The sequence below is a fragment of the Bacillus sp. BS98 genome, from assembly GCF_008432245.1.
GTDB classification, from domain to species: Bacteria; Bacillota; Bacilli; order Bacillales; family Bacillaceae_G; genus Bacillus_A; species Bacillus_A toyonensis.
In genome coordinates this window covers 4,156,876-4,214,546 of record NZ_CP043830.1, presented here as the reverse complement: position 1 = coordinate 4,214,546, position 57,671 = coordinate 4,156,876, and the positions used below count along the sequence as shown (strand labels likewise).

Here is a 57,671-nt window from a genome sequence, read left to right as displayed (position 1 = left end):
TTTTACTTTTTAAATGGTAGTAGTGAAAATAAGAATTATAAAAAAACTCTTGTCATTATTTTAAAACTATGTAAATATAGGTGTCAAGACAGTTGAAAAGTGTAAAGTAGGAGGCAACAATTATGCCAAGTGCAGATGTCTTAATTATTGGAAGTGGCGTTGCGGCACTTCGTGTTGCAAAAGAGATTTGTCACGAAAAGAATGTGATTATTATCACAAAGGAGACGAAACGTAATAATAATACACATTTAGCTCAAGGTGGAATTGCCGCAGCGGTAGCGGCATATGACAATCCTAATGATCATTTTGAAGATACGTTAGTAGCAGGGTGTCATTATAACAATGAAGAAGTGGTCCGTTATTTAGTCGAGGAAGGACCGAAAGAAATTAATAACCTTATTGAAAGAGGAATGAAATTTGATGGAGATGAAACAGGTCCTCATCTTGGAAAAGAAGGGGCGCATCGAAAACGTCGTATTTTACATGCAGGTGGCGATGCAACAGGAAAGAATTTATTAGAGCATCTTATTCAAGAAGTAGCTCCATACGTTACGGTAGTGGAACAGGAAATGGTGCTCGATTTTATTATAGAAAAAGATAAATGTGTTGGGGCTTTAACTCGCAACAATAAAGGAGAACTGAAACGTTACAATGCAGATTATACGGTGTTAGCTTCAGGCGGTATTGGCGGTTTATACGCCTTTACTTCTAATGATGAGACAATTACAGGCGATGGACTTGCAATGGTGTACCGCGCAGGTGGGGAACTTGTAGATTTAGAGTTTATACAATTTCATCCGACGATGTTATACGCGGGTGGGCGTTGTTCCGGTCTCGTGTCCGAAGCTGTTCGCGGAGAAGGAGCTGTCCTTATAAATGGAAAAGGACAGCGTTTTATGATGGAGATACATCCTGAACAGGATCTAGCCCCGCGTGATGTAGTGGCTAGGGCTATTCATGAACAGCTACTTGCGGGTGAAAAAGTGTACTTAAACATCGAAATGATTCAAAACTTTGAACAACGCTTTCCGACCGTGTCATCGATATGTAAAACAAATGGAGTCGATATAAATAAAAAACTTATTCCGATCGTGCCCGGTACTCATTTTCACATGGGCGGCGTGAAAACGAACTGTGATGGAGAGACGTCTATTCTGAACTTATACGCAGTCGGTGAAGTAGCTTGTAACGGGGTTCATGGTGCAAATAGATTAGCGAGTAATTCATTATTAGAAGGTCTTGTGTTTGGAAAAAGAATCGGACGACACATTTTATCTAGAGAGACAAAAGAAAAGGTGAACATGCTAGCCGAAAAGGAAGCAAAGTTTATCGTTCTGAATCATTTACCGACGAAAGAAGAAATACAAAAATGCATGATGAAATATGTTGGGATTGTGCGAACAGAGCACAGTTTATCTTATGCGAAGAGATGGCTTAGTAAGTATGGTGTTCGAAATATGATATTACAACATGATGTTCTTACGAATGAAGAGATAACGCTTATTAATATGTTAACGGTTTGTGAGCTTATAGTTGTGTCAGCCTTGCAAAGAGAAGAAAGTATTGGCGGGCATTACCGGAGTGATTATCCAGATAGAAATATAGGAAAGAAAGAGATTGTTCGAGTAAAGAGAAAACTACAAATTGTGTGATGAGGGGAAGAGGGGCTTTATGAACACGATAAAAGTTAAAGAAGCATTAAATCGATTTTTTTTAGAAGATATAGGGGAAAGAGATGTAACATCTCAGCTTATTTTTCCAGATAACTTGCTTTCGAAAGGAGCGTTTCTTGCGAAGGATACAGGGGTCTTTGCAGGACGTTTAGTAATTGAATCAGGATTTAAATTAATTGATGAGAGAATTGAAGTAGAGCTTCATAAAAAAGATGGGGATCTTGTAGAAAAAGGCGAAATCATTGCAACTGTGCAAGGTCCAATTGCCTCGTTATTAACAGCAGAGCGCGTTATATTAAACGTTATTCAGCGTATGAGTGGGATAGCCACGATGACACGTAAAGCGGTTCTTGCGTTAGATAGTAGTCATACTCGCATTTGTGATACGCGAAAAACGATGCCTGGGCTACGTATGTTTGATAAATATGCAGTCGTGTGCGGAGGTGGATTTAACCACCGCTTCGGTTTATATGACGGTGTCATGATTAAAGACAATCATATTGCGTTTGCTGGTTCTATTACAAAAGCTATTACATCGGTGAAAGAAAAATTAGGACATATGGTGAAAGTAGAAGTGGAAACAGAAACGGAGGAGCAAGTGAGAGAGGCAGTAGCAGCCGGTGCGGATATTATTATGTTTGATAACCGTACGCCAGATGAAATTCGAGAGTTTTCAAAGATTGTGCCAAGCGCCATTGTTACGGAAGCGTCAGGTGGCATTACAGTTGAAGATTTATCGAAATATGGAAAAACAGGGGTAGATTATATTTCACTTGGATTGTTAACACATTCAGTGAAAGCACTTGATATTAGTTTCAATATTGAAGCGTAAGGAAAGTGGCTTAGAGGGGGAGAAAGGTATATGAGTATTTTAGAAAAAGTACAGCCAATTGAAACGATGTTACCAGAGCGTTATTACACAATGTCAATGGAAAATATGGAAAAGCGTGTTCGTGAAATTAAAGAAAAAATGGGGAAAACGTTATTTATTCCAGGGCATCATTATCAAAAGGATGAAGTTGTACAATTTTCTGATGCAGCAGGGGACTCACTTCAGCTTGCGCAAGTTGCAGCGAGTAATAAAGAAGCAAAATACATTGTGTTTTGTGGTGTGCACTTTATGGCAGAAACAGCAGATATGTTAACGACAGATGAACAAGTTGTCATCTTACCAGATATGCGCGCAGGTTGTTCAATGGCGGACATGGCAGATATTGAACAAACAGAAAGAGCGTGGAAAGAGCTCACGAAGTTATTTGGAGATACGATGATTCCGTTAACATATGTAAATTCTACAGCTGCAATTAAAGCGTTTTGCGGTCGTAATGGTGGAGCGACAGTAACTTCTTCAAATGCAAAACAAATGGTTTCTTGGGCGTTTACACAAAAAGAGCGTCTTGTCTTTTTACCAGACCAACATTTAGGAAGAAATACAGCGCACGATTTAGGTATTCCGTTAGATAAAATGGCGGTATGGGATCCACATACAGATTCATTAGAATACGATGGAAACATAGAAGAAATCCAAGTGATTTTATGGAAAGGACATTGTTCAGTTCATCAAAACTTTACAGTGAAAAATATTGAAAGTGTGCGGAAAAATCATCCGGATATGAATATTATTGTACATCCAGAATGTTGCTATGAAGTTGTAGCCGCTTCAGACTATGCAGGTTCAACAAAATACATTATTGATATGATTGAATCAGCTCCAGTTGGAAGTAAATGGGCAATTGGTACAGAAATGAATTTAGTGAACCGAATTATTCAGCAACATCCAGATAAAGAAATTGTTTCACTTAATCCATTTATGTGTCCGTGCTTAACGATGAATCGAATTGACCTCCCTCACTTACTATGGGTGCTTGAAACGATAGAAGGCGGAGAAGAGATTAACGTTATTGGCGTAGACAAACAAGTAACGAAAGAAGCAGTTCTCGCATTAAATCGTATGTTAGAGCGTGTTTAAAGCAACGGGAATACCGTTGCTTTTTTTCATACATATAATCATAACGAGAGCGAAATGGGCATACATTGTTTTGAAGAAATCATTGTGGTTTTTATGCCTATTCCACTTCCAACTATATTGAAAATAGAAGAAGTGATAAAAGTGAAAAGAAGTTAATGTTATTTAGAAAGGGTTACTTCATGAGATTTGTTACTTATAGATAAGTTATACAGGAGGGGGAAAATTTGAAAATTCATATCGTGCAAAAAGGGGATACCCTTTGGAAAATTGCGAAAAAGTACGGAGTGGATTTTGACACGCTGAAAAAAACAAATACACAGCTTAGTAATCCAGATTTAATCATGCCAGGTATGAAAATTAAAGTACCATCAAACGGCGTCCACGTGAAACAGCAAGCTGGAGCAGGATCAGCACCTCCAAAGCAATACGTAAAAGAAGTGCAACAAAAAGAATTTGCAGCAACACCAACGCCGCTTGGAATAGAAGATGAGGAAGAAGTTACGTATCAATCGGCACCAATTACCCAGCAGCCCGCTATGCAACAAACACAAAAAGAAGTGCAAGTAAAACCGCAAAAAGAAGTACAGATAAAACCACAAAAAGAAGTGCAAGTAAAACCACAAAAGGAAATGCAAGTGAAGCCGCAAAAAGAAGTACAGGTGAAACCACAAAAAGAAGTGCAAAAAGAACAGCCAATTCAAAAAGAAAAACCAGCTGAAAAACCGTCTGTTATTCAAAAGCCACCTGTTATAGAAAAACAAAAACCAGCGGAAAAAGAAAATACGAAGTTTTCGATAAATGTATTACCACAGCCGCCGCAACCGCCAATAAAAACGAAAAAAGAATATAAAATTTCAGATGTAATTAAAAAAGGAAGCGAGTTAATTGCTCCGCAAATTACGAAAATGAAACCTAACAACGTCATTTCTCCGCAAACGAAAAAGGATAATATAGTATCACCGCAAGTAAAAAAAGAAAATGTAGGAAACATAGTATCGCCGCAAGTAAAAAAAGAAAATGTAGGAAACATAGTATCGCCGCAAGTAAAGAAAGAAAATGTAGGAAACATAGTATCGCCGCAAGTAAAGAAAGAAAATGTAGGAAACATAGTATCGCCGCAAGTAAAGAAAGAAAATGTAGGGAATATAGTATCGCCGCAAGTGAAAAAAGAAAATGTAGGAAACATAGTGTCGCCGCAAGTAAAGAAAGAAAATGTAGGGAATATAGTATCGCCGCAAGTGAAGAAAGAAAATGTAGGAAGCATAGTATCACCAAATGTATCGAAAGAAAATGTGGTTATCCCACAAGTCATACCGCCAAATATTCAAGTACCAAATATAATGCCAATGCTGGATAACAATCAACCACCAAATATAATGCCAATAATGGATAACAATCAACCACCAAATATAATGCCAATAATGGATAACGATCAACCACCAAACATAATGCCAATAATGGATAACAACCAACCACCAAATATAATGCCAATAATGGATAATAACCAAATGCCGAATATGATGCCGATTATGGATAACAATCAAATGCCGAATATGATGCCGATTATGGATAATAACCAAATGCCGAATATGATGCCGATTATGGATAACAATCAAATGCCGAATATGATGCCGATTATGGATAATAACCAAATGCCGAATATGATGCCAATTATGGATAACAATCAAATGCCGAATATGATGCCGATTATGGATAATAACCAAATGCCGAATATGATGCCGATTATGGATAACAATCAAATGCCGAATATGATGCCGATTATGGATAATAACCAAATGCCGAATATGATGCCGATTATGGATAACAATCAAATGCCGAATATGATGCCGATCATGGATAACAATCAAATGCCAAATATGATGCCGATCATGGATAACAATCAACCACCGAATATGATGCCATATCAAATGCCGTATCAACAGCCGATGATGCCGCCGAATCCATATTATCAACAACAAAACCCATATTACAATATGCCATATCAGCAAGGGGCACCTTTTGGACCACAGTATACGTCTATGCCAAATTCAAATATGATGCCAATGGATAACAATATGCCGCCACTCATACAAGGTGAGGAAGATTGTGGATGCGGAGGAGAGAGTAGGTTATATAGTCCGCAGCCTGGGGGACCACAATACGCTAATCCTTTATATTATCAACCAACGCAGTCTGCATATGCACCACAGCCAGGGACGATGTATTATCAACCAGATCCACCAAATGTATTTGGAGAGCCAGTCGCAGAAGAAGAGGACGAAGAAGAAGTTTAAAAAAAGGTGGGATTATTCCCACCTTTTTTGTATGTAGAATTGTTTTGAAAACGGAAGATTTACATCAAGTGTTAGAAAATTCCCAGTGAAATATTAACAGTGTAAAAACCTTCTCTGTTACTCATCATAAGAGGGAGCTTTTCAGAAGAGAAGTTCATTCTAACAGAGGGGGTTTTTGTATTGAATACGAAAGTAAAAGTGATTGCTGCTTCTTTGTTAGTTACCAGTGCATTAGCTGCATGTGGTACACCAAAAGATAACAATGCGATGGATGGACGTAACTACAATTACGAGCGTACATCTTATAATGATACACATCAGTATCGTGATAATGTAGCGCGTAACGATCGTTATACAGATTATGTAACATATAGAAACGGTCGTAACGATACAGGATATAATAATTATTACCGTGATGTAAATTACAACGGGCAAATTGCTAATCCGCATCCAACTCGTAATATTACAATGAACAATTCATACATTAACAATGATGGTAAAACTGCAGAAAGAATTACAAATCGTGTGAAACGTATGAATAACGTAGACCGCGTGTCTACGGTTGTATATGGAAACGACGTAGCGATTGCAGTAAAACCACGTAACACAGCGACAAATGAAACGGCGATGGCGAACGAAATTCGTCAAGCGGTTTCAAATGAAGTTGGAAACAGAAACGTATATGTTTCTGTAAGAAATGATATGTTTACTCGTGTCGATGCAATGAGTACGCGTCTACGTAACGGTACAGTTACAAATGATTTTAATCGTGACATAGGAAATATGTTCCGAGACATTCGTTACGGTTTAACTGGTACAGTGCGATAGAAAAACAAAAGAGGAAGGGGTTGCCCTTCCTCTTTATTCATCGTTATCTTGTAAACGACGTTTTTTAATAAAATAACTAACGGAATAAGAAATTAAAAAGCATATGAAGAAAATACTACCTGTTAGAAGTGCTTCAAACAGAGGTCTTTCTGGACTGAAAATGATATAAATAATGGCTATAATAGTTCCTACAATAAGAGAGCGTAAAATAATTTTGTAATAAGGAGTTAACTTTATATCCTTTTCGCCTTCTTCTACATCGATAGAAACGCTTAACTGTAAATAACTAAGTACGATACTTGTAAGGATAAATAATAACCATAATGGAGATTTCGTAATTTGATCCATTCCTTCAGTGAATCCGATATAGCCTAAAATGCCAATTATACCAAGTGATTGAAAAAGAAAGGCAATACGTATGTTTTTTAATGTTTTCAGAATGAGACGTTCATCCTTTATTTTTTTCACAATATCCATCTCCTGTTTATTATGATTTCGCTGTTACATTAATCGTAATATATATATTACATTTATCAATTTATAATTTACATAAAGTTCGTTTGGGTGAAAGAGAAAATAAAATATTTGTTATAAAAATGTTGCACTTATACGTTATTAATGTTATATTAGCAAAGCGATGAGCTAATTTACGTAAGACGAGAGATATGCTTAAGTGCTAAACACGCGAATGTGGTCGCCTGGTCTCTCGCCGTAAACGCATCAAGACGCCTGCTTGCAGGCGTCTTTCATTTTATATAAAAACAAATGCTAATGCAGATAAGGATAAAACCTTATCTGCATTTTTTTATTTTTGAGAGAAATGTAATGTGGTTGTTTATATGGATAAAACCTCCACTTTCGGCAAAACTACTAATGAAAGTTTGATTTTGCCTAAAAGAGGTGAACGGAAATGAAATGGATACTGATTGCAGTGCAAGCTTTCGTGATGATGTTTTGTTTAGCCTATGAAACGAGTGTGAGGGCGGAAGGACCAGTACCAGAAGTAACAGAAAAAGAATCTGAAGTTACAATTTTATTAGAGCGTATGTATGTTGATGGAGAAGTAAGTGAAGAAATATTTACAGAAAAAGTAGCGGATTTAGAAAAGTTTTTACAGCAATATAAAGAATGGCAACTCGTTGATCGTGATGATGTACAAATTGTATTGCAAAAGAAAGTGGACGATATTTCTCCGTTATTGAAGACGAGCGGCTATTTTGGTGTTTCAGAGGAAGGGATATTACAAATTTTCAAGGGTGTACCAAAAAGTGATAATGCGATTCATTCTTTCTTTCAAATTGATATGAAAAAACTTGAGAGTTATGAGCGTGCGAAATTGAAACGTGGTATTCGTATAAAATCAAAAGAAAGTTTTGTGAAGACGATTGAAAAAATGAAGCAATATGCAGTGCAAAATAAGAAAAAAAGCAGCTCATGGTGAGCTGCTTTTTCTTACTTGTTTTTAGCTAAAATTTCTTTTGCGATTTCATCAATTAGCATATCTTTTCCGATTGGATTGAATGCTTTCGTATTGAAGATTTCATTCGATACTTCATATATGTGATTGTTTTTTACTGCTTTATTGTCTTTCCAAACAGCACTATTTTTATAGTCTTCGTACACTTTATCAGCCTCGCCGCCGAAGCTTACAATAAACATTTGATCAGGTTGGAATGCAACAAGCCCTTCTAATGATACTTGCGCCATCGTTTGTTTTAAATCTGTACCTTTTGTTGCTGGAAGTTTTAAGTCGTTAAAGATGATGTCACCGTATCCGAAGCTACCGTATACACGGAAGTTTTGTGGTGTAACTGCGACAAACATAAAGTTTTCATCTTTTGTTTTTTCTTTAATTTTTTTAGATAAAGAGTCTGCTTTTTTATCGTAGTCGGCAATCCATTTGTCAGCTTTCTTTTCTTCATCAAATAGTTTACCTACTTCTTTAAACTTACCGCGCCAGTCTTCTAAGTTTGTTTCTAGAACAACAGTCGGTGCAACCTTTTCTAATTGATCATAAATTTTTAATTGACGATTATTTAAAATAATTAAGTCCGGTTTTAAAGCTGTAACAGCTTCTAAATCAACTTTAGGTGCCCAGTACCAGCCAACTGCTTTTACGCCATCTAGCTTGTCTGTTAAGTGATTTTGGATTTTATCTTTATATGTATTTGCTGTACCAACAGGTTTGTGTCCAAGAAGTAATAACTCTTCTGTTGATCCAGATAAGTCAACAATTCTCTTTGGATTTACTGGAATTGTAGCTTCCCCTTTAGCGTGTTTCACAACTTTTGTTTTCGGTTGTTCTTTTGCTTTTGACGCTTCTTTTTGAGAAGAACAGCCAACGATAGAAAGAACGACTAGCATAATAGTTAATAAAATAAATAACTTACGTTTCATCCTGATGTAACCCCTTTAATTAGTATTGATAATCATTATCGACTCCTGTATATTAAGGTGCTTTATCTTTTCTGTCAATGGAAAATAACAGAAGTTTTAAACGGAGAACATTTGTTGGGGTAGTCTCGCTTTTCTATCATTAAATATGTTAAAATGGAATACATGATTTAAGAGGGAGAGATCGTATTTTGTTTGAATATGTTACAGGTTACGTGGAGTATGTAGGACCGGAATATGTCGTAATTGACCATAATGGAATTGGGTACCAAATTTTCACACCAAATCCGTATGTATTTCAAAGAAGTAAGCAAGAAATCCGTGTCTATACATATCATTATGTGAGAGAAGATATTATGGCACTTTACGGGTTTAAAACACGTGAAGAGCGTTTATTATTTACAAAATTGTTAGGTGTGTCTGGCATTGGGCCAAAAGGCGCTCTTGCGATTTTAGCTTCTGGTCAAACAGGACAGGTCGTTCAAGCGATTGAACATGAAGATGAGAAGTTTTTAGTGAAATTCCCGGGCGTCGGAAAGAAAACAGCGCGCCAAATGATTTTAGATTTAAAAGGAAAACTAGCAGATGTTGTACCAGATGCATTTGTTGATTTGTTCTCAGATGTTGAAAGTTTTGATGAGAAGAAAGGTTCCTCAGTTGAACTTGATGAAGCACTGGAAGCACTGCGTGCACTTGGTTATGCAGAACGGGAAGTTTCTCGTGTTGTACCAGAGTTATTAAAAGAATCATTAACGACGGATCAATATATTAAAAAGGCACTTAGTCTTTTACTAAATGGTAAGAGGTGAGTATAATGGACGAACGTCTCCTTTCAGGGGAATCTGGATACGAAGATGCGGATTTAGAGTATTCATTACGGCCACAGACGCTCCGTCAGTATATTGGCCAAGATAAAGCGAAACATAATTTAGAAGTGTTTATTGAAGCGGCGAAAATGCGTGAAGAAACGTTAGATCACGTACTTTTATATGGACCACCTGGACTTGGTAAAACGACGCTTGCGAATATTATTGCCAATGAAATGGGTGTTAACATTCGAACGACGTCAGGTCCCGCAATTGAAAGACCAGGAGATTTAGCAGCGGTATTAACAGCACTTCAGCCTGGAGATGTATTGTTTATTGATGAAATTCATCGTTTGCATAGATCAATTGAAGAAGTACTATATCCTGCGATGGAAGATTTTTGCCTTGATATCGTAATTGGAAAAGGACCGTCAGCACGGTCTGTACGTTTAGATTTACCTCCATTTACATTAGTTGGAGCGACAACACGTGCCGGAGCATTATCAGCGCCGCTCCGTGACCGTTTCGGTGTACTTTCAAGATTAGAGTATTATACAGTGGATCAGCTTTCTGCGATTGTTGAACGTACAGCGGAAGTATTCGAAGTGGAAATTGATTCGTTAGCCGCACTAGAAATTGCAAGACGTGCCCGTGGTACACCTCGTATTGCGAATCGTTTATTACGACGTGTACGTGACTTCGCACAAGTTCGCAGCGACGGAACAATTGCAATGGAAATTACACAAATGGCATTAGAACTACTGCAGGTAGATAAATTAGGACTCGATCATATTGATCATAAATTATTGCTCGGTATAATTGAGAAATTCCGTGGTGGCCCAGTTGGATTAGAGACAGTTTCGGCAACGATTGGAGAAGAATCTCATACAATTGAAGATGTGTATGAGCCGTATTTATTACAAATTGGCTTTTTACAACGAACGCCAAGAGGCCGAATCGTAACGCCACTTGCGTATGAACATTTCGGAATGGAGATGCCAAAAGTATGACGGAGATACCGAAATTGCTTATAACAGCAGGTATCTTACTCATTGTTGTTGGCTTAGCTTGGAAGTTCATTGGAAGGCTTCCAGGCGATATTTTTGTGAAAAAAGGTAACGTTACCTTTTATTTTCCTATCATTACATGTATTGTGTTAAGTATTGCATTATCTTTTATTATGTATATAATAAATCGATTCAAATAAGAAATAGGTGGATACAGTTATGGATATTAATCTGTTTGATTTTCATTTACCAGAAGAACTTATTGCACAAGTCCCGTTAGAGGATCGTGAAACATCAAGATTAATGGTGTTAGACCGTGAAACTGGTGATATTGAGCATAAACATTTTACGGACATTCTTTCTTACTTACATGAGGGGGATTGCTTAGTTTTAAATGAAACGAAAGTTATGCCTGCTCGCTTGCACGGTGTGAAAGAAGATACAGGCGCGCACATTGAAGTGCTTCTTTTGAAACAAGAGGAAGGCGATAAGTGGGAAACGCTTGTTAAGCCAGCGAAACGTGTAAAAGAAGGAACTGTAATTTCTTTTGGTGAAGGGAAATTAAAAGCAACTTGCACAGGGACTGCAGATCAAGGTGGGCGTCAGCTTGAATTTTCATATGACGGCATCTTCTATGAAATTTTAGATGAACTTGGGGAAATGCCACTTCCTCCATATATTAAAGAGACACTGGAAGATCGCGATCGCTATCAAACAGTATATGCGAAAGAAATCGGTTCAGCAGCAGCGCCGACAGCGGGACTTCACTTTACAGAAGAGTTACTTGAGAAGTTAAAGAAAAAAGGCGTTCAGTTAGCATTTATTACACTTCACGTAGGGCTTGGAACATTTAGACCAGTTTCTGCAGATACGATTGAAGAGCATCATATGCACGCAGAATATTACCATATGTCTGAAGAGACAGCGGCATTATTAAATCGTGTGAAAGAGAATGGTGGACGTATTATCACTGTAGGTACGACATCAACTCGTACGTTAGAAACGATTGCGACCGATCATAGTGGTAAGCTTTGCGCAGCTTCTGGTTGGACAGATATTTTTATGTACCCAGGATATAAATTTAAAGCAATTGATGGTTTAATTACAAACTTCCATTTGCCGAAATCAACATTAATTATGCTTGTAAGTGCATTTTCAAATAGAGATAATGTACTTCATGCTTATAATGAAGCAGTAAAAGAAAAATATCGTTTCTTTAGCTTCGGTGACGCAATGTTCGTTGCATCTCACGCTAAAATGAGAAACAAATAAAAGGAGTAAATTATGACAGCAATTCGTTATGAATTTATTAAAACTTGTAAACAAACGGGTGCACGTTTAGGTCGTGTACACACGCCGCACGGTTCATTTGATACACCAACATTCATGCCAGTTGGTACACTTGCAACAGTTAAGACAATGTCACCAGAAGAATTAAAAGCAATGGATTCTGGCATTATTTTAAGTAATACGTATCATTTATGGCTACGTCCAGGTCACGAAATTGTTCGTGAAGCAGGTGGTTTGCATAAATTTATGAACTGGGACCGTGCAATCTTAACGGATTCTGGTGGTTTCCAAGTATTCAGTTTAAGTGACTTCCGCCGTATTGAAGAGGAAGGCGTTCACTTCCGTAACCACTTAAATGGAGATAAATTATTCTTATCACCAGAAAAAGCGATGGAAATCCAAAATGCATTAGGTTCAGATATTATGATGGCATTTGATGAGTGTCCACCGTTCCCAGCTACTTTTGAATATATGAAGAAATCTGTAGAACGTACAAGCCGCTGGGCAGAACGTTGCTTAAAAGCGCATGAACGTCCACAAGATCAAGGTTTATTCGGTATCGTACAGGGCGGAGAGTTTGAAGAGCTTCGTCGCCAAAGTGCAAAAGACCTTGTTTCAATGGACTTCCCTGGTTATGCTATAGGTGGTTTATCTGTTGGTGAACCGAAGGATATTATGAATCGTGTGCTTGAGTTTACAACACCACTTCTTCCAGATGATAAGCCACGTTACTTAATGGGAGTAGGTTCTCCTGACTCGTTAATTGATGGGGCAATTCGCGGCGTTGATATGTTTGACTGCGTACTTCCAACTCGTATCGCTCGAAATGGTACATGTATGACAAGTGAAGGCCGTCTAGTTGTAAAAAATGCGAAATTCGCAAGAGACTTCGGTCCGCTTGATCCTAATTGTGATTGCTACACATGTAAAAATTACTCTCGTGCGTACATTCGTCACTTGATGAAATGTGATGAAACGTTCGGAATTCGTTTAACGTCTTATCACAACCTTCATTTTCTGTTAAACTTAATGGAGCAGGTGAGACAAGCTATTCGTGAAGACCGTCTTGGTGATTTCCGCGAAGAGTTCTTTGAACAGTATGGCTTTAATAAACCGAATGCTAAAAACTTCTAATACATAATTTAAAAGGAGGAACAAAAGATGAATGCAGGTATGATGAATATCGTTATGATCGTTGCGATGTTTGCGATTTTCTATTTCTTATTAATTCGCCCGCAACAAAAGCGTCAAAAAGCAGTTGCTCAAATGCAAAACGAATTAGCAAAAGGTGATGCTATCATAACAATTGGTGGCTTACACGGTACAATCGAATCAGTAGATGAAACGAAAATCGTTGTTAAATCTGGTGGTGCACACTTAACTTTCGATCGCAATGCGATTCGTGAAGTTGTGAAAAACTAATGAGGAAGGCCCTGCATGAAATGTGCAGGGCCTTTTTTTAATTATTTTGCTTTGACATATTTACACCGAAAATACCACCGAGTGTACTCGCGCCCATTAATGCCAATTGGTAAAGTAACTGTGAGTTCGATAAAGTTTGAGAGAAGCCTAAATAGTTAACTAGAAAAACGAGTATGGCGAATGTGAGTCCTGTTGTAAAACCAACTAGCCAACCTTTCCCTTGTGCTTTTTTACCAGCAATAAACCCAGACATAAGCATAGATAAAAGAGCTAGTATCAAAATAGTGACGGTTAATGTACTTTCATTCATGTTCGTAAACTTTAATAATAGAGCCATAACCATGCTAGTAATAGATGCGAGAATTAGTAGGGTAATAATACCGAAACCAATTGCAGTTGATAATTTTTTCGTTCCATCCATTTATGCATTCCCCCTTTTTAATACAAGCATATTTCTCTTTTGCTTAAGTTAGACTATTTTCTTTTCTATAGGGGAATCTATAAGTAAAAAAGGAGATGTAGAAATGGAATGGGTATCGATAATTGGCCGGACGATGCTTTTGTATATTATTATCTTAATTATTTTCCGTCTTATGGGTAAACGTGAAATTGGAGAGCTAAGTGTATTAGATTTAGTCGTATTCATTATGCTTGGTGAAATGGCTGTAGTAGCGATTGAAAATACAGATAAATCACTTTGGCATCAATTAGTTCCGATGACTTTCCTTATGTGCATACAAATCATTTTGTCGGTTATTTCTTTGAAGTTTCAACGATTTCGGCATTTAATAGAAGGGGAGCCTGCTATTCTTATAAATGCGGGAAAAATTGATGAAAAAAAGATGAGAAAACAGCGCTATAACATAGATGATTTAATGATGCAATTAAGGGAGCAAGGGGTCGGAGACGTGCGGGATGTGGAATACGCTATTTTGGAACCATCAGGGAAGTTATCCGTTTTTCAAAAACAAAAAAGTAAAAAGAGTAAAAATGATACGCCTATTTTTACTCTGCCATTAATTATTGATGGAGAAATTCAATCTAATCATTTGCAAATGATTGAACATACAGACGAATGGCTCATTGAAAAACTAAAAAACTTAGGTTATAACGATATAACACAAATTTTATACTGTAGTTTTCAAAATGGACAATTTTTTGTTGATTTGAAAGAAAACTAAAAGCTTACCATTTTAAATAGTAAGCCCGGAAAAGTCTCGCTAATGAAAGTTTTACTTTATTTCAAAAATGAAAGTTTACGAATGATAGGGAGGCGACTTAACTCCTCTTTTCGAATTAGTTTAAAGATGAAGAGGAGAACGACATAAACCATTGTTGTTAAAGTGATTTCCCATAATGTTTGTATACCAAGAGAATGAGAGAAAATAATATACTTATGAAGGTAAAAACCGAAGGCACCTGCGATACCGATGGCAAGTCCGCCGAAAATATAGTCTTTTGCGTAAATGGTAAATGTAATCTTTTTTAAAACGGTAGCGTAGTGAAGGAATGTTACTGTTACTATATTTGCTGCAATAGCGAGAGCAACTCCCATCATTTGAAATTCTGGCTTTGAAGCTAGTACAAAAATAACGATTAATTTCACGATGGCGCCAATAAATGTGTTCATCATAGCAGCGCGTGCTAAATTTAAAGCTTGCAATACAGATGTAAGTGGACTTTGAAAATAATGAAATAAAAAGCAAGGTGCAAGTAGCTGAATGAATGCTGTTGCGCTGTCTGATCCGTACATAAGAGTTAAAACAGGGGAAGCGAATACGTATAATATAACGACAGACCACCCACCAGTAATTAATGAAATTCGAAGTGCTTGTTGTAAACGGTGCTCCACTAATTTATGTTGCCTTTTTGCCATTGCTTCACTAATTGAAGGAACGAGCGCTGTAGAAAGAGCGTATGTAATGAAGGCGGGTAGTGATAGGAGCGGGAATGCATAACCGTTTAATATACCGTATTGCTGGGTTGCGACAGAAGCGGCAACTCCGGCAATCGCTAAACTTTGCATAACGACGATAGGTTCAAAAAAATAAGAAACAGAACCGATTAAACGACTTCCTGTAGTTGGAAGGGCGATATCCATAAGAGAATAAAATGTACCTTTGCTCTCCTTTACGGTAGTGAAAAATCTAGAGCGTATAGATAAGTGTTTTTCACGTTGGAATAAAGTGAGTAAGAATAATAAGGATGCAACTTCGCCGAGAACGGCTGATAACATAGCGCCGGCTGCAGCATATTCTACGCCATAAGGTAAAAATATTCGAATACATACAGCGATAATTGTAATGCGGACAACTTGTTCGATCACTTGAGCATAAGCGCTAGGTTTCATATTTTGTTTCCCTTGGAAATAACCGCGTAAAACAGAAGAAACAGCAATAACAGGAACGACAGGTAAAATGGCCATTAATGGATAGTACGTTCTTTCATCGGTTAATAATGTTTTCGCTAAAATAGGTGTGAGGAGCATAATGCCCATTGTTAAAATGATGCTAATAAAGGAAGTGACAGCTAGTGATACGGTTAATATTTTTTTTATTTTTTGTTTATCGTTCACCGCTTCCGCTTCTGCTACAAATTTTGCGATTGCGACAGGAAGACCGATTTGTGTTAATGTAATTGCTAAAATGAATGTAGGAACGGCCATCATATAAAGGCCAACGCCTTCTTCTCCTAGTATACGTGCCATTACAATCCGGTTAATAAATCCAAGAATTTTGGTAATAAAGCCGGCAATCATTAAAATAAATGCGCCTTTTAAAAAGCTTTGTCTCGTCATGGTCTTCTCCTACCTTCTCAAAATCAGTGGAATGATTTACAATAATTTATATGCACGTACGAGACAAGAATGACAAGCATTTAAGAGAGTGAAGTATGATAGTGCTCTTGAAAGTAGTTATTGCTGTCCATTAGAGCGGGAATAAAAGCGACTTTTCGTGCTGAAATTATAAGGAGATGTTACGTATGTTAGAAAAAGAAGATTTGGTAGAATCATACCGCGGACAGTTACAAGTCGTTTTAGTTAGTAAAGTAGAGGAGTTTCAAATGTTCGGTTATGACAGAGTGACAGATGATGACATTTGGAAGTTTCTTAAAGTGAAAAAGTGGAAAAAGATAGACAGTAATGTTAGGTTGTATGAATTAGTGAACGATGTATTAAGAATAACACCTAATGAATATATGACATATTTAACTGTTGAAGCATACCAAGCGCCACTTTGGTCATTTGATGAGTATGAAAATAAATAACTGACTGCAATTGGTTTGTTCTTCCTTTTGCAGTATAATGATAGGTATTGATAAAGAGGAAATAACGATGTCTAAGATTATATGTAAAGGAGGTAGTGAAGAAGAAAAATAAATAATGAAAGTGTAGGTATTGCGTAAGGTTTACCGACACAGCTAGTGATGAACTAGCAAAAAACAAATGTATTTTATAGAAAGGAAGTCTACTAACTAGGTGTATGCACACGTATAGCAGTGAATCGTAAGAGATTTATTGAAAGTGTTAGTAGCAGAAAGAGGGTACATATGGCAAAGCGTGGTACGAGAATTGCCGCCTTTTTCCTCATCGTTTTATTAATCGGTGGCGTAATTGGTGCGGCAGGAAAAGACATAGCAAAAGGAATTAGTCTAGGACTAGACCTTCGCGGTGGTTTTGAAGTTCTGTATGAAGTAAAACCAGCCAAAAAAGGCGATAAAATTGACCGAGAGGCACTTGTAAGTACAGTAGGTGCTCTTGAAAATCGTGTCAATGTTCTCGGTGTAAGTGAGCCGAACATCCAAATTGAAGGAGAAAATCGAATTCGTGTACAGCTTGCTGGTGTACAAGATCAGCAAAAAGCACGTGAAATGTTATCAACACAAGCGAAATTAACATTCCGTGATGTGGATGACAATCTTCTTATGGATGGTACGGATTTAAAAGGCGGCGGAGCGAAGCAAACATTTGATGAGCAAGGCCGTGCGAGCGTAGGTCTTACATTAAAAAGCGCTGAAAAATTCCGTGCAGTAACTGAAAAAATTTCAAAGATGCCACCACCAACGAATTTAATGGTAATATGGCTTGATTTTGAAGAAGGAAAAGATTCGTATAAAGCAGAATCTGCAAAACCGAATCCGAAGTTTTTATCAGCAGCAACAGTAAGCCAAGTGTTTAACCAAGCTGAAGTATCTATCGTAGGTGGAAACTTTACAGTTGAAAGTGCGAAAGAACTTTCATCTTTATTAAATGCAGGTGCACTTCCTGTTGATTTAAAAGAAATGTATTCAACATCTGTTGGAGCGAAATTTGGTCAACAAGCATTAGAGCAAACGATTTTCGCTAGTGCAATCGGTATTGCTATTATCTTCTTATTTATGCTTGTATTCTACCGTTTACCAGGGCTTGTAGCGGTTATTATGTTAGGTTTATACATTTTCGTTACATTACTTGTCTTTAACTGGATGCATGCGGTTCTTACGTTGCCAGGTATTGCGGCATTAGTGCTCGGGGTAGGTATCGCAGTTGATGCGAATATCATTACGTACGAGAGGTTAAAGGAAGAGCTGAAAATTGGTAAGTCAATGATGTCAGCATTTCGTGCTGGTAACCATCGTTCATTAGCGACAATTTTAGATGCGAACATTACAACAATTGCAGCAGCCGGTGTATTATTTGCTTACGGTAATAGTTCTGTAAAAGGTTTCGCAACAAGTTTAATTGTTAGTATTTTAGTCGGTTTCATTACGAACGTATTCGGTACTCGTTTCTTACTAAGTTTACTTGTAAAGAGCCGTTACTTCGATAAAAAACCATCTTATTTTGGTGTTAAGGAAAAGGATATTATTCCATTAACAAAAGGTGTAGTACATCCGCCAACGAGATTTGATCGTATTAACTTCGTAAATATCGGTCATAAATTCTTCTTATTCTCAATTGTAGTCGTAATTGCTGGGGCAATTATATTACCGATTTTCAAAATGAATCTTGGTATTGACTTTGCAAGTGGTACACGTATCGACTTGCAATCAAAACAAGCAGTTACTGTTGCTGATGTTCATAAAGATTTTAAAGAATTGAAAATCGATGTGAAGGAAGAAAATATTGTACCGACTGGAGATGACAATAAAGGTTTCGCAGTTCGTACATTAGGTGTTCTATCAAAAGATGAAATTGCGAAAACGAAAACATTCTTCCACGATAAATACGGTACAGATCCGAATGTAAGTACAGTTTCACCGACAATCGGTAAAGAGATTGCACGAAATGCATTTATTGCAGTATTGATTGCTTCTGCAGTAATCGTTTTATACGTAAGTATTCGTTTCCGTCTTACGTACGCAGTATCTGCAGTAATCGCATTATTACATGATGCCTTCGTTATGATTGTTGTATTTAGTCTTTTCCGAATAGAGGTAGACTTAACGTTTATCGCTGCGGTATTAACCATTATTGGTTACTCTATCAATGACTCAATCGTTACGTTTGATAGAAACCGTGAATTATACAAACAGAAAAAACGAGTTCGTGATTTAAAAGATTTAGAAGAAATCGTAAACTCAAGTATTCGTCAAACAATTGGTCGTTCAATTAATACTGTTTTAACAGTGTTGTTCCCAGTAATTGCACTACTTATTTTCGGTAGTGAATCACTGCGTAACTTCTCGCTTGCGTTATTAATTGGATTAGTTGTAGGTACGTACTCTTCTATTTTCGTTGCTTCTCAAATTTGGTTAATGCTTGAAAACCGTCGTTTGAAAAAGGGCAAAAACAAGAAGAAGGTTGAGAAAGAAGTATCTGAACCACAAGTATAAAAAGGTGATGCCTCATTAGGAGGCATCTCTTTTTTCGTTTGTGGATACAATAAGATAGCAACTTTTTACAGAAGAAAGATGGAAGAAAGTGGTGATGTTATCGTTGTTTTTGATACAATAAATCGGGATAACAAGATAGGTTAAGAAAAGAAGGGATTTTAATTATGGAAAAAGATGAACGTTTTAAACAGGCCGAGTTTGGTGCTATTGTCGGAATCGTTGGTAATATTATATTAGCGATTGTAAAGGCGGTAATTGGTTATATCGGGAACAGTAAAGCACTATTAGCGGATGCTGTGCATTCTGCATCAGATGTAATTGGTTCGCTAGCTGTACTTTTTGGATTGCGAGCAGCAAAGCAACCACCAGATGAAGATCACCCGTACGGTCATGGTAAAGCGGAATCGATTTCAGCGATTATTGTTGCAGTATTATTATTTATTGTGGGCATCGAGATAGCGATTTCGTCTATAAAAGCTTTTTCGCAAGAACTAGAACCACCGAAAGGAATTACGATTTTTGCTGTTATTCTTTCGATTGTCGTGAAAGAAGGAATGTTTCAATATAAATTCCGATTAGGGAAGAGGGTAAATAGTGATGCAATTATTGCAAATGCATATGAGCACCGTTCGGATGTATTTTCTTCAATTGCAGCTTTAATCGGTATTTGTGCAGCTATTATCGGTGGTAAGCTAGGTTTAGATTGGCTTGTATATGCGGATCCGGTTGCGGGGTTATTTGTTTCACTCCTTGTTGCAAAGATGGCGTGGAGTATTGGGGCGGAAGCGATTCATGCAACGCTTGATCATGTACTTCATGAGGAAGATGTTATTCCGCTTAGAGAAGCTGTCCTGCAAGTAAATGGTGTGAAAAAAATCGGTTCTTTATATGCGAGAGAACATGGTCACTATGTTATTGTCGATATTAAAGTTTCTGTAGATCCATACATTACTGTAGAAGAAGGACACCGTATTGGAAAACATGTGAAAGAAATGCTTATGAAACAAGATAATGTACAAAATGTGTTTGTACATATAAATCCGTATTCTCCAAATTAAATATCATTAACATTTTAGTATATAGATATTGCATCGTAGTTTGCATTATATTGTCACCCCTTAATCTGTCTTGTATAATAAACAGGTTAAGGGGTGATTTCGTGTTACAACCGAAGACGCGTTGGAAAGAAAAAGAATATAATGAAGAGCGAGTGAGTGAATTAGCAAAAAAGTTACAACTATCACCACTTGTCATTTCGTTATTCCTCGGTAGAGGATTAGATACAGAAGATAAGATTTTAGATTTTTTAAATACAGAAAATCAAGAATTTCACGATCCGTTTTTATTAGAAGGAATGGATAGAACGGTAGAACGTGTAAATAAGGCGATTCAAAATGGAGAGCAAATATTAATATTTGGTGATTATGATGCGGACGGAGTAAGTAGTACAACGGTTTTATATCTTGCTCTGCAAGAATTAGGTGCAGAGGTAGAATTTTATATTCCAAACCGTTTTACAGAAGGTTATGGACCGAACGAAGAAGCGTTTCGTTGGGCGCATAGTGCAGGGTTCTCACTTATTATTACTGTCGATACTGGTATCGCAGCGGTACATGAAGCGAAGGTAGCGAAGGAACTTGGAATAGATCTTATTATTACGGATCACCATGAGCCACCGCCAGAATTACCAGAAGCACTCGCGATTATTCATCCAAAACTAGATGGCGGTGTGTATCCGTTTCATTATTTAGCCGGTGTAGGTGTTGCGTTTAAAGTTGCACATGCACTATTAGGTCGTGTACCAGAACATTTATTAGAAATTGCAGTAATCGGTACGGTAGCCGATTTAGTATCACTTCATGGCGAAAATAGATTGCTAGTGAAGCGCGGTTTAAAACATATGCGAATGACGAAAAATATTGGTTTAAAGGCATTGTTTAAAGTTGCTAACGTTTCGCAAAGTGAAATTACAGAAGAAAGCATTGGATTCTCAATCGCACCGCGTATTAATGCAGTTGGGCGTTTAGAAGATGCTACGCCGGCTGTACACCTATTATTATCAGATGACCCAGAGGAAGCGAAAGAACTGGCTGAAGAAATTGATGAGCTGAACAAACTTCGAAAAGATATTGTAAAGCAAATTACAGAAGAGGCTATCGCTGAAGTGGAAAATAAATTCCCGCCAGAAGAAAATAAAGTGTTAGTGCTTGCAAAAGAAGGCTGGAATCCAGGTGTAATTGGAATTGTCGCTTCTAAATTAGTTGAACGTTTTTATCGTCCAACAATTGTATTAAGCATTGATCCTGTCAAAGAAACAGCAAAGGGTTCAGCACGTAGTATCGCGGGATTTGATTTGTTTGCAAACTTGTCGGATTGTAGAGAGTTATTACCGCACTTCGGAGGGCATCCGATGGCCGCAGGAATGACGCTACATATGAATGATGTAGATGAGTTACGTCGCCGCTTAAATGCGCAAGCGGATGCAATTTTAACAGAAGCGGATTTTATTCCAATCACAGCAGTTGATACATTTTGTAAAGTGGAAGATGTAACGCTTGCAGCAATTGAGGATATGCAAAAGTTAGCGCCATTTGGTGTTGGAAATCCGAAACCACGTCTTGCAGTGAAAAATGCTGAATTAGAAAGTATTCGTGCAATCGGATCAGATGGTTCACATTTGAAAATGGCACTTCGTGACGGACAGGCAACACTGGATACAATTGGATTCGGATTTGGTGCGTATGCAAAAGAAATTTCTCCAGTTGCTAAGGTATCTGTAATAGGAGAGGCATCCATTAATGAATGGAATAATTTTAAGAAGCCACAATTAATGGTACAAGATATTGCTGTAGAGGCATGGCAATTATTTGATTGGCGTAGTATGCGTAATGTGGAAGCAAATTTAGCAGAACTTCCGAAAGAAAAAATAACAATGGTGTATTTTTCTGAAGAGGTATTGAATAAGTTTTCTTTAGAAGACTATAAAGAACATCTTGTGCATGCATCAGAGGTAACTCATTTAGATGATCAATACATCGTGTTACTCGATTTGCCAAAAGGAACAGATGAATTGCGTGATTTATTTAAAGTAGGATTCCCATCTAGAATCTATACGTTATTTTATCAAGAGAACAATCATCTATTTAGTACAGTCCCAACGAGGGAACATTTTAAATGGTACTATTCTTTCTTAAACCAAAAATCACCATTTTCTTTAAGACAATATGGGGAACAACTATGTCGCCATAAAGGTTGGTCAAAAGATACAGTAAATTTCATGACACAGGTGTTTTTTGAGTTAGAATTTGTTACAATAAAAGACGGTGTCATTTTTATGGCCGAACAAAAACAAAAGCGTGATTTAATTGAATCGAACACATATCGTGAGAAAATGAACCACTTACAATTAGAAAAAGAATTGGTTTATAGCACATATCAGCAACTATATACATGGTTTGAAACGATTCGTAATCATAAATAAGTAGAACAGTTAGGGTAAAGGATTTGTATTTACAAACCTTTTATATCTGAGGAGGATTCAGAAATATGGATTTCAAGCAACATATCGCAATTGTACCGGATTATCCGAAAGAAGGTATTGTGTTTAAAGACATTACACCTTTAATGAACGACGGTAAAGCATACAAAGCAGCAACAGATGCAATCGTTGAGTATGCAAAAGAAAGAGATATCGATGTTGTAGTAGGACCAGAAGCTCGTGGTTTTATTATCGGTTGCCCAGTTTCTTATGCATTAGAAGTAGGATTTGCGCCAGTTCGTAAATTAGGAAAATTACCACGTGAAGTAATTACAGTTGACTACGGCAAAGAATATGGTACAGATGTTTTAACAATCCATAAAGATGCAATTAAACCAGGTCAACGCGTATTAATTACTGATGATCTATTAGCTACAGGTGGAACAATTGAAGCAACAATTAAGCTAGTTGAAGAACTTGGCGGAGTTGTAGCAGGGATTGCATTCTTAGTAGAGCTTACTTACTTAGATGGTCGTAAAATGTTAGATGGTTACGATGTATTAGTATTAGAAAAATACTAATCACTATATAGGTAAAACTACGGTGATAAAAAGTACCCGTGAATCTCTTGGAGAGGAGCGGGTACTTTTGTATAATTGAGCAAAAAAATAAGGTGAAATGTCAGTAAAATCTTTTCCTTTTCACAATTCACAATCATTGGGTTATAATGATAGAATATAATTTATTCTATTTAATAAATACAAAGTCAATTTTCAATAAAAGGTGATTCGATGGCAAATGAGCAAGTACTAACAGCTGAACAGGTACTCGAGAAAGCAAGTCAATATTTAGCGGTTGAAGATATTGAGCTAGTGGCACGTGCTTATGAATATGCACGCGATGCACATAGCGAACAATATAGAAAATCGGGTGAACCATATATTATTCACCCAATTCAAGTTGCAGGTATTTTAGTTGATTTACACATGGATCCAGCTACAGTATCGGCAGGTTTCTTACATGATGTAGTGGAAGATACAGAGATTACATTAGAAGATATTGAGCGAGAATTTAATAAAGAAATCGCTATGCTTGTCGATGGTGTTACAAAGCTCGGAAAGATTAAATATAAATCTCATGAGCAGCAACAAGCAGAAAACCATCGCAAAATGTTTATCGCAATGGCTCAAGATATTCGAGTTATTTTAATTAAACTAGCTGATCGTCTTCATAACATGCGTACATTGAAACATTTGCCTCAAGAGAAGCAGCGTCGCATTGCGAATGAAACGTTAGAAATCTTTGCACCTTTAGCACATAGACTCGGAATTAGTACTATTAAATGGGAGTTAGAGGATACGTCACTTCGCTATTTAAATCCGCAACAATATTATCGTATTGTAAATTTAATGAAGCGTAAACGTGCAGAGCGTGAAGAATATTTAGATGAAGTAATGACTGGTATTCGTGAGAAATTAAAAGAAGTTTCCATTCAACCTGAGATTTCTGGAAGACCAAAACATATTTACAGTATTTATCGTAAAATGGCATTGCAAAATAAACAGTTTAATGAAATTTACGATTTACTAGCTGTACGTGTCGTTGTAAATAGTATTAAAGATTGTTACGCGGTGCTTGGAATTATTCATACTTGCTGGAAGCCAATGCCAGGTCGTTTCAAAGATTATATTGCAATGCCGAAAGCAAATCTATATCAATCTCTTCATACGACGGTAATTGGACCGAAAGGTGATCCGCTAGAAGTGCAAATTCGTACGAAAGAAATGCACGAAATTGCAGAATTCGGTATCGCGGCACATTGGGCGTATAAAGAAGGAAAGACCGCAGAAACAACAGGTACATTAGAGAAGAAACTAACTTGGTTCCGTCAAATATTAGAATGGCAAAATGAAGCTTCTAATGCAGAAGAGTTTATGGAGTCATTAAAAATTGATTTATTCTCTGACATGGTATTCGTCTTCACACCGAAAGGCGATGTAATGGAATTACCACTTGGATCTGTTCCAATTGACTTTTCTTATCGTGTCCATTCAGAAATCGGGAATAAAACAATTGGTGCAAAAGTAAATGGGAAAATGGTGACCCTTGATTATAAATTAAAAACGGGTGACATCATTGAAATTTTAACATCGAAACATTCGTATGGCCCAAGCCAAGATTGGGTGAAACTTGCTCAAACATCTCATGCGAAAAATAAAATACGTCAATTCTTTAAGAAACAGCGTAGAGACGAAAATATTGAAAAAGGCCGTGAACTTGTTGAAAAAGAAGTACGTGGTCTAGAGTATGAGATGAAAGAAGTGTTAGCTCCTGACAATTTAAAACGTGTTGCCGAGAAGTTTAATTTTGCAAATGAAGAAGATATGTTTGCAGCAGTTGGATATAGCGGAATTACAGCGTCGCAAATTGTTACGCGACTAACGGACAAGTTCCGTAAGCAGCGTGAAGAAGAAGAAATTGTTGAAGTTAAAGAAGTTCGTAAACCGATGAAAATTCGAAAATGGGATTCTGGTGTAAAGGTAAGTGGTGCTGACAATTTATTAATTCGTTTGTCAAAATGCTGTAACCCAGTTCCAGGTGATGATATCGTTGGGTATATTACGAAAGGTCGGGGCGTATCGATTCACCGTCGTGATTGTGTAAATATTCATACAGAAGAAGCTGTAGAGCGCTTATTAGAAGTAGAGTGGGAAGGTAGCCCTGAAAAAGAAATTGAATACAACGTTGATATCGAAATTTCAGGCTATGATCGCCGTGGTTTATTAAATGAAGTATTGCAAGCTGTTACAGAGACGAAAACATACATTTCAGCTGTTTCTGGTAGAAGTGATCGTAATAAGATGGCAACAATTAATATGTCGATCTCGATTCGTAACTTACAACACTTGAAAAAAGTAGTAGAACGCATTAAACGTGTTCCTGAAATTTATGCAGTACGACGCATGATGCATTAATAGGGAGTGTAGAAAAGATGAGAGTTGTTTTACAACGATCAAAAGAGGCGTCTGTCACAGTAGATGGTGAGATTGTAGGACAAATTCCATTCGGTTTAACATTACTAGTTGGCATTACGCATGAAGATACTGAAAAAGATGCAACGTACATTGCGGAAAAAATCGCGAACTTACGCATCTTTGAAGATGAGAGCGGAAAGATGAACCATTCTGTACTCGATGTAGAAGGACAAGTTCTATCAATTTCGCAATTCACATTATATGGCGATTGCCGCAAGGGAAGACGTCCAAACTTTATGGATGCTGCGAAACCTGACTATGCAGAGCATTTATACGATTTCTTTAATGAAGAAGTTCGTAAACAAGGATTGCATGTAGAAACAGGGAAGTTCGGTGCAATGATGGACGTTTCTTTAATCAATGATGGTCCGGTGACCTTAATTGTAGAAAGTAAATAGTATGGCCTAAGAAGAGAGGATTATATAATCCTCTCTTTTTTATACTTTGTTGTATGTTTTGTTCATTTATCCCGCTATTTGTGGGCAGTAAGAACCCCACCTCAAAATTCAGCGGAAGCAAAGAAGTTAGGGGGCGGGCTGCCCGTAAAAGCCCGATTGGTGAGGGCTGATAATCAGTGGGGGATGAACAAAACCCCCACTGATTAAAGTTTCACTTTATCATAGGATTAATTCGAAGGGGAATAAAAGGAAAAGAAGGTGTAGCATGCTTCAAGAATTCAATATAACTTTACGTTTTATGCTAGAGTTATGTGTTCTTGGGATTGTTGGATACTGGGGATTTCGGGTAGGAACAATAACGGCTATAAAAATTACACTTGCTATTATTTTTTCGATTGTTGTTGCAGTCATTTGGGAGCTATTTGGAGCTCCGCATGCAGAATGAGAAGTACAAGGTATATTGCATGTATTGTTAGAGATTATCATGTTTGAAGCGGATGTTGCAGCGTTGTATCATTTGAAGCATCCTATGCTGGCGAGTGGATTGGTAACTATTATTGTTATAAATCGAATGCTGATGTTGATTTGGAATCAATAGCTTGGGTTATCCATTATATAGTATAATGTAAAAAATGGTAAAAACATTCGGATGTATGTGTGAAAAGGGGAGATAGTATATGAATTGGTCAATCTTTAAAGATTTGAAATTTTCATTGCGATTTAGCTTAGCTATTTTTTTACATGCATTAGGAGTTACTTTCGCAGTGCTAAGTTACAGTACTTGGGCAGTATTTGTAATAGCAGCAATGGTTGTAACAACCTTTATGATTCAAAGAGCGGATTATTTATATAAAAGTGGTATGGAATAACGTTATTCGTTTATACGTATAACTACCTCATCAATATGGAACAATAAAAAGTAAAACATCCATATTGAATGTGAGGGATATACGTATGCGTATGAATGAAAAAGGGCATTCTGTTACAAACGGTGCAAATCAACTGTTTAACGTGAATTTTCATGATTTTATTTCAAAAGAACAAAACAATACTTCGATGGAGCTTGCTTCTGAGTTTGGAATTTCTCTTCAAGATGTAAAGCGTCTTAAGAAGCAGATTGAACGCTCTTAGAACACTTGACAATCGTACTCAACAAACGTATAGTAATTTTATATTTACATATGAATATAACCGTTGATAGAGAAGAGTAAATGAGATACACATGGAAAGAGAGGAGATGTCTTAGGCTGAAAACATTTCTACATGATGACTGATTGAATGACACTCTAGAGGTTTCAACTTGAACGGCATATATGCTTAGTAGGGATGAACGCACATTTAAGCGTTATTAAAAAAGTGGAAGCATACGTGCTTCAATTAGGGTGGCACCACGGGTATAATACTCTCGTCCCTACTGTTCAAACAGTAGAGGCGGGAGTTTTTTTATTTTTATTAAGATTAAAACAATTTGAGGAGGAACTGAATATGTCTATTCAAATCCCACGCGGAACGCAAGATATTCTTCCAGGCACTGTTGAGTTATGGCAGTATATCGAAGGGCAAGCACGCGAAATTTGCCGTCGTTACAATTATAAAGAAATTCGCACACCAATTTTTGAACACACTGAGTTATTTTTACGTGGTGTTGGTGATACGACAGATATCGTACAAAAAGAAATGTATTCATTCCAAGATCGTGGTGAGCGCAGTTTAACATTACGTCCAGAAGGTACTGCACCTGTTGTACGTTCTTACGTTGAAAACAAAATGTTCGGTGACGCAACGCAACCAACAAAGTTATACTATATCGGTCAAATGTTCCGTTACGAAAGACCACAAGCAGGTCGCTATCGTCAATTCGTACAATTCGGTATTGAAGCAATCGGTAGTAACGACCCTGCAATTGATGCAGAAGTAATTGCACTTGCTGTAGAGTTTTACCGCGGCATGGGCTTAAAAAATATTAAAGTTGTATTAAACAGCTTAGGTGATGCAGCGAGCCGTCAAGCGCACCGCGATGCATTAATCGCTCATTTTGAGCCACGCATCGGCGAGTTCTGCTCTGATTGCCAATCTCGCTTAGAAAAGAATCCACTTCGTATTTTAGACTGTAAGAAGGACCGTAACCATGAATTAATGGGTACAGCACCATCTATTACAGAATACTTAAACGAAGATTCAGCAGTATACTACGATAAAGTTCAAGAACTATTAACTATGATGGATGTTCCATTTGAAAAAGATCCTAACTTAGTGCGTGGTTTAGACTACTATCAACACACTGTTTTTGAAATTATGAGTGAGGCAGAAGGTTTCGGTGCTATCACTACATTAAGCGGTGGTGGCCGTTATAATGGACTTGTACAAGAAATCGGTGGACCAGAAATGCCAGGTATCGGTTTTGCGATGAGTATTGAACGTCTAATTATGGCGCTAAAAGCTGAGAACATTGAGTTACCAATTGAACATAGTATTGATTGTTACGTTGTAGCTCTTGGTGAAAAAGCGAAAGACCATGCTGCGAAAGTTGCGTTTGATCTTCGTAAAGCTGGATTATCAGTCGAAAAAGATTATTTAGATCGCAAAATGAAAGCACAATTTAAATCAGCAGATCGTTTAAATGCGAAATTTGTAGCTGTATTAGGGGAAGATGAGCTAGATAAAGGCATCATTAACTTAAAAGATATGGCAACAGGCGGACAAGAAGAAGTAGCATTAGATGTATTTGCTTCATACGTAGCAGAGAAATTAATATAGGGGGAACTTACAGTGGCTGAAAGAACACATGCATGTGGAAAAGTAACAGTAGAAGCTGTTGGACAAACAGTTCAATTAAAAGGTTGGGTACAAAAACGTCGTGACTTAGGTGGATTAATCTTCATCGATTTACGTGACCGTACAGGTATCGTGCAAGTCGTATTTAACCCAGAAACATCAAAAGAAGCACTAGAAGTAGCAGAAACGATTCGTAGTGAATACGTATTGCACGTAGAAGGTACAGTTGTTGAACGTGGTGAAGGCGCAATTAATGACAATATGGCAACTGGTCGTATTGAAGTACAAGCAACGAGAGTAAACGTATTAAACGCAGCGAAAACAACACCAATCATTATCGCTGATGATACAGATGCATCAGAAGATGTGCGTTTAAAATATCGTTACTTAGACTTACGTCGTCCTGTAATGTTTAATACATTCAAAATGCGTCACGACGTAACGAAAACAATTCGTAACTTCCTAGATACAGAAGACTTCTTAGAAGTTGAAACTCCAATTTTAACGAAGAGCACACCAGAAGGAGCTCGTGACTATTTAGTACCAAGCCGTGTACACGACGGTGAATTCTATGCATTACCACAGTCACCACAATTATTTAAACAACTTCTTATGGTCGGCGGATTTGAGCGTTACTATCAAGTAGCACGTTGTTTCCGTGACGAAGATTTACGTGCGGATCGTCAACCAGAATTCACGCAAATCGATATCGAAGCTTCATTCTTAACGCAAGATGAAATTTTAGATATGATGGAGCGTATGATGACGAAAGTTATGAAGGATGCAAAAGGTGTAGAAGTTAGTGCACCATTCCCTCGTATGAAATATGCTGATGCAATGGCTCGCTACGGTTCTGATAAGCCAGATACACGCTTTGAAATGGAACTAACAGACCTATCTGAATTTGCAGCAGATTGTGGATTTAAAGTATTTACAAGTGCTGTAGAAAGCGGCGGACAAGTAAAAGCAATTAATGCAAAAGGTGCCGCAAGCAAATACTCTCGTAAAGACATTGATGCATTAACTGAATTCGTAAAAGTATACGGTGCAAAAGGTCTAGCTTGGCTTAAAGTGGAAGAAGACGGCTTAAAAGGACCGATTGCGAAATTCTTCGGCGAAGAAGATGCAAAAGCGTTAATGAGTACATTAGAAGCTACTGCTGGCGATTTATTACTATTCGTAGCAGATAAGAAAAGCGTTGTTGCAGATAGCTTAGGTGCACTTCGTTTACGTTTAGGTAAAGAGCTTGAGTTAATAGATGAAAGTAAATTTAACTTCCTATGGGTAACTGATTGGCCACTTCTTGAGTACGATGAAGATGCAGATCGTTACTTCGCAGCTCACCACCCATTCACAATGCCATTCCGTGAAGACGTTGAGCTATTAGAAACAGCACCAGAAAAAGCACGTGCACAAGCATATGACCTTGTATTAAACGGTTATGAGCTTGGTGGCGGATCACTTCGTATTTACGAGCGTGACGTACAAGAAAAAATGTTTAAAGCGCTTGGATTCTCACAAGAAGAAGCGCAAGAACAATTCGGATTCTTATTAGAAGCATTCGAATACGGTACACCACCACACGGCGGAATTGCATTAGGTTTAGACCGTCTTGTTATGTTACTTGCAGGTCGTACGAACCTTCGTGATACAATTGCATTCCCGAAAACAGCAAGCGCAAGTTGCTTATTAACAGAAGCTCCAAGCCCAGTTGCAGAAGCTCAGCTTGAAGAACTGAACTTAAAATTAAGCTTGAAAGAAGAGAAGTAAGAATAGGGTCTAGATGGTTATACTATAGCCGTCTAGACTTTTTTTGAGAGGAAGTTTAAAAAGTCCGGTTTAGATAACTGTCGCATTTCGTCGTTGCTTCGCCAGTTCGGTGCTCGAGTAGTAAAGCTACACTGCGCTCCTCCTAGCATACGTGCCTCGATCTGCTCGGTTCTCTAAATCCTCCTTTTTAAACGTATATTGAGAGGAAGTTTAAAAAAGTTCGGTTCAGATGGCAGTCGCATTTCGTCGTTGCTTCGCCAGTCCGGTGCTCGAGTAGTAAAGCTACACTGCGCTCTTCCTAGCATACGTGCCTCGATCTGCTCGGCCCTCTGAATCCTCCTTTTAAAACGTGTATGTAGGAAGAAATAAAAGTCCGGTTTATATTATGTTTTTGTTTGAAATATGTATTTTTAGGAATTCTATAACTTTTTCTATACAAATAGTCGGAAAAACGCTAGAATACATGGTAGACCATTTTTGTAATAGGAGTGTAGAGCTGAATGTTACATCAATTTTCACGTAATGAATTAGCCTTCGGTAAAGAAGGACTTGAAATATTAAAAAATAGTACAATCGGTATTTTAGGAATTGGCGGCGTAGGATCATTTTCAGCTGAAGCGTTAGCGCGTTCTGGTGTAGGACGTCTCGTATTAGTTGATAAAGACGTTGTAGATATTACAAACGTAAACCGTCAAATTCACGCTTTAGTATCTACTGTAGGGCGTTCAAAAGTAGAATTAATGAAAGAGCGTATTGCAGACATTAATCCGGAATGTGAAGTAATTGGATTAGAAATGTTTTATACAGATGAAACATATGAAGAGTTCTTTAAACACGGTTTAGATTTCGTAGTGGATGCATCTGATACGATTACGTTCAAAATCCATTTAATTAAACAATGTTTACGTCGTAAAATTAAAATTATCTCATGTATGGGTGCAGCAAATAAAATGGACCCAACTCGTTTCCGTATTGCGGACATTTCTAAAACACATACAGATCCGATTGCGAAAGTAATTCGTACGAAGCTTCGTAAAGAGGGTATTAAAAAAGGTGTAAAAGTTGTCTTCTCTGACGAAAACCCAATCGTAATTCGTGAAGAAGTACGTAAAGAAATCGTACCAGACGAAAATGCAAAAATTCGTAAGGCGAAATTACCACCTTCTTCAAATGCATTCGTACCATCTGTGGCAGGCTTAATTATGGCAAGTCACGTTGTACGTGAGCGTATTAAAAACGTAGAAGTGAAGCGTGTAGGGCAAGAATAAAAGGAAAGCATATATCCATTTCGGATATATGCTTTTTCTATGTTTTAAAGAATTATTGATATTTGCAATATTAATAATTCAAATGTAAGTAAGGTTAGTAAGTAATGATGATATTTATCTGATTTATAGGCGGATGTATTTTTTAGACTGTTAATGGTGAAAAGAGCTAAAGTCAGGACGAGAAGGCCAAGAGTTATAATGACATTACAGTAAAAATTATCCAATATATTTTGGGAGTTTCCTTGTATGACAGGGAGAAATATTATTGTCAATTTTTGTCGTTAAATCGATATTCTTTTTCGAATCGTTGATATATTGCAAGTTGTGATAGATATATTTGAAAAATCGTTGATATATTGCAAGTTACGATAGATATATTCGAAAAATCGTTGATATAATTTCATTTACCGATATATCTATATACGGTTCACCGAAAACAAACAAGGATGTCACTTAATCAAAAAAGTGACATCCCTGTTTTTAATTCTCTGCAGAATAAATAATATCTAAATTCCCGTTTTGATCGGTTTTGAAAATGGGAGCAATCTGTTCTTCTTGTTCTTCAACTGAAACAAGTTTTCGAGCACGATCCATAATTCTAACAAGCATTGCATAATCTTCTTCGATTGCTTGTTGTTTTTTTGTGAGTACCGCTAATTTTGCTTCAAGTTCATGATTCGTTTTTTGCAAGGAAGTAAGCTGATCTTGTAATACCTCATTTTCAGTTTGCAACTTTGCGGTTGAAGGGTTATTATGTTCCATGTTTTGCAAAAATGAGATGACATTTTGCATTGTAAGTTCCTGTTGACTTGGCGTGATATTTTCTGAAAACTCGGCATCGATTACGAGCTGCCGAGTTTGTGTAAACTGCTCTTTTTCTATTTTAGCTTCAGAACGTTTTAATTCTTTACGTTGTTTTTTTGCAATCTGTACCGCATCTTCGTAATTCGCTCGTACTTCAGCATTCCATCTAAAACCGCAAGCTGCTGAAGTGCGGTTCAAAGCATCGCCAACTTCATCGAATGCTTTGATTTGTGTACTGCCGCTACGAATATGTCGTAAAACAGTTTCTGCTAAAAGGAGATCGTCTTCTCTTGTCCATGCATCTTGACGTGTTTTCATAAGCGAAGCCTCCGTAATGGTGACGTTTTCGTTTATGTTACCCTTTATTTTTCGTTTTATTCGAACTTTGTAATCTTTCATAAACAGTAGAAAGTGCTTGCTCAAATTTCCCTGTTGTTTTCGGTTTATAATATTGCTTGTTTTTTATTTTATCAGGTAAGTATTGTTGGTGTACCCAGCCATTTGGATGGTCATGTGGATATAAGTATCCAATGCCTCGACCTAACGATTCAGCGCCTTTATAGTGACTGTCTTTTAAATGACCTGGAATGTCACCTGTTTGACCGTTACGTAAATCGTGCAATGCAGCATCAAGTGCTTTATAAGCTGAATTTGATTTTGGTGATAAGCATAGCTCGATAACGGCATTTGCAAGTGGTATGCGTGCCTCTGGGAATCCAACTCGTTCAGCTGACTCGATCGCTGCAAGTGTGCGCGGTCCAGCTTGCGGGCTAGCAAGTCCGATATCTTCATATGCCATAATAAGAAGGCGTCTACCGATACTTTGTAAATCACCTGCTTCAATAAGGCGTGCTAAATAATGAAGTGCTGCATTTACATCACTTCCGCGCACTGATTTTTGAAATGCCGATAATACGTCATAATGAGCATCTCCACCTTTGTCATGAACGAAACTCTTTTTTTGTAAGCATTCTTCTGCGATTTCTAGCGTGATTTCCGTAGCTTTGTCGTCAGTTGTAAAGCTAGATAAAACAGCTAATTCAAGTGCATTATAAGCTGAACGCATATCTCCGCCTGATGCATTTGCAAAGTGATGTAATGCTCCATCCGTAACAGTTACATCATATTCCCCAAGCCCTTTTTCTTTATCTTCAAGAGCTCGTTTTAAACCAATTAAAATATCATCTTCTGTTAGTGCGTGTAACTCGAAGATTTGACATCTGCTTCGGATAGCAGAGTTTATCGCATGGAATGGATTACTCGTCGTTGCACCGATTAAAGTAAGGAGTCCACTTTCTAAATGAGGTAATAGAAAGTCTTGTTTCGCCTTATCTAACCTGTGAACTTCATCTAAAATTAAAACGAGGTGTTGATGCATCTTCGCTTCTTGTACGACAACTTCCATATCTTTTTTATTGTGAGTAACAGCATTTAATAGGCGAAACGGTGTTCCAGTACTTCCCGCAATTGCGCTAGCTATTGATGTTTTTCCTGTACCTGGAGGACCGTATAAAATCATAGATTGAAAATGATTTGCTTGGACCATTCGCCGTAAAATCTTTCCTTCACCAACTAAATGCTGTTGTCCAATAATTTCTTGAATATTTGTAGGGCGCATTCGATGTGCGAGTGGTTGTTTCATTTTTACCGTCTCCCTTACTATATAATCTCATTTTATCGTATCATTTTTTTTAGTGGAATTTGAAATAGGATGCTGTTTTATGGGAAAGATGAATATGAATATTTTCATTTTTCTTTCAATTTTAATAATTTCCGAGTTTTTCAATGTGATTTTATGTTATCATTTTGATACACAAGTTGAAATTTCTTATAATACTATATTATGCTATAATTTCATAGGATTTTAAATTGTGTTCTTTTATAAAGTGAAACTTTAATCAGTGGGGGTTTTGTTTATCCCCTACCTAACTTCTTTGCTCCAGCCGGATTTTGAGGTGGGAGTTTTACTGCCCGCAAATAGCGGGATAAATAAGATATAACCAATAGAAGTGAAAATTTGAAAAGAGGTGCAAAATAGATGAAGATTTCAACAAAAGGCCGCTACGGCTTAACAATTATGATCGATCTTGCAAAAAAGTTTGGTGAAGGTCCGATTTCATTAAAATCAATCGCACAGGCACATGACTTATCGGAACATTACTTAGAACAATTAATTTCACCACTTCGTAACGCTCGTCTTGTAAAGAGTACGCGTGGTGCATATGGCGGATATGTATTATCTGATCAACCGGCTAACATTACAGCTGGGGATGTAATCCGTGTACTAGAGGGTCCAATTAGTGTTGTAGAAATGATAGAAGAAGAAGAACCAGCACAGCGCCAATTATGGATGCGTGTTCGAGATGCGGTGCAAGAAGTGTTAGATAGTACAACTTTAGAAGATTTAGTGCGTTATGAGGAAGAAAATCACGGGGGCTATATGTTTTACATTTAATTCCTTGTGAAACGATTTGGAAAGAAGGAGATTTAATGGAACGCATTTACTTAGATCATGCTGCGACATCTCCGACTCACCCAGAAGTGGTCGAAAAGATGATTCCATATATGACAGAAACATTCGGAAACCCGTCTAGTATTCACTTTTATGGACGTCAAGCGCGCCATGCAGTAGATGAGGCGAGACGCGTGTGTGCAAAAAGCATCCATGCGAACCCGAATGAAATTATATTCACGAGCGGTGGTACAGAAGCTGATAATTTAGCGCTTATAGGTGTAGCACGCGCAAACCGTCATAAAGGTAACCACATTATAACGACGGAAATTGAACATCATGCGATTTTGCATACGTGTGAATTGCTTGAGCGTGAAGGGTTTGAAGTGACATATTTACCTGTCGATGAAACGGGGCGTGTTCAACTTTCTGACATACAAAAGGCATTAACAGAAGAGACAATTCTTGTATCTATTATGTTTGGGAATAATGAAGTAGGGACGATGCAATCGATTGCGGAAATAGGAAAACTGCTAAAAGAGCATCAAGCTTATTTCCATACAGATGCGGTACAAGCTTATGGTTTAGTAGAAATAAATGTGAAAGAGTTTGGGATTGATTTATTATCAATTTCAGCGCACAAAATTAACGGGCCAAAAGGCGTAGGGTTCTTATACGCTAGTGCAAATTTGAAATTTGAACCGTTATTAATAGGCGGAGAGCAAGAAAGAAAACGCCGTGCTGGTACTGAAAATGTACCTAGTATTGTCGGACTTCAACATGCAATTCTTTTAGCTGAAAAAACTCGTGAGCAAAAAAATGCCCAATATGAAGAGTTTAAAGATATAATGGTATCTGTCTTCAAAAATGAAGGCATTACTTTCGAGGTAAACGGAAACTTGGAATATCGCTTACCACATGTGTTGAATATCAGTTTTACAGGAATGAACATTGAACCATTTCTTGTGAACTTAGACTTAGCTGGCATTGCAGTATCAAGTGGTTCTGCTTGTACAGCTGGTTCGATTGATCCATCACATGTATTAGTGGCGATGTTCGGAAAAGACTCCGATCAAATACGTTCATCCGTACGCTTTAGTTTCGGTCTTGGAAATACGAAAGAGCAAATTGAAAAAGCGGCGTACGAAACAGTGAAAATCGTGAAGCGATTAACACAAAATTAGCATGGGAGGTGACATGATGAACAAACTACCTCACGAAACACGCGTTGTCATCGGGATGTCCGGTGGCGTCGATTCATCTGTAGCAGCTCTTTTATTAAAAGAGCAAGGTTATGATGTGATCGGAATTTTTATGAAAAACTGGGATGATACAGATGAGAATGGTGTCTGCACAGCAACAGAAGATTACAATGATGTAATTGAAGTGTGTAACCAAATCGGTATTCCGTATTATGCAGTAAACTTTGAAAAACAATACTGGGACAAAGTATTTACGTACTTCTTAGATGAGTACCGAGCTGGTCGTACACCAAACCCAGATGTAATGTGTAACAAAGAAATTAAATTTAAAGCATTTTTAGAGCATGCAATTGCGCTTGGTGCTGATTATGTAGCGACAGGCCATTATGCACGTGTTGCTTATATGGACGGCGAATATAAAATGCTTCGCGGCGTTGATGACAATAAAGACCAAACGTATTTCTTAAATCAATTAAGCCAAGAGCAATTATCAAAAACAATGTTCCCATTAGGTGAATTAAAGAAACCGCAAATTCGCGAAATGGCGACAGAAGCTGGTTTAGCGACAGCGGCGAAGAAAGATAGTACTGGTATTTGCTTCATTGGCGAGCGTAACTTTAAAGATTTCTTAAGTAACTATTTACCAGCGCAACCAGGTGTGATGCAAACGTTATCTGGTGAAGTGAAAGGAAAACATGACGGTTTAATGTACTATACAATTGGACAACGTCATGGCCTTGGTATTGGTGGTAACGGTGATCCATGGTTCGCTGTTGGGAAAAACTTAAAAGACAACATTTTATATGTTGATCAAGGATTCCATAATGAACTTCTATATGGTGATGAAGTTATCGCTACGAATGTAGGATGGGTAAGTAACAAAGCAAAAGAAACAGAATTTAAATGCACAGCGAAATTCCGCTATCGTCAAGCAGATAATAAAGTAACGGTTCAAATTGTTGATGAAAATACAGTTCGTATTCTTTGTGATGAGCCAATTCGTGCGATTACGCCAGGCCAAGCAGTTGTTTTCTATGATGGAGATGAGTGCTTAGGCGGCGCTACAATTGATGAAGTATATCATAGTGGTAAGAAATTAGATTATTTAGGATAAAACGAGAAGCCTCTGCCGATTAGCGGTTAGAGGTTTCTTTTATATAAAGCGAATTTTCGTTCGCTTGGAAAATACATTCTTTGTTATAATTTGTTGTAGAGGTGAAGGACATGTCAAACAAACTTGAAACAGGTATTCAATATATGCAAGAAGGAAACTGGGAAGAAGCAGCTAAAAATTTTACAGAAGCAATCGAAGAAAATCCGAAAGATGCGCTTGGATATATTAACTTTGCGAATTTATTAGATGTATTAGGTGATAGTGAACGAGCAATTTTATTTTATAAGCGTGCATTAGAGTTAGATGATAAATCTGCGGCTGCTTATTATGGCTTAGGAAACGTATATTACGGTCAAGAGCAATTTGCAGAGGCAAAATCTGTATTTGAACAAGCAATGCAATCGGGCTTACAGTCAGCTGATGTAACATTTATGTTAGGTATTACACATGTGCAACTTGGAAATGATCGTCTTGCATTACCATTTTTACAAAGAGCGACGGAATTAGATGAAGACGATGTAGAAGCTGTTTTCCAATGCGGACTTTGCTTCGCGCGACTAGAACATATTCAAGAGGCAAAACCTTATTTTGAAAAGGTATTAGAAATGGATGAAGAGCATGCAGATGCGTATTATAATTTAGGTGTTGCGTACGTATTTGAAGAAAATAACGAGAAAGCTCTTACTTTATTTAAGAAAGCAACTGAAATTCAGCCAGACCACTTTTTAGCTGGTAATGGTATTCGTTTATTAGAGCAAGAAGCTGAATAAAGTGAAATAATAGTTTAATGCGCAGTTACCCCTCATCTAAAGATTGTGAAAGAGGTGGGGGATGTACTGCTCATTAAGGTGAAAAGAACTCGGGAAGGAGAGGAAAGATGGGAAATCAACATGCCATGGATTTGTTTGAGGAAGAGAAAAAATTTATAAAAGCGCAAGTTCTTCATACCATTTTCCACAACGAAGAAAACCTCTATTCCGTTGTCAGTATGAAAATCATTGAAACGAATGAAACATACGACGAAAAAAAAGTAATGATAAACGGTCATTTTCCCCGTATGCATGAAGATGAAGTGTTTACATTAACAGGTCATTTTAAAGACCACCCGAAGTATGGGAAACAATATTTAGTTGAAACGTTTAAGAAAGAATTGCCGCAAACAAAAGCAGGTATGGTGCAATATTTAGCGAGCGATTTATTTAAAGGGATTGGAAAGCGTACGGCTGAAAAAATCGTAGATCACCTTGGTGAGCATGCCATTTCTAAAATTATGGATGATCCTGATGCGTTAAATGGTGTTGTTAACAAACAAAAAGCACAGGAAATATATGAGACAATTGTGGAGCATCAAGGGTTAGAGAAAGTAATGAGCTTTTTAAATGGTTACGGTTTTGGAACGAAGCTTTCTATTAAAATTTATCAGCAATATAAAGAAATGACATTAGAAGTGATTCGTAATAATCCATATCAACTTATTGAAGAAGTGGACGGGATTGGTTTTGGACGAGCAGATGATATAGGACGTGCGTTAGGTATATCGGGTAATCATGATGACCGTGTACGTGCGGGATGTTTTTATACGTTAGAGAATGTTTCACTGCAGCTCGGTCACGTTTATATGGGGAAAGATCAACTTGTAAGAGAAACGATGTCACTTTTAAATAATCAAGAAGGTAGAGTGACTGAGGAAGACATTATAGGCTGTGTTGAAATGATGCAAAGTGAAGGGAAAGTCATCATTGAAGAAGAACGAGTGTACTTAGCATCGTTATTTTACTCTGAAAAAGGTGTTGTAAAGTCTATTCGTAGGCTTATGAATCAAGAGGAAACCCCTTCATTTCCTGAAGCAGAAATGTTAAAAACATTAGGTGAAATTGAAGAACAGCTGAAGGTGCAGTATGCACCGTTTCAGCAAGAAGCAATTCAAACGGCACTTCATAAGCCGATGATGTTATTGACAGGTGGACCAGGAACGGGGAAAACAACAGTTATTAAAGGAATTGTTGAAATGTACGCGTCCTTGCATGGGGTATCATTAAATCCGAATGAATACAGTGATGATAATCCATTTCCAATATTATTAACGGCTCCAACAGGAAGAGCAGCGAAGCGAATGAGTGAATCTACCGGGCTCCCTGCTTGTACAATTCATCGTCTGCTTGGTTGGACGCCAGAAGGGTCTTTCCAGCGTAATGAAACCGATCCAGTTCAAGGGAAGTTACTCATTATTGATGAGTTTTCGATGGTAGATATTTGGCTTGCAAATCAGCTATTCAAGTCACTTCCGACAAATATTCAAGTTATCGTTGTAGGTGATGAAGATCAGTTGCCATCTGTAGGACCTGGACAAGTGTTAAAAGATTTATTAAATGCAGGAGCCATTCCAACGGTAAAACTTACAGAAATTTATCGTCAGGCGGAAGGTTCGTCTGTTATTCAGCTTGCCCATGCGATAAAAGACGGAACACTTCCACCGGATTTAGCTCAAAATAAAAAAGATCGTTCATTTATCAGCTGTGCAGGGGCTCAAATTGTTGAAGTTGTAAAAAAAGTATGTGAAAACGCGAAGACGAAAGGGTTTAGCGCAAGAGATGTCCAAGTGTTGGCACCTATGTACCGCGGACCAGCAGGTATTAATGTGTTAAATGAAGCTCTTCAAGAAGTGTTTAATCCGAAAAAAGAAAAAAGTAAAGAAATTGCCTACGGTGACGTTGTGTATCGAAGAGGTGATAAAGTACTTCAATTAGTCAATCAGCCGGAAAGCCAAGTATTTAATGGTGATATTGGAGAAATTGTTTCGGTGTTTTATGCAAAAGAAAATGTTGAGCAACAGGACATGATTATCGTTTCATTTGATGGAATCGAAGTAACGTATACAAAGCCGGATTTAAATCAAATTACCCATGCATATTGCTGCTCGATTCATAAATCACAAGGTAGTGAATTTCCAATAGTTATTATGCCGATTGTAAAGAGCTACTACCGTATGTTACGTCGTAATTTAATTTACACGGGCATTACAAGAAGTAAGAAATTCCTTATTATTTGTGGGGAGGAAGCGGCTTTTCAATCCGGTGTAAATCGCCTTGACGATGCAATGCGTCAAACGACTTTAGCTAGTCGTTTGCAAGAATCACAAGGAGAGGTGCAGATGGTAACGGTTAATGGCGAGGAAATGGACGTGGAAAACATTTCACCGTATGATTTCATGTAACGAGGTGAAATTATATAGTGAAACTTTCAAACGTATAACGTTGAAAGGCTCCAGCAATGTATAAATGAATGGGGTTTGGACATAATGGCGAATAGAATATGGGAGACTGTAAGGAGATGAAAGCCATATGTTTATTTGTCCAAATTGCAAAGGGAAAGACATCGGAAAAATAGGTGTCAACCAATTTTATTGCTGGAATTGTTATATCGAATTATCGGTTTCAAAGGGGAAAATCCATACGCATCAAGTAGAGGAAGATGGTTCATTAAGCTCTCTTGATGATTTATTTGATGAGAACGAAAGAACGATCGGATAACGAAAAGGGGGATTTACTTTGAATCTACGCAATTCATTAATCGCATTAGGTGTTGGAGCTGCAGCATATCAATATGCTCGCAAGCAAGATGTATTTTCAAAACGCAATATGAAAAAAGCACGTAAGATGATTAAATCTTATTTATAAACGTAAAAAACTCCCTTCATGATAAGGGAGTTTTTTTATGCGCTCGTATGCAAATATAAAAGTCCAATTTCAGAGAAGAGATAAGATAGACCGTAACACCCAACACCAAGCATTCCGTAATGAAATAATTGCTTCGCCCTCTCTTTTCGTGAGGAACGAATAAAGAAACCTTTCCAAATACCAAATCCGATACAAACCCATTCAAGAATCATAAAAAGTGCTGATAATACGAGCATAAATAAAACCATTATGAGTCCTCCTGATTATATTGTTTCATGCTGCATTCTCAGGGATGGTTGTCCTTGTTATGTTATGTATATGTACGTCTTTACAAAACAGTATGGTCTGTATGAAAAGATTTTAAAAGTTTTGCACATAACCTACCCTATTTATTTTCAAAATAAAGGTGGAGGAGGTTTTTCGTGTGAAGAATCTTAAAATCATTTGGATATACCGTTTAGGATTATTGTTACTTGTATTTCTTTGTTTGCTTGTCTTCTTAAAGATCAAGCCACTATGGGCGCCGATTATTTTTGTATGTAAAGTGGCGATTACACCGTTTCTTATCGCTTGTTTTATTGCGTATTTATTGCATCCTTTAATTGAAAAAATTCATAAGGAAGGGATGCCGCGCACACTCGCTATTTTGCTCATTTACATCCTGTTCTTTGGCGGGATTGGCTATGGGATTTATAAAGGAACGCCAGTTGTTATTAAACAGTTACAAGAAATTAATGAACAATTTCCGCAGTTCACAAAAATGTATGATTCTTGGATGGATGGCGTTACAGAACAAACAGCGAATTTCCCATCATTTATTCATGAAAAGGTAAAGCAAATTTTCGTTGGTGTAGAAATGAAGATACAAACGCTTTTAAATAAAGTTATGAGCACAGCCCGTGGTGTACTGGATTCATTGCTCATTATTTTCTTGATTCCGTTCATTGTATTTTACATATTAAAAGATTACGGTGAGTTTTATCATATCTTTTGGAAACTAGTTCCGAGTAAGTGGCGTAGTACGGGTCAAATGCTTGCGAAAGAAATTGATAAATCACTCGGAAGTTATATTCGAGGACAGTTATTTGTTTGCTTAGTATTAGGGGGAGTATCTGTTCTTTCTTTTTGGTTTATCGGTATGAAGTATCCATTGCTGCTCGGCATTATTATTGGGGTAACGGATATAATCCCATACTTTGGTCCTATTTTAGGGGCGATTCCCACGTTGATGATTGCGGCAACGGTATCAACGAGTTTACTCATTAAGGCGGGGATTACAATTGTTATTTTGCAATTTTTGGAAAGTAACATTTTATCGCCTTACATCGTTGGTAAGTCGCTTCGTATGCACCCCGTTATTATTATGCTTGCCTTACTAGTTGGAGGAGAGATAGCCGGGATTGTAGGATTGCTAATATCGGTTCCGATTTTAGCAGTTATTCGTACAGTGATTGTTCATGTGAGGCCTCTTTGGAAAAGAGAAGATGTTTAAAATGAAGCCCTCTATTTAAAAAATAGAGGGCTAATCATATGATTATTTAGGGAGCTGATTTTTTATTTTTTGAACAAAAGAGCTCACATCAGTTGTTTGAATATGTTTTATTCTTTTCCATTCCGTATCATACATAAATACAATTTGATTGCTGAAAAGGCGCTTTTGTTCTTTTAGATTAGAAATTTTTGCGAAAGAGTACTCTTCAAATATTGGATTCTTACTTACATCTGGTCCATAAAAGAATAGCCTTTTGTCCGTTAAAATCAATAGGCCTGGCCTTGCGACGGAACGATAAATAAATATGTCTAATGAACATGCTGCATAAAAAAGAATTTTTTCATCAGTTGTTAACATTTCTCTAGCTTGATTCAATAAAGTTGTCATTGTAATCGCTCCTTTATTGTTAATAATTTAATTATAACAAATAATGTAATATTTAGAAGTTTGTATAAAGTATTTTTTGTGAGGAGATTCCTATTTAGTAATAAATGCATAATATATTGAAAGGCTGTTAAGAATGAATAGTAGAATAACTATGAGTAATAAACAATTGATACAATATAAATGATTATCTACATTGACAAACTTAAGAGAATTCTATTATATTTAGTCATATAATACATTAAATCAATGACGGAACAAGTACGTTACAGTCCATTTGTAGAGAGAAGCTTCCACTGGCTGAAAGGAGCTTTAAATGAAGGGTAACAGAAAGCTAATCCTGAGAGCAGCTAATCACTGCCGTCTTGCCACGTTACGGCACCATGAGGTGATGAATTGATTGTTATAATAATCAATTCATAATTAGGGTGGTATCGCGAGTTAACTCTCGTCCCTTTTATAGGGGCGGGAGTTTTTTATATTTAAGGAGGAAAATACAATGAAACAACTAACAGGCGCACAAATTCGTCAAATGTTTTTAGACTTTTTCCAAGAAAAAGGACATGCAGTAGAACCTAGTGCATCACTAGTTCCACATGAAGATCCATCTCTTCTATGGATTAACAGTGGTGTAGCAACATTAAAAAAATATTTTGATGGACGCGTAATCCCGCAAAATCCACGTATTACAAATGCTCAAAAATCAATTCGTACAAACGATATTGAAAACGTAGGGAAAACAGCTCGTCACCATACATTCTTTGAAATGTTAGGGAACTTCTCGATCGGTGATTACTTCAAAGAAGAAGCAATTACTTGGGCTTGGGAATTTTTAACGAGCGACAAGTGGATTGGATTCGATAAAGAATTACTATCAGTTACAATCCATCCGGAAGATGAAGAAGCATTTACAATTTGGAATGAGAAAATGGGTGTTCCAAAAGAGCGCATCATCCGCTTAGAAGAAAACTTCTGGGATATCGGTGAAGGACCAAGTGGACCGAATACAGAGATTTTCTATGATCGCGGGGAAGCTTACGGTAATGACTTTAGTGACCCAGAATTATATCCGGGCGGAGAAAACGAGCGTTACTTAGAAGTATGGAACCTTGTATTCTCTCAATTTAACCATAATCCAGACGGTTCATATACACCACTTCCTAAGAAGAACATTGATACAGGGATGGGTCTAGAGCGTATGACATCTATCGTTCAAGATGTACCTACGAACTTTGATACGGATCTATTCATGCCAATGATTGGTGCAACAGAATCAATTTCTGGTGAGAAGTATCGTAATGGAGACTTAGAAAAAGATATGGCGTTTAAAGTCATTGCTGACCATATTCGTACAGTAACATTCGCTGTTGGTGACGGTGCTCTTCCATCTAACGAAGGCCGTGGTTATGTATTACGTCGTTTATTACGCCGTGCTGTTCGTTATTCTAAGAAATTAAACATCAACCGTCCATTCATGTTTGAATTAGTACCGGTTGTTGGAGAAGTAATGAAAGACTTCTATCCAGAAGTACTGGAAAAGAAAGATTTCATCGCAAAAGTTGTGAAAAATGAAGAAGAACGCTTCCACGAAACACTTCATGATGGTGAAGCAATTTTAGCTGAAGTTATTGCAAAAGCGAAAGAAGAAAAAACAACTGTTATTTCTGGCGTAGATGCGTTCCGTTTATACGACACGTACGGTTTCCCAATTGAATTAACAGAAGAATATGCAGAAGAAGCTGGTATGACAGTTGACCATAAAGGTTTTGAAGCTGAAATGGAAAAACAACGTGAGCGTGCACGTGCTGCTCGTCAAGACGTTGATTCTATGCAAGTTCAAGGCGGTGTACTTGGTGAAGTTAAAGTAGCGAGCGAATTCGTTGGTTACGGTACAGTTGCAACAGAAAGTAACATTGTTGCACTTGTGAAAAACGGTGAGTATACAGATAGCTTACAAGCAGGTGAAGAAGGACAGTTAATGCTTGATGTAACACCATTCTATGCTGAGAGCGGCGGACAAATTGCAGACCGTGGTTACCTTCTTGCTGATGGCGTGAAAGTTGTTGTAAAAGATGTACAAAAAGCACCAAATGGTCAAAACTTACACAAAGTAGTTGTGGAAGAAGGTACATTAACGAAAGGTGCGGCTGTAAAAGCTGTTATCGATACGAAAAACCGTAGTAGCGTTGTGAAAAACCATACAGCAACTCACTTACTACACCAAGCGTTAAAAGATGTACTTGGAACGCATGTTAACCAAGCAGGTTCTCTTGTAACTTCTGAACGTTTACGCTTTGACTTCTCTCACTTCGGTCAAGTACAAGCTGACGAATTAGAAAAAATTGAGCGTATCGTAAACGAGAAAATTTGGGAAAGTATTAACGTTGAGATTTCTCAAAAATCAATCGAAGAAGCGAAAGAAATGGGTGCAATGGCATTATTCGGTGAAAAATACGGTGATGTTGTACGCGTTGTACAAGTAGGCGATTACAGCTTAGAGCTTTGCGGTGGTTGTCACGTTGATAACACAGCTTCTATCGGTATTTTCAAAATCGTTGCTGAGTCTGGTATCGGTGCAGGAACTCGTCGTATTGAGGCGGTAACTGGTAAGTCTGCATACGAATTAATGAACGATCAAGTAGGTTTATTAAAAGAAGCAGCAGGAAAAATGAAAACAAATCCGAAAGATATTTTAACGAGAGTTGATGGCTTATTTGCTGAAGTGAAACAACTTCAAAAAGAAAATGAATCTCTTGCTGCAAAATTAAGCAATATCGAAGCTGGAAACTTAACTGATTCAGTAATGACAGTTGATGGCGTAAACGTATTAGCAGCGAAAGTAAATGTTGCAGATATGAACAACTTACGTACGATGATGGATGACCTTAAAAATAAATTAGAGTCTGCAGTTGTTGTATTAGTGTCTGTAAATGACGATAAAGTAAACATTTTAGCTGGCGTAACGAAAGATTTAATTAGCCAAGGTTACCATGCTGGTAAACTTGTGAAAGAAGTAGCTTCTCGTTGTGGCGGTGGCGGTGGTGGCCGTCCTGATATGGCTCAAGCGGGCGGTAAAAACCCAGCACAAGTTGAAGAAGCTTTAGCATTTGTACAAGAGTACGTTAAATCTGTTTCAAAATAAAGAGATAGTAGTGTACAATGGTAGGGAGAGGAGAAGTTCTTCTCCCTATACTTACTATATAAGTGAGGTGCTTGAAATGGACGGTTTTGATAAAACAATGAAGTTTAGCATTCAAGATGAAAAACAGAGTGTCCATGTAAATGATGTACTTTTAACTGTGTATGATGCACTTCAAGAAAAAGGCTATAATCCGATTAACCAAATCGTCGGTTATTTATTAAGTGGAGATCCAGCATACATACCTCGCCATAAAGATGCACGAAGCATTGTTCGCAAACTTGAACGTGATGAGATAATTGAAGAGCTTGTGAAGTCTTACTTGAAACATCATCGTGAGGAGTAGTTTATGCGGATATTAGGTTTAGATGTAGGTACAAAAACAGTCGGAGTTGCAATGAGCGACGAAATGGGCTGGACAGCACAAGGATTGGAAACAATCAAGATTAACGAAGAACGAGGTCACTTTGGTTTTGACCGTATTTCTGAGTTAGTAAAGCAGTACAATGTGGACAAAATAGTAGTAGGTTTACCTAAAAATATGAATGGTACAATTGGCCCACGTGGTGAAGCGTGCCAGCAATTTGCAGAAAACCTACGAGAGCTGTTACAATTAGACGTTGTAATGTGGGACGAGCGTTTGTCGACGATGGCGGCGGAGCGTCTACTCATTTCAGCTGATGTAAGTCGTAAGAAGCGAAAGCAAGTAATCGATAAGATGGCTGCAGTCGTAATCTTACAAGGATTTTTAGATAGTAAATAAGAGGTGACCAAAATGGAAGAAAATCAAATTACAATTGTAGACGAAAAAGGTAACGAACATTTATGTGAGATTGTTTTCACTTTTGATGCTGAAAAATTTGGCAAAAAATCATATGTAGTCTTCTCTCCAATCGGTGAAGTAGACGAAGATGGAGACCAAATTTATGATGCAATGGCTTATGAGCAAAATGAAGAAGAGGGCGGAACTTTACTTCCAATCGAATCTGAAGAAGAGTGGGAAATGGTACAAGAAATGTTCAACACTCTAGCTGATGAGCAAGAAGCTGAATAATAAGTACTGAGAAGATGGACGATATATAGTCCATCTTTTTTTATATGTAAAATGAAAGATTTTTTGTCGAAACTGTGTAATCCTTTGTAGTATAATGAGACGGATTGTAGAAAAATAAAATATCTGTCAAAAAATGATAGGTAAGTTTATTGTGATTTTTCATCGTGTTGTATAGAAAGACGTACATATGGCCTACAATTGAATAAGGAGGAAGAGTTTTGATAGAGAATCAAGTGAAAAAGAAGCGTAGACGCATTTTTTTATTTTCGATTATTGCACTGCTTTTAGTTTGTGGTTCAGTCTATGCGTATATTTCATCGGCATTAGGACCAGTTGATAGCGGGAATAAAAAAGAGATTGAAGTAGAAATTCCGAAAGGATCATCTACTAGTAAAATTGGTGAAATTTTAGAAGAAAAGGGTGCTGTGAAAAACGGTACAGTTTTTAGCTTTTATACAAAGGCTAAATCAAAAAACTTACAAGCTGGTACATATTTATTAAATCCTTCAATGAGTGCCTCAGATGTCATTGAACAAATGTCATCTGGTAATGTACATCGTCCAGCTCTGTATAAAGTGACGATAAAAGAAGGAGCGCAAGTAACTGAAATTGCAGAAACGGTTGCGAGTGAATTAAAGTGGAATAAAGATGATGTTACGCGTCAATTAAACGATAAAGCATTTATTCAAAAAATGCAGCAAAAGTATCCGAAGTTATTAACGGATAAAATCTTTGATAGTAATATTAAATATCCATTAGAAGGGTATTTATATCCTGCGACGTATTCGTTCTATAAGAAAGATACAACGTTAGAAGAAATCGTAATTCCAATGCTTGAGAAAACAAATGCAATCATTGTTCAAAACGAGGCGAAAATGAAAGCGAAGAACTGGGATGTTCATCAGCTTTTAACATTGTCTTCACTGATTGAAGAAGAGGCGACTGGTTTTACAGATCGCCAAAAGATTTCTAGTGTTTTTTATAATCGCTTAGCAAAAGGTATGCCCCTTCAAACAGATCCAACGGTATTATACGCGCTTGGAAAGCATAAGCAACGTGTATTATACGAGGATTTAAAGGTGAATTCACCGTATAATACGTATGTTGTAAAAGGATTACCAGTTGGACCGATTGCGAACTCTGGTAAACATTCAGTGGAAGCTGCGTTAGAACCTGCGCAAACAGATTATTATTATTTCTTAGCTGCACCAAGTGGTGAAGTGTACTATGCGAAAACATTAGAAGAGCATAATGCATTAAAGCAAAAATATATTACGAAAAAACAGTGAAATGGGGAGGGATAGCGAAAAAGGTCGCACATCCCTCTTTTTTGTGGTAAAATATATCGGGTTAAAAACTGGCAGAAGAATCGTTTTTAATATCAAAACGGGACGTACAAGCTAAGGGTAAAGCTGGCTTGTATTTTTATTGCATTCTATGTGTGAAAAGACGTCATAGAGGCACTTCTCCATGTAAATAAGGAGGACCATTTATGGAGGATGCAGTTAACGAGTACCTATTATCATTTATTGATCCAAAAGATAAATTAATTCTTGAAATGGAAGAATATGCAACAGAAAATCATGTGCCGATTATGGATCGACTTGGAATGGAATTTATGCTGCAATTTTTACGTTTAATTGGACCGAAAAGCATTTTAGAGCTTGGTACAGCAATTGGCTATTCTAGTATTCGTATGATGCAAGCTATTCCAAATTCACGCATTGTGACAGTTGAGCGCAATCGTGAACGATATGAAAAAGCACTTGAATATATAGAACGTTCCCCAGTAAAAGAACGTATTTCAGTTATATACGGTGATGCGTTAGAGACGGGTGAACAAGTAAAAGAACACGGAACATTTGACGTTATTTTTATTGATGCAGCAAAAGGACAATATCGTCGCTTTTTTGACTTATATGAACCGTTATTAAACCCTGGTGGCGTAATTATTTCAGATAATGTTATGTACCATGGTCTTGTAACGACAAAAGAGAAAATTGAAAATAGACGTACACGTGGTTTAATCCGTCGTATTAAGACGTACAATGAATGGCTTATGAACCATGAAGGATATGATACAACGATTTTCCCAATTGGAGATGGAGTAGCTGTTAGTAAAAAGAGAGGATGACCAAGGTATGAAGAAACCTGAATTGTTAGTAACGCCAAGAGCGGTGGCGGATATCGAACCTCTTGCGAAAGCAGGAGCAGATGCAGTAATGATCGGTGAACAAAAGTTTGGTTTACGTTTAGCAGGGGAATTTTCACGTGAAGATGTAAAAAAATCTGTTAAAATTGCACATGAAAATGGTGTGAAAGTATACGTAGCAATGAATGCTATGTTCCATAATGATAAAGTAGAGGAATTAACAGATTACGTTGCATTTTTAAACGAAGTACATGTAGATGCAATTGTCTTCGGAGATCCAGCGGTATTAATGGCTGTTCGTGAAGTAGCACCAAATATGCAACTGCACTGGAATACAGAAACGACAGCAACAAATTGGTTCACTTGTAACTACTGGGGGCAAAGAGGAGCGAAGCGTGCTGTATTAGCTCGTGAGCTTAGCTTAGATGAAATTGTTGATTTAAAAGAAAATGCTGAAGTGGAACTTGAAGTGCAAATTCACGGTATGACTTGTATGTTCCAATCGAAGCGTTCGTTAGTAGGAAACTACTTTGAGTATCAAGGACGTAATCTTGACATTGAAAAGAAAAAATATGAAGAGAATATGTTCTTGTATGACCCAGAGCGTAACAATAAATATCCAATTTATGAAGATGAAAATGGTACTCACATTATGAGTCCGAATGATATTTGTTTCATCGATGAATTAGAGGAACTAATTGAGGCTGAAGTTGATAGCTTAAAAATCGATGGTGTACTAAAAAGCTCTGAATACATTATTGAAGTAACGAAGAAATATCGTCAAGCGATTGATTTGTGTGTGGAAGATCGTGATGCGTATTATGACGTGAAAGATGATCTATATAAAGAAATAGAAGAAATGCAACCAGTAAATCGTCCATTAGATACAGGATTCTTCTTTAAAGAAACGGTTTACTAAACGAGGAGGGTGTAGGAAATGACTGTACAAGAAATTTCACGAGTGATCGATGGCAAGCGCGTTATTGTGAAGAAACCTGAACTGTTAATCCCTGCGGGTAACTTAGAAAAATTAAAAGTAGCTATCCATTATGGGGCAGATGCTGTATATTTAGGTGGACAAGAATTTGGTCTTCGTTCTAATGCAGGTAACTTTACGCTAGAAGATATGGCAGAAGGCGTTGAATTTGCAAAGAAATATGGAGCGAAAATATACGTAACAACAAATATTTTCGCACATAATGAAAATATGGACGGGCTAGAGGAATATTTAAAAGGGATTGAAAAGGCTGGTGTAACGGGAATTATCGTTGCAGATCCGCTTATTATTGAGACGTGTAAACGTGTAGCGCCTTCTGTTGAGGTGCATTTAAGTACACAACAATCGCTATCCAACTGGAAAGCAGCACAGTATTGGAAAGAAGAAGGTTTACATCGTCTTGTATTAGCTCGTGAAGCAAGCTATGAAGAAATGAAAGAAATTAAAGACAAAGTGGACATTGAAATTGAAGCATTCGTCCATGGTGCAATGTGTATCGCATATTCAGGAAGATGTACATTAAGTAACCATATGACAGCGCGTGACTCTAACCGTGGTGGTTGTTGTCAATCTTGTCGCTGGGACTATGACTTAGTTCAAACGGTATCACAACATAAAGATGCAAAAGAGCTTCCTTTATTCCAAAAAGAAGATGCTCACTTTGCGATGAGTCCAAAAGATTTAAATTTAATCTTGTCAATTCCGAAAATGATTGAAATTGGAATTGATAGCTTAAAAGTTGAAGGACGTATGAAATCTATCCATTACGTAGCGACTGTAGCAACTGTATATCGCAAAGTAATTGATGCGTATTGTGCGGATCCGGATAACTTTGAGTTTAAACAACAATGGTTAGATGAGCTTGATAAATGTGCAAATCGTGATACAGCTCCTGCATTCTTTGAAGGGGTTCCAGGACATCAAGAGCAAATGTTTGGAAATCATAGTAAGAAAACAACGTATGATTTTGCTGGTTTAGTGTTAGATTATAATGAAGAAACGGGCATCGTAACGCTTGAGCAACGTAATCACTTCAAACCAGGACATGAAGTGGAGTTCTTTGGACCAGAAATAGAAAACTTTACGCAGACGGTGGAGAAAATTTGGGATGAGGATGGAAACGAATTAGATGCAGCGAGACATCCGTTGCAAATCGTAAAATTCAAAGTGGATCAACCAGTGTATGTGAATAATATGATGCGCAAAAACATACTTCAATAAGAAAGAGTGGTAGTCGAATGGGGACGAATAAGCCTGTTGTAATTGGAATCGCTGGTGGTTCAGGATCAGGAAAAACAAGTGTAACGAAAGCGATTTTTGACCATTTTAAAGGTCATTCCATTTTAATCTTGGAGCAAGATTATTATTACAAAGATCAAAGCCATTTACCGATGGAAGAGCGTTTAAAAACAAATTATGATCATCCGCTTGCGTTTGATAATGATCTGTTAATTGAACATTTGCAGCAGTTGCTTGCATATGAGCAAATTGATAAGCCTGTATATGACTATACATTGCATACGCGTTCAGAAGAAATTATTCCAGTTGAGCCGAAAGATGTAATCATTTTAGAAGGAATTCTTATTTTAGAAGACCCACGTCTTTGTGAGTTGATGGACATTAAGTTATTCGTTGATACAGATGCAGATCTTCGTATCCTGCGCCGCATGCAGCGTGATATTAAAGAGCGCGGTCGTACGATGGATTCAGTTATTGATCAATACGTAACTGTTGTGCGTCCAATGCACAATCAATTTATTGAGCCTTCTAAGAAATTTGCGGATATTATTATCCCTGAAGGTGGACAAAACCATGTTGCAATTGATATTATGGTGACAAAAATTGCAACAATTCTTGAACAAAAAGTAAATTTGTAATAGCATAGTAAAAGATATACGATAGGAAGGGATTTTTTCCCTTCCTATCGAATACAATGAAGCATGCAACCTCATCTATATATAGGTGAGGGCATATTTATATCAACTTTCCATACATATCTTCTTTAAAAGAAGAATTGGAAATACGGGGTTGTATGTGACAACTCCGCTAGTGCAAGGGTACTAGAAACCTCCGCTAACAATGGAAGCGGAGGAGTTTTCATATGGAACTCCTCTTTTTTCGGGGGATTGGTATATAAAAGGAGTGGAAAATATGTCAACAGAAAAAACATACCCTATGACGCAAGAGGGTAAGCAAAAATTAGAGAACGAAGTTGAGCAATTAAAAACAGTAAGACGTAAAGAAGTAGTAGAGCGTATTAAAATCGCGCGTAGCTTCGGCGATCTTTCTGAGAACTCTGAGTACGATGCAGCGAAAGATGAGCAAGCGTTCGTAGAAGGACGTATTACACAATTAGAAAACATGATTCGTAACGCAGTTATCATCGAAGATAATGGCGAAGAATCTACTGTCGTTACATTAGGTAAAACAGTAACATTTAAAGAATTACCAAATGGAGATGAAGAAGCTTACACAATCGTAGGTAGCGCGGAAGCTGACCCATTCGAAGGAAGAATTTCTAACGATTCTCCAATCGCAAAGAGCTTATTAGGTAAGCAAATTGGTGAGAAGGTAGCAATTCAAACACCAGGCGGAGAAATGCAAGTAGAGATTATCTCTGTTAAATAATAAAAATCACTCGTGTAAAAACGAGTGGTTTTTTTATTTGTATAAAAGGTTAAACACCTCGTCCAAACTATAATAGACGAGGTGTTTTTTTATGAAAATAAGACGGAGAATTACAGTTGTTTTAATTTGTTTTATATGTGTGATGTTTTTATTACTTTGTCGTTTACTCCAAATACAGATTATAGATACTGAATCTTTTACTGATCGAAATATTAATTTAATCGAAAGAAGCGTTACGCAACGAACACAATCACTTACAGTAGATAATGGAAGAGGACATTTTACAGATCGGAATGATAAAGAAATTGGTGAAGAGAAATACCCAGTTTTAATTATTTTTCCTTTTTTACAAATAAAAAATGACATGTTAAAGAAAATTGCGCATATCATTGGTGTGTCGAGACAAGAGATCAAAATACAAATGAAAGATAAAAAAAATGCATTTATACTCCAAAGAGGAAATGAGCCATTTCCTTTAGTACGAGAGCAGATGGAGAAGATTAATCAATTAAATGTATTGGGCATTGTAGCGGCTGAAGTTCGATTAAAACAAACTGGAGGGACAAATCATTTAGTGGGTGAAGTGGGGGAGAATGAACGAGAATTCCAAAAGCGATATGGAGAAGTAGAAAAAATTTCAAAACAAACGCCAATTGGTATTTCTGGATTACAGCAATCTTTTGATGAATTTTTATTAACTGATGGAGAGGCAAAAGTATTGTATCAAGTGGACCGGCAAGGAGAACCGATTTTTGGAAAACAGGCGAAATACACTTCGCCAGGAAATCCATTTTATCCAGTTACAATTCAAACTACTTTACATAAAGAGTTGCAGCAAAAAGCTGAAGAGACAATTGAAAAAAGTGAAATAAAGAAGGGGGGATTAGTATTACTTGATGTAAAAACAAATGAAATACTAGCGATGGTTAGCAAACCATCTTTACAGGTTAAAAACGAAAGATTATATAAAGCTACACTTGAAAATCAAATGTTAACACCGCATTTTCCTGGTTCTGTTTTTAAAACAGTAGTTGCAACGGCAGCGATTGATCAAAATATAAATGTATTGAATCGCACATTTAATTGTAATAAAGATTTATATGGTGAAAACGACCCACAAGTTTTGATGGGAACACTTAGTTTTAAAGGGAGCTTTGCTAGAAGCTGTAACAGGGCATTCTCACAGTTAGGTAACGAGCTAATACAAAAGGATAAGATGGTGTTAGAAACGTACGTAGCGGCTTTAGGAGCAGTTGGAAAGGTTGGTTGGAACGGTTCGGTATTTCATACATCGCGTTTCGAGCAAATGCCAGAGGAGAAGAGTGCTATTATCTGGGGGAGTGAGGAAAATAAGACTAGTAAAAAAGCGGTAGCGCAAACAGCAATTGGACAGAAAGATGTACGTATATCACCTCTAGCAATCGCTAATATGATGGCGACGATTGCTAGGAATGGAGAAAAAATGGAAGTGAAAGCTGTTAAAAAAATAGTGTATAAAAATGGAAGTGACTTTTTTACATTTGAAAACCATAAATTAAATGGAAAACAGCTTTCTTATGAAACAGTAAAAACATTACAAGAGTTATTAAGAGGCGTTGTAACAACAGAGAAAGGAACAGGAGCAGCATTCAGGTCGTTGCCACTAAGTGTCGCTGGAAAATCTGGGACAGCACAAACAGGAAAAGGGATGAAGGTCAATCGCTGGTTTGCAGGTTATTTTCCATATGAAAATCCAAGATATGCTTTAGTTGTCGTTGATATAGAAACGGACAGCAGTGTAAATAAAGTCACATCCATTTTCAAAGATATCGTAGAAGAAATCCATCGATTAGAGAATGAAAAGTAATCTTGCAATTCATAGTGAAATGTTTTCATTTCATGAAAATATTATTGTAAATGTTCAACCTTTCTAGATTTAATGTTACAATAGCAAGTATGAAAAACTGCATGGAGGTTTGAAGAATGGCAGGAGGATCTAGATTCCAACAGAAACAACAAAAACGTCGTCAAAACGGTGTTTTAAATATTGCAATCGCTATTGTATTAGTGGCAGTAGCTATTGTAGCATATCAATTGTTCGTTCCTGACACAAAAGAGCAAGCGTCTTCTAATGATAAAAAGGTAGCTCAGCAAACAACAAAAGAAAATAAAGCTGAGAAAGCTAAAGGTAAAGAAGAGACGAAGAAGGACGAACAAGAGAAGGCAGAGGCTAAGAAGAAGGAAGAAGAAGAGAAGCAAAAGGCTGAAGAAGAAAAGCAAAAAGCTGAAGAAGAAGCGAAAGCTAATGAGAAAGTGGCAGCTGAAAAAACACAGCCAAAGGCAACAGATGCTTATACGAAACCTTCTTGGAAGCCAGTAGGTACAGAGCAAGGTGCAACACCTGCGATGACGTTTAACAAAGGTACAGCAGATTGGAATGAGATGAATCAAGCGATTTCCGCTGCAATCGACGTTCCGGTAGAGCAATTAGTTATTCATAGAATCGGAAATAACGGTAAGAATAAAGCTTACGGCAACGTACAAGATAAGCAATCAGGTAAAAAATATTATGTAAATATTGATTGGGTAGAAAATGAGGGCTGGAAACCAGTGCTTGTTCAAACTCTAAACTAAAAAAGAGAAGCTCCTAGGAGCTTCTCTTTTTTAGTTAGCATAATTTCTTTAATTTAAAATGAACAACCGCGCTGTAATACGGTCTTTTGCTTTCGGGATCCATAACCATTTGATGCGAGATGTGATGAACTTCAAGCATAAGTGCTTTATTATTATCAATTTGTTCACTAATTTTTCTTTCTAAGGAAGCTAAGTCTCCCGCTTCAAAAAATTCTATTTTATCTTCTAACATTTCAAAGGTAAATGACATGAAGATGCCCCCTCTCCTATGTAATCAACTACAGTGTAACAAAGAAAAGAAGGAAATACCACGTGCATTTCAATTGACATTTTTAGAAAGAGGGAATATCATACTGATAAAACCGATAAGAAAAAGGGGAATTTTTATGGGCACAGAATTTAATGGTTTATTTGATGAGTGGGCTCATACGTACGACTCATTCGTACAAGGCGAAGATATACAATATAAAGAAGTTTTCGCCCATTATGAGGACATTTTAGAGGATGTAGTTAACAAGTCATTTGGTAACGTATTAGAATTTGGTGTTGGTACTGGCAATTTAACAAATAAATTATTACTTGCCGGTCGTACAGTTTACGGTATAGAACCGTCGCGTGAAATGCGCATGATTGCAAAAGAGAAATTGCCAAAGGAATTTTCTATTACAGAAGGTGATTTTCTTTCGTTTGAAGTTCCGAATTCAGTTGATACCATTGTAAGCACCTATGCATTTCATCATTTAACAGATGATGAAAAAAATGTAGCTGTTGCGAAGTATAGTCAATTGCTAAACAAAGGTGGTAAAATAGTGTTTGCTGATACGATATTTGCAGATCAAGATGCATATGATAAAACTGTTGAAACAGCAAAACAAAGAGGTTTTCACCAGTTAGCAAACGATTTGCAAACGGAATACTATACACGTATTCCGATCATGCAGACTATATTTGAAAACAATGGCTTCCATGTAACGTTTACGAGATTAAATCATTTCGTTTGGGTAATGGAGGCAACTAAGCAATAGAAAGAGGGATTAGATTGAGAATTGCTGTAATTGGAGCAATGGAAGAAGAAGTACGTATTTTACGTGACAAATTAGAACAAGCAAAAACAGAAACGGTTGCGGGTTGTGAATTTACGAAAGGACTATTAGCAGGACATGAAGTAATCTTGTTAAAGTCTGGTATTGGTAAAGTAAATGCAGCGATGTCAACGACAATTTTATTAGAAAAATATAAGCCTGAAAAAGTAATTAATACTGGTTCAGCTGGTGGATTCCATCATTCTCTAAATGTTGGAGATGTAGTTATTTCAACAGAAGTTCGTCACCATGACGTAGATGTAACAGCATTTAACTATGAATATGGTCAAGTACCAGGAATGCCACCTGGATTTAAAGCTGATGAGGCATTAGTTGCATTAGCTGAGAAATGTATGCAAGCTGAAGAGAATATTCAAGTTGTAAAAGGTATGATTGCAACAGGGGATTCATTTATGAGTGATCCGAACCGCGTTGCAGCAATTCGTGATAAATTTGAAAATCTTTATGCAGTAGAAATGGAAGCGGCAGCTGTTGCACAAGTGTGCCACCAATACGAAGTTCCATTTGTTATCATCCGCGCACTTTCTGATATTGCTGGTAAAGAATCAAATGTTTCATTTGATCAATTTTTAGATCAAGCAGCCCTTCATTCTACAAACTTTATCGTAAAAGTACTAGAAGAGTTAAAGTAATGTAACA

General features: G+C 37.3%; 56 protein-coding genes, 1 pseudogene and 2 other annotated features. Of the genes and pseudogenes, 48 read left to right on the top strand and 9 right to left on the bottom strand.

Annotated elements, in window-relative coordinates; translation table 11 throughout:
• Positions 1-122 precede the first annotated feature (122 nt).
• From nadB to F0362_RS21845, 5 genes are all read left to right on the top strand, one after another.
• Positions 123-1,652, top strand: a complete 1,530-nt coding sequence (nadB, locus tag F0362_RS21865; RefSeq protein ID WP_001138523.1) for an L-aspartate oxidase — start codon at positions 123-125, stop codon at positions 1,650-1,652.
• A gap of 19 nt (positions 1,653-1,671) precedes the next feature.
• Positions 1,672-2,505 (top strand): carboxylating nicotinate-nucleotide diphosphorylase, encoded by an 834-nt coding sequence (nadC, locus tag F0362_RS21860; protein WP_001092204.1) that lies wholly within the window; start codon positions 1,672-1,674, stop codon positions 2,503-2,505.
• Positions 2,506-2,535: 30 nt separating this feature from the next.
• Positions 2,536-3,642: a quinolinate synthase NadA gene (nadA, locus tag F0362_RS21855; protein WP_000025287.1), complete on the top strand. Its 1,107-nt coding sequence runs from the start codon at positions 2,536-2,538 to the stop codon at positions 3,640-3,642.
• Between the two features lie 224 nt (positions 3,643-3,866).
• Positions 3,867-5,936, top strand: coding sequence for a spore coat assembly protein ExsA (gene exsA / locus F0362_RS21850; protein ID WP_149889954.1), 2,070 nt, complete (start codon positions 3,867-3,869; stop codon positions 5,934-5,936).
• A gap of 180 nt (positions 5,937-6,116) precedes the next feature.
• Positions 6,117-6,764 carry a YhcN/YlaJ family sporulation lipoprotein gene (locus tag F0362_RS21845; RefSeq protein ID WP_001093525.1) on the top strand — a complete coding sequence of 216 codons (648 nt, stop codon included), beginning with the start codon at positions 6,117-6,119 and terminating at the stop codon, positions 6,762-6,764.
• Positions 6,765-6,797: 33 nt separating this feature from the next.
• On the opposite strand, the gene F0362_RS21840 is transcribed toward F0362_RS21845, so the two are convergent.
• Entirely contained in the window at positions 6,798-7,241 is a 444-nt protein-coding gene (locus tag F0362_RS21840; protein WP_002039655.1) for a hypothetical protein, read from the bottom strand.
• Between the two features lie 433 nt (positions 7,242-7,674).
• Between F0362_RS21840 and F0362_RS21835 the strand changes: the two genes are divergently transcribed.
• Positions 7,675-8,205 (top strand): BofC C-terminal domain-containing protein, encoded by a 531-nt coding sequence (locus F0362_RS21835; protein WP_000871206.1) that lies wholly within the window; start codon positions 7,675-7,677, stop codon positions 8,203-8,205.
• An 11-nt stretch (positions 8,206-8,216) separates the two neighbouring features.
• On the opposite strand, the gene F0362_RS21830 is transcribed toward F0362_RS21835, so the two are convergent.
• A complete protein-coding gene (locus tag F0362_RS21830) occupies positions 8,217-9,161 on the bottom strand; it encodes an iron-hydroxamate ABC transporter substrate-binding protein (protein ID WP_098009303.1) in 945 nt (314 codons plus the stop codon).
• Between the two features lie 188 nt (positions 9,162-9,349).
• Between F0362_RS21830 and ruvA the strand changes: the two genes are divergently transcribed.
• Genes ruvA through yajC form a run of 6 tightly spaced genes read left to right on the top strand, consistent with a single transcriptional unit; the run spans position 9,350 to position 13,683 of the window.
• Positions 9,350-9,967 (top strand): Holliday junction DNA helicase RuvA, encoded by a 618-nt coding sequence (gene ruvA, locus F0362_RS21825; protein WP_000464514.1) that lies wholly within the window; start codon positions 9,350-9,352, stop codon positions 9,965-9,967.
• 5 nt (positions 9,968-9,972) lie between these two features.
• A complete protein-coding gene (gene ruvB / locus F0362_RS21820; protein WP_000344470.1) occupies positions 9,973-10,974 on the top strand; it encodes a Holliday junction branch migration DNA helicase RuvB in 1,002 nt (333 codons plus the stop codon).
• Positions 10,971-11,171 carry a DUF2905 domain-containing protein gene (locus F0362_RS21815; RefSeq protein ID WP_000136158.1) on the top strand — a complete coding sequence of 67 codons (201 nt, stop codon included), beginning with the start codon at positions 10,971-10,973 and terminating at the stop codon, positions 11,169-11,171. Before ruvB ends, F0362_RS21815 begins: the two co-directional genes overlap by 4 nt.
• A gap of 19 nt (positions 11,172-11,190) precedes the next feature.
• On the top strand, positions 11,191-12,243 hold the full coding sequence (gene queA, locus F0362_RS21810) for a tRNA preQ1(34) S-adenosylmethionine ribosyltransferase-isomerase QueA (protein ID WP_000354013.1): 1,053 nt from the start codon (positions 11,191-11,193) through the stop codon (positions 12,241-12,243).
• A 12-nt stretch (positions 12,244-12,255) separates the two neighbouring features.
• Positions 12,256-13,395, top strand: a complete 1,140-nt coding sequence (gene tgt, locus F0362_RS21805; RefSeq protein ID WP_000125368.1) for a tRNA guanosine(34) transglycosylase Tgt — start codon at positions 12,256-12,258, stop codon at positions 13,393-13,395.
• 27 nt (positions 13,396-13,422) lie between these two features.
• Positions 13,423-13,683 (top strand): preprotein translocase subunit YajC, encoded by a 261-nt coding sequence (gene yajC, locus F0362_RS21800; RefSeq protein ID WP_000991114.1) that lies wholly within the window; start codon positions 13,423-13,425, stop codon positions 13,681-13,683.
• Between the two features lie 37 nt (positions 13,684-13,720).
• Here yajC and F0362_RS21795 read toward each other — a convergent pair whose 3' ends face one another.
• Positions 13,721-14,104 carry a TIGR04086 family membrane protein gene (locus F0362_RS21795; RefSeq protein WP_000349137.1) on the bottom strand — a complete coding sequence of 128 codons (384 nt, stop codon included), beginning with the start codon at positions 14,102-14,104 and terminating at the stop codon, positions 13,721-13,723.
• A 103-nt stretch (positions 14,105-14,207) separates the two neighbouring features.
• Here F0362_RS21795 and F0362_RS21790 point away from each other — a divergent pair, with 103 nt between their 5' ends.
• On the top strand, positions 14,208-14,864 hold the full coding sequence (locus F0362_RS21790) for a DUF421 domain-containing protein (protein ID WP_000455378.1): 657 nt from the start codon (positions 14,208-14,210) through the stop codon (positions 14,862-14,864).
• Positions 14,865-14,920: 56 nt separating this feature from the next.
• Here the strand turns inward: F0362_RS21790 and spoVB are convergent, their stop codons facing one another.
• Entirely contained in the window at positions 14,921-16,480 is a 1,560-nt protein-coding gene (spoVB, locus tag F0362_RS21785; protein WP_000198279.1) for a stage V sporulation protein B, read from the bottom strand.
• A 185-nt stretch (positions 16,481-16,665) separates the two neighbouring features.
• Between spoVB and F0362_RS21780 the strand changes: the two genes are divergently transcribed.
• From F0362_RS21780 to F0362_RS21720, 13 genes and pseudogenes are all read left to right on the top strand, one after another.
• Positions 16,666-16,950, top strand: coding sequence for a post-transcriptional regulator (locus F0362_RS21780; RefSeq protein ID WP_000890217.1), 285 nt, complete (start codon positions 16,666-16,668; stop codon positions 16,948-16,950).
• Between the two features lie 282 nt (positions 16,951-17,232).
• Complete coding sequence (gene secDF / locus F0362_RS21775; RefSeq protein ID WP_001119095.1) at positions 17,233-19,497, top strand: protein translocase subunit SecDF; 2,265 nt, start codon at positions 17,233-17,235, stop codon at positions 19,495-19,497.
• A gap of 164 nt (positions 19,498-19,661) precedes the next feature.
• Positions 19,662-20,555, top strand: a complete 894-nt coding sequence (locus tag F0362_RS21770; protein WP_000409731.1) for a cation diffusion facilitator family transporter — start codon at positions 19,662-19,664, stop codon at positions 20,553-20,555.
• A gap of 101 nt (positions 20,556-20,656) precedes the next feature.
• Positions 20,657-22,978 carry a single-stranded-DNA-specific exonuclease RecJ gene (gene recJ, locus F0362_RS21765; protein ID WP_000941246.1) on the top strand — a complete coding sequence of 774 codons (2,322 nt, stop codon included), beginning with the start codon at positions 20,657-20,659 and terminating at the stop codon, positions 22,976-22,978.
• A gap of 65 nt (positions 22,979-23,043) precedes the next feature.
• Entirely contained in the window at positions 23,044-23,556 is a 513-nt protein-coding gene (locus F0362_RS21760) for an adenine phosphoribosyltransferase (RefSeq protein WP_000346217.1), read from the top strand.
• A 210-nt stretch (positions 23,557-23,766) separates the two neighbouring features.
• Complete coding sequence (gene relA / locus F0362_RS21755; RefSeq protein ID WP_001262805.1) at positions 23,767-25,950, top strand: GTP diphosphokinase; 2,184 nt, start codon at positions 23,767-23,769, stop codon at positions 25,948-25,950.
• A gap of 17 nt (positions 25,951-25,967) precedes the next feature.
• Positions 25,968-26,408 (top strand): D-tyrosyl-tRNA(Tyr) deacylase, encoded by a 441-nt coding sequence (locus tag F0362_RS21750; RefSeq protein ID WP_001266954.1) that lies wholly within the window; start codon positions 25,968-25,970, stop codon positions 26,406-26,408.
• Positions 26,409-26,673: 265 nt separating this feature from the next.
• Positions 26,674-27,006, top strand: a pseudogene (locus F0362_RS21740) (YrdB family protein).
• Positions 27,007-27,085: 79 nt separating this feature from the next.
• Positions 27,086-27,277, top strand: coding sequence for a hypothetical protein (locus F0362_RS21735; RefSeq protein ID WP_001104578.1), 192 nt, complete (start codon positions 27,086-27,088; stop codon positions 27,275-27,277).
• An 85-nt stretch (positions 27,278-27,362) separates the two neighbouring features.
• Entirely contained in the window at positions 27,363-27,539 is a 177-nt protein-coding gene (locus F0362_RS30615; RefSeq protein WP_001242605.1) for a hypothetical protein, read from the top strand.
• 54 nt (positions 27,540-27,593) lie between these two features.
• Positions 27,594-27,824 (top strand) — a binding site (T-box leader).
• Positions 27,825-27,893: 69 nt separating this feature from the next.
• Entirely contained in the window at positions 27,894-29,165 is a 1,272-nt protein-coding gene (gene hisS / locus F0362_RS21730) for a histidine--tRNA ligase (protein ID WP_033657340.1), read from the top strand.
• Positions 29,166-29,177: 12 nt separating this feature from the next.
• Positions 29,178-30,953, top strand: a complete 1,776-nt coding sequence (gene aspS, locus F0362_RS21725) for an aspartate--tRNA ligase (protein WP_000840918.1) — start codon at positions 29,178-29,180, stop codon at positions 30,951-30,953.
• Positions 30,954-31,453: 500 nt separating this feature from the next.
• Entirely contained in the window at positions 31,454-32,221 is a 768-nt protein-coding gene (locus tag F0362_RS21720) for a tRNA threonylcarbamoyladenosine dehydratase (RefSeq protein WP_000903173.1), read from the top strand.
• Positions 32,222-32,701: 480 nt separating this feature from the next.
• On the opposite strand, the gene F0362_RS21705 is transcribed toward F0362_RS21720, so the two are convergent.
• The gene (locus F0362_RS21705) at positions 32,702-33,343 is read right to left on the bottom strand and encodes an RsfA family transcriptional regulator (protein WP_000857727.1); all 642 of its coding nucleotides are present in this window, start codon (positions 33,341-33,343) and stop codon (positions 32,702-32,704) included.
• Positions 33,344-33,380: 37 nt separating this feature from the next.
• Positions 33,381-34,667, bottom strand: coding sequence for a replication-associated recombination protein A (locus F0362_RS21700; RefSeq protein WP_149889953.1), 1,287 nt, complete (start codon positions 34,665-34,667; stop codon positions 33,381-33,383).
• A 396-nt stretch (positions 34,668-35,063) separates the two neighbouring features.
• Here F0362_RS21700 and F0362_RS21695 point away from each other — a divergent pair, with 396 nt between their 5' ends.
• From F0362_RS21695 to F0362_RS21665, 7 genes are all read left to right on the top strand, one after another.
• Positions 35,064-35,480, top strand: a complete 417-nt coding sequence (locus tag F0362_RS21695) for a cysteine metabolism transcriptional regulator CymR (protein WP_000704116.1) — start codon at positions 35,064-35,066, stop codon at positions 35,478-35,480.
• Between the two features lie 35 nt (positions 35,481-35,515).
• Positions 35,516-36,661, top strand: a complete 1,146-nt coding sequence (locus tag F0362_RS21690; RefSeq protein ID WP_000439899.1) for a cysteine desulfurase family protein — start codon at positions 35,516-35,518, stop codon at positions 36,659-36,661.
• A gap of 16 nt (positions 36,662-36,677) precedes the next feature.
• Positions 36,678-37,793: a tRNA 2-thiouridine(34) synthase MnmA gene (mnmA, locus tag F0362_RS21685; protein ID WP_001038014.1), complete on the top strand. Its 1,116-nt coding sequence runs from the start codon at positions 36,678-36,680 to the stop codon at positions 37,791-37,793.
• A gap of 110 nt (positions 37,794-37,903) precedes the next feature.
• Positions 37,904-38,563, top strand: coding sequence for a tetratricopeptide repeat protein (locus tag F0362_RS21680; RefSeq protein WP_000066402.1), 660 nt, complete (start codon positions 37,904-37,906; stop codon positions 38,561-38,563).
• Positions 38,564-38,670: 107 nt separating this feature from the next.
• On the top strand, positions 38,671-41,007 hold the full coding sequence (locus F0362_RS21675; protein WP_000528059.1) for an SF1B family DNA helicase RecD2: 2,337 nt from the start codon (positions 38,671-38,673) through the stop codon (positions 41,005-41,007).
• A 127-nt stretch (positions 41,008-41,134) separates the two neighbouring features.
• Complete coding sequence (locus F0362_RS21670; RefSeq protein WP_000469281.1) at positions 41,135-41,323, top strand: hypothetical protein; 189 nt, start codon at positions 41,135-41,137, stop codon at positions 41,321-41,323.
• 18 nt (positions 41,324-41,341) lie between these two features.
• The gene (locus F0362_RS21665) at positions 41,342-41,470 is read left to right on the top strand and encodes a YrzQ family protein (RefSeq protein WP_001053553.1); all 129 of its coding nucleotides are present in this window, start codon (positions 41,342-41,344) and stop codon (positions 41,468-41,470) included.
• A gap of 35 nt (positions 41,471-41,505) precedes the next feature.
• Here the strand turns inward: F0362_RS21665 and F0362_RS21660 are convergent, their stop codons facing one another.
• Positions 41,506-41,718: a hypothetical protein gene (locus tag F0362_RS21660; protein WP_000242555.1), complete on the bottom strand. Its 213-nt coding sequence runs from the start codon at positions 41,716-41,718 to the stop codon at positions 41,506-41,508.
• Positions 41,719-41,894: 176 nt separating this feature from the next.
• On the opposite strand from F0362_RS21660, the gene F0362_RS21655 reads away from it, so the two are divergent.
• Positions 41,895-42,962 (top strand): AI-2E family transporter, encoded by a 1,068-nt coding sequence (locus F0362_RS21655; RefSeq protein WP_000793114.1) that lies wholly within the window; start codon positions 41,895-41,897, stop codon positions 42,960-42,962.
• A 42-nt stretch (positions 42,963-43,004) separates the two neighbouring features.
• Here F0362_RS21655 and F0362_RS21650 read toward each other — a convergent pair whose 3' ends face one another.
• The gene (locus F0362_RS21650; RefSeq protein ID WP_000209538.1) at positions 43,005-43,349 is read right to left on the bottom strand and encodes a PH domain-containing protein; all 345 of its coding nucleotides are present in this window, start codon (positions 43,347-43,349) and stop codon (positions 43,005-43,007) included.
• Between the two features lie 237 nt (positions 43,350-43,586).
• Positions 43,587-43,805 (top strand) — a binding site (T-box leader).
• 40 nt (positions 43,806-43,845) lie between these two features.
• Between F0362_RS21650 and alaS the strand changes: the two genes are divergently transcribed.
• From alaS to F0362_RS21590, 12 genes are all read left to right on the top strand, one after another.
• Positions 43,846-46,488, top strand: coding sequence for an alanine--tRNA ligase (alaS, locus tag F0362_RS21645; protein WP_000811807.1), 2,643 nt, complete (start codon positions 43,846-43,848; stop codon positions 46,486-46,488).
• 76 nt (positions 46,489-46,564) lie between these two features.
• Complete coding sequence (locus F0362_RS21640) at positions 46,565-46,831, top strand: IreB family regulatory phosphoprotein (RefSeq protein ID WP_000348591.1); 267 nt, start codon at positions 46,565-46,567, stop codon at positions 46,829-46,831.
• A 3-nt stretch (positions 46,832-46,834) separates the two neighbouring features.
• Positions 46,835-47,248 carry a Holliday junction resolvase RuvX gene (ruvX, locus tag F0362_RS21635; RefSeq protein ID WP_001221202.1) on the top strand — a complete coding sequence of 138 codons (414 nt, stop codon included), beginning with the start codon at positions 46,835-46,837 and terminating at the stop codon, positions 47,246-47,248.
• Positions 47,249-47,260: 12 nt separating this feature from the next.
• Entirely contained in the window at positions 47,261-47,539 is a 279-nt protein-coding gene (locus F0362_RS21630) for a DUF1292 domain-containing protein (RefSeq protein WP_000392249.1), read from the top strand.
• 218 nt (positions 47,540-47,757) lie between these two features.
• Complete coding sequence (gene mltG, locus F0362_RS21625; RefSeq protein WP_000572128.1) at positions 47,758-48,828, top strand: endolytic transglycosylase MltG; 1,071 nt, start codon at positions 47,758-47,760, stop codon at positions 48,826-48,828.
• Between the two features lie 203 nt (positions 48,829-49,031).
• Positions 49,032-49,673, top strand: a complete 642-nt coding sequence (locus F0362_RS21620) for an O-methyltransferase (protein WP_000389100.1) — start codon at positions 49,032-49,034, stop codon at positions 49,671-49,673.
• Between the two features lie 7 nt (positions 49,674-49,680).
• Positions 49,681-50,610 carry a peptidase U32 family protein gene (locus F0362_RS21615; RefSeq protein ID WP_000742797.1) on the top strand — a complete coding sequence of 310 codons (930 nt, stop codon included), beginning with the start codon at positions 49,681-49,683 and terminating at the stop codon, positions 50,608-50,610.
• Positions 50,611-50,628: 18 nt separating this feature from the next.
• A complete protein-coding gene (locus tag F0362_RS21610) occupies positions 50,629-51,909 on the top strand; it encodes a peptidase U32 family protein (RefSeq protein ID WP_000217963.1) in 1,281 nt (426 codons plus the stop codon).
• A gap of 17 nt (positions 51,910-51,926) precedes the next feature.
• Positions 51,927-52,565 (top strand): uridine kinase, encoded by a 639-nt coding sequence (udk, locus tag F0362_RS21605; protein ID WP_000537080.1) that lies wholly within the window; start codon positions 51,927-51,929, stop codon positions 52,563-52,565.
• A gap of 274 nt (positions 52,566-52,839) precedes the next feature.
• A complete protein-coding gene (greA, locus tag F0362_RS21600; protein ID WP_000102593.1) occupies positions 52,840-53,316 on the top strand; it encodes a transcription elongation factor GreA in 477 nt (158 codons plus the stop codon).
• Positions 53,317-53,407: 91 nt separating this feature from the next.
• The gene (locus F0362_RS21595; RefSeq protein WP_000702462.1) at positions 53,408-55,162 is read left to right on the top strand and encodes a peptidoglycan D,D-transpeptidase FtsI family protein; all 1,755 of its coding nucleotides are present in this window, start codon (positions 53,408-53,410) and stop codon (positions 55,160-55,162) included.
• A gap of 116 nt (positions 55,163-55,278) precedes the next feature.
• Positions 55,279-55,929 carry a YrrS family protein gene (locus tag F0362_RS21590; RefSeq protein WP_000897105.1) on the top strand — a complete coding sequence of 217 codons (651 nt, stop codon included), beginning with the start codon at positions 55,279-55,281 and terminating at the stop codon, positions 55,927-55,929.
• A 34-nt stretch (positions 55,930-55,963) separates the two neighbouring features.
• Here F0362_RS21590 and F0362_RS21585 read toward each other — a convergent pair whose 3' ends face one another.
• The gene (locus F0362_RS21585) at positions 55,964-56,179 is read right to left on the bottom strand and encodes a YrzA family protein (RefSeq protein WP_000010978.1); all 216 of its coding nucleotides are present in this window, start codon (positions 56,177-56,179) and stop codon (positions 55,964-55,966) included.
• Between the two features lie 136 nt (positions 56,180-56,315).
• Here F0362_RS21585 and F0362_RS21580 point away from each other — a divergent pair, with 136 nt between their 5' ends.
• Positions 56,316-56,954, top strand: a complete 639-nt coding sequence (locus F0362_RS21580; protein ID WP_000536326.1) for a class I SAM-dependent DNA methyltransferase — start codon at positions 56,316-56,318, stop codon at positions 56,952-56,954.
• Between the two features lie 14 nt (positions 56,955-56,968).
• Positions 56,969-57,664 carry a 5'-methylthioadenosine/S-adenosylhomocysteine nucleosidase gene (mtnN, locus tag F0362_RS21575; RefSeq protein ID WP_001217044.1) on the top strand — a complete coding sequence of 232 codons (696 nt, stop codon included), beginning with the start codon at positions 56,969-56,971 and terminating at the stop codon, positions 57,662-57,664.
• Positions 57,665-57,671: the final 7 nt, after the last annotated feature.

What these genes read in the sequence shown, in the direction of transcription:
- F0362_RS21660 (WP_000242555.1), bottom strand. Translation starts at nt 41,718, where the DNA reads ATGGTTTTATTTATGCTCGTATTATCAGCACTTTTTATGATTCTTGAA.
- F0362_RS21790 (WP_000455378.1), top strand. Translation starts at nt 14,208, where the DNA reads ATGGAATGGGTATCGATAATTGGCCGGACGATGCTTTTGTATATTATT.
- F0362_RS21615 (WP_000742797.1), top strand. Translation starts at nt 49,681, where the DNA reads ATGAAGAAACCTGAATTGTTAGTAACGCCAAGAGCGGTGGCGGATATC.
- F0362_RS21720 (WP_000903173.1), top strand. Translation starts at nt 31,454, where the DNA reads ATGTTACATCAATTTTCACGTAATGAATTAGCCTTCGGTAAAGAAGGA.
- F0362_RS21640 (WP_000348591.1), top strand. Translation starts at nt 46,565, where the DNA reads ATGGACGGTTTTGATAAAACAATGAAGTTTAGCATTCAAGATGAAAAA.
- F0362_RS21590 (WP_000897105.1), top strand. Translation starts at nt 55,279, where the DNA reads ATGGCAGGAGGATCTAGATTCCAACAGAAACAACAAAAACGTCGTCAA.
- F0362_RS21630 (WP_000392249.1), top strand. Translation starts at nt 47,261, where the DNA reads ATGGAAGAAAATCAAATTACAATTGTAGACGAAAAAGGTAACGAACAT.
- F0362_RS21705 (WP_000857727.1), bottom strand. Translation starts at nt 33,343, where the DNA reads ATGAAAACACGTCAAGATGCATGGACAAGAGAAGACGATCTCCTTTTA.
- F0362_RS21795 (WP_000349137.1), bottom strand. Translation starts at nt 14,104, where the DNA reads ATGGATGGAACGAAAAAATTATCAACTGCAATTGGTTTCGGTATTATT.
- F0362_RS21830 (WP_098009303.1), bottom strand. Translation starts at nt 9,161, where the DNA reads ATGAAACGTAAGTTATTTATTTTATTAACTATTATGCTAGTCGTTCTT.
- F0362_RS21620 (WP_000389100.1), top strand. Translation starts at nt 49,032, where the DNA reads ATGGAGGATGCAGTTAACGAGTACCTATTATCATTTATTGATCCAAAA.
- ruvB (WP_000344470.1), top strand. Translation starts at nt 9,973, where the DNA reads ATGGACGAACGTCTCCTTTCAGGGGAATCTGGATACGAAGATGCGGAT.
- F0362_RS21735 (WP_001104578.1), top strand. Translation starts at nt 27,086, where the DNA reads ATGAATTGGTCAATCTTTAAAGATTTGAAATTTTCATTGCGATTTAGC.
- F0362_RS21595 (WP_000702462.1), top strand. Translation starts at nt 53,408, where the DNA reads ATGAAAATAAGACGGAGAATTACAGTTGTTTTAATTTGTTTTATATGT.
- udk (WP_000537080.1), top strand. Translation starts at nt 51,927, where the DNA reads ATGGGGACGAATAAGCCTGTTGTAATTGGAATCGCTGGTGGTTCAGGA.
- nadB (WP_001138523.1), top strand. Translation starts at nt 123, where the DNA reads ATGCCAAGTGCAGATGTCTTAATTATTGGAAGTGGCGTTGCGGCACTT.
- ruvX (WP_001221202.1), top strand. Translation starts at nt 46,835, where the DNA reads ATGCGGATATTAGGTTTAGATGTAGGTACAAAAACAGTCGGAGTTGCA.
- F0362_RS21680 (WP_000066402.1), top strand. Translation starts at nt 37,904, where the DNA reads ATGTCAAACAAACTTGAAACAGGTATTCAATATATGCAAGAAGGAAAC.
- yajC (WP_000991114.1), top strand. Translation starts at nt 13,423, where the DNA reads ATGAATGCAGGTATGATGAATATCGTTATGATCGTTGCGATGTTTGCG.
- hisS (WP_033657340.1), top strand. Translation starts at nt 27,894, where the DNA reads ATGTCTATTCAAATCCCACGCGGAACGCAAGATATTCTTCCAGGCACT.
- F0362_RS21815 (WP_000136158.1), top strand. Translation starts at nt 10,971, where the DNA reads ATGACGGAGATACCGAAATTGCTTATAACAGCAGGTATCTTACTCATT.
- F0362_RS21760 (WP_000346217.1), top strand. Translation starts at nt 23,044, where the DNA reads ATGGATTTCAAGCAACATATCGCAATTGTACCGGATTATCCGAAAGAA.
- F0362_RS21585 (WP_000010978.1), bottom strand. Translation starts at nt 56,179, where the DNA reads ATGTCATTTACCTTTGAAATGTTAGAAGATAAAATAGAATTTTTTGAA.
- F0362_RS21650 (WP_000209538.1), bottom strand. Translation starts at nt 43,349, where the DNA reads ATGACAACTTTATTGAATCAAGCTAGAGAAATGTTAACAACTGATGAA.
- F0362_RS21780 (WP_000890217.1), top strand. Translation starts at nt 16,666, where the DNA reads ATGTTAGAAAAAGAAGATTTGGTAGAATCATACCGCGGACAGTTACAA.
- F0362_RS21690 (WP_000439899.1), top strand. Translation starts at nt 35,516, where the DNA reads ATGGAACGCATTTACTTAGATCATGCTGCGACATCTCCGACTCACCCA.
- F0362_RS21840 (WP_002039655.1), bottom strand. Translation starts at nt 7,241, where the DNA reads ATGGATATTGTGAAAAAAATAAAGGATGAACGTCTCATTCTGAAAACA.
- F0362_RS21670 (WP_000469281.1), top strand. Translation starts at nt 41,135, where the DNA reads ATGTTTATTTGTCCAAATTGCAAAGGGAAAGACATCGGAAAAATAGGT.
- secDF (WP_001119095.1), top strand. Translation starts at nt 17,233, where the DNA reads ATGGCAAAGCGTGGTACGAGAATTGCCGCCTTTTTCCTCATCGTTTTA.
- F0362_RS21610 (WP_000217963.1), top strand. Translation starts at nt 50,629, where the DNA reads ATGACTGTACAAGAAATTTCACGAGTGATCGATGGCAAGCGCGTTATT.
- F0362_RS30615 (WP_001242605.1), top strand. Translation starts at nt 27,363, where the DNA reads ATGCGTATGAATGAAAAAGGGCATTCTGTTACAAACGGTGCAAATCAA.
- F0362_RS21770 (WP_000409731.1), top strand. Translation starts at nt 19,662, where the DNA reads ATGGAAAAAGATGAACGTTTTAAACAGGCCGAGTTTGGTGCTATTGTC.
- F0362_RS21700 (WP_149889953.1), bottom strand. Translation starts at nt 34,667, where the DNA reads ATGAAACAACCACTCGCACATCGAATGCGCCCTACAAATATTCAAGAA.
- F0362_RS21580 (WP_000536326.1), top strand. Translation starts at nt 56,316, where the DNA reads ATGGGCACAGAATTTAATGGTTTATTTGATGAGTGGGCTCATACGTAC.
- relA (WP_001262805.1), top strand. Translation starts at nt 23,767, where the DNA reads ATGGCAAATGAGCAAGTACTAACAGCTGAACAGGTACTCGAGAAAGCA.
- greA (WP_000102593.1), top strand. Translation starts at nt 52,840, where the DNA reads ATGTCAACAGAAAAAACATACCCTATGACGCAAGAGGGTAAGCAAAAA.
- F0362_RS21695 (WP_000704116.1), top strand. Translation starts at nt 35,064, where the DNA reads ATGAAGATTTCAACAAAAGGCCGCTACGGCTTAACAATTATGATCGAT.
- F0362_RS21750 (WP_001266954.1), top strand. Translation starts at nt 25,968, where the DNA reads ATGAGAGTTGTTTTACAACGATCAAAAGAGGCGTCTGTCACAGTAGAT.
- nadC (WP_001092204.1), top strand. Translation starts at nt 1,672, where the DNA reads ATGAACACGATAAAAGTTAAAGAAGCATTAAATCGATTTTTTTTAGAA.
- spoVB (WP_000198279.1), bottom strand. Translation starts at nt 16,480, where the DNA reads ATGACGAGACAAAGCTTTTTAAAAGGCGCATTTATTTTAATGATTGCC.
- mnmA (WP_001038014.1), top strand. Translation starts at nt 36,678, where the DNA reads ATGAACAAACTACCTCACGAAACACGCGTTGTCATCGGGATGTCCGGT.
- alaS (WP_000811807.1), top strand. Translation starts at nt 43,846, where the DNA reads ATGAAACAACTAACAGGCGCACAAATTCGTCAAATGTTTTTAGACTTT.
- F0362_RS21835 (WP_000871206.1), top strand. Translation starts at nt 7,675, where the DNA reads ATGAAATGGATACTGATTGCAGTGCAAGCTTTCGTGATGATGTTTTGT.
- F0362_RS21675 (WP_000528059.1), top strand. Translation starts at nt 38,671, where the DNA reads ATGGGAAATCAACATGCCATGGATTTGTTTGAGGAAGAGAAAAAATTT.
- nadA (WP_000025287.1), top strand. Translation starts at nt 2,536, where the DNA reads ATGAGTATTTTAGAAAAAGTACAGCCAATTGAAACGATGTTACCAGAG.
- queA (WP_000354013.1), top strand. Translation starts at nt 11,191, where the DNA reads ATGGATATTAATCTGTTTGATTTTCATTTACCAGAAGAACTTATTGCA.
- tgt (WP_000125368.1), top strand. Translation starts at nt 12,256, where the DNA reads ATGACAGCAATTCGTTATGAATTTATTAAAACTTGTAAACAAACGGGT.